Origin of the sequence: Streptomyces sp. MUM 2J (assembly GCF_022414535.1) — a bacterium.
Taxonomy (GTDB): Bacteria; Actinomycetota; Actinomycetes; order Streptomycetales; family Streptomycetaceae; genus Streptomyces.
In genome coordinates, this window is sequence record NZ_JADWYM010000006.1 from 115,344 (window position 1) to 171,497 (window position 56,154).

General features: G+C 71.8%; 53 protein-coding genes, 1 tRNA gene and 1 riboswitch (1 of these 55 cut by a window edge). Of the genes, 26 read left to right on the top strand and 28 right to left on the bottom strand.

The window, feature by feature from the left end; translation table 11 throughout:
* On the top strand, positions 1–647 hold the end of the coding sequence (nuoN, locus tag I3F54_RS08315; RefSeq protein WP_240117992.1) for an NADH-quinone oxidoreductase subunit NuoN. The gene continues 1,003 nt to the left of window position 1, outside the view; 647 of the gene's 1,650 nt are visible here — the last part of the coding sequence; its start codon lies beyond the left edge, outside the window; its stop codon occupies positions 645–647.
* Positions 648–721: 74 nt separating this feature from the next.
* On the opposite strand, the gene I3F54_RS08320 is transcribed toward nuoN, so the two are convergent.
* Positions 722–1,348: a hypothetical protein gene (locus I3F54_RS08320; protein WP_240117993.1), complete on the bottom strand. Its 627-nt coding sequence runs from the start codon at positions 1,346–1,348 to the stop codon at positions 722–724.
* Positions 1,349–1,603: 255 nt separating this feature from the next.
* Between I3F54_RS08320 and recQ the strand changes: the two genes are divergently transcribed.
* Entirely contained in the window at positions 1,604–3,634 is a 2,031-nt protein-coding gene (gene recQ / locus I3F54_RS08325; RefSeq protein ID WP_374205874.1) for a DNA helicase RecQ, read from the top strand.
* A 183-nt stretch (positions 3,635–3,817) separates the two neighbouring features.
* On the opposite strand, the gene I3F54_RS08330 is transcribed toward recQ, so the two are convergent.
* Positions 3,818–4,756 carry a M56 family metallopeptidase gene (locus I3F54_RS08330; RefSeq protein ID WP_240117994.1) on the bottom strand — a complete coding sequence of 313 codons (939 nt, stop codon included), beginning with the start codon at positions 4,754–4,756 and terminating at the stop codon, positions 3,818–3,820.
* A gap of 294 nt (positions 4,757–5,050) precedes the next feature.
* Positions 5,051–6,265: a fumarylacetoacetase gene (gene fahA / locus I3F54_RS08335; RefSeq protein WP_240117995.1), complete on the bottom strand. Its 1,215-nt coding sequence runs from the start codon at positions 6,263–6,265 to the stop codon at positions 5,051–5,053.
* Between the two features lie 222 nt (positions 6,266–6,487).
* Between fahA and I3F54_RS08340 the strand changes: the two genes are divergently transcribed.
* The 3 genes from I3F54_RS08340 to I3F54_RS08350 all read left to right on the top strand — a co-directional run bounded on the left by I3F54_RS08340 (position 6,488) and on the right by I3F54_RS08350 (position 9,948).
* The gene (locus I3F54_RS08340) at positions 6,488–7,756 is read left to right on the top strand and encodes an ATP-grasp domain-containing protein (protein ID WP_240117996.1); all 1,269 of its coding nucleotides are present in this window, start codon (positions 6,488–6,490) and stop codon (positions 7,754–7,756) included.
* 75 nt (positions 7,757–7,831) lie between these two features.
* Positions 7,832–9,037 carry an FAD-dependent oxidoreductase gene (locus I3F54_RS08345; protein WP_240117997.1) on the top strand — a complete coding sequence of 402 codons (1,206 nt, stop codon included), beginning with the start codon at positions 7,832–7,834 and terminating at the stop codon, positions 9,035–9,037.
* A 104-nt stretch (positions 9,038–9,141) separates the two neighbouring features.
* A complete protein-coding gene (locus I3F54_RS08350; protein WP_240117998.1) occupies positions 9,142–9,948 on the top strand; it encodes an HAD family hydrolase in 807 nt (268 codons plus the stop codon).
* An 84-nt stretch (positions 9,949–10,032) separates the two neighbouring features.
* Here I3F54_RS08350 and I3F54_RS08355 read toward each other — a convergent pair whose 3' ends face one another.
* The gene (locus tag I3F54_RS08355) at positions 10,033–10,539 is read right to left on the bottom strand and encodes a transglycosylase SLT domain-containing protein (RefSeq protein WP_240117999.1); all 507 of its coding nucleotides are present in this window, start codon (positions 10,537–10,539) and stop codon (positions 10,033–10,035) included.
* Positions 10,540–10,542: 3 nt separating this feature from the next.
* Positions 10,543–10,728, bottom strand: a riboswitch (cyclic di-AMP (ydaO/yuaA leader).
* A gap of 598 nt (positions 10,729–11,326) precedes the next feature.
* Here I3F54_RS08355 and I3F54_RS08360 point away from each other — a divergent pair.
* From I3F54_RS08360 to I3F54_RS08380, 5 genes are all read left to right on the top strand, one after another.
* Positions 11,327–12,337: a polyprenyl synthetase family protein gene (locus I3F54_RS08360; protein ID WP_240118000.1), complete on the top strand. Its 1,011-nt coding sequence runs from the start codon at positions 11,327–11,329 to the stop codon at positions 12,335–12,337.
* 504 nt (positions 12,338–12,841) lie between these two features.
* The gene (locus I3F54_RS08365) at positions 12,842–14,101 is read left to right on the top strand and encodes a DUF2092 domain-containing protein (protein ID WP_240118137.1); all 1,260 of its coding nucleotides are present in this window, start codon (positions 12,842–12,844) and stop codon (positions 14,099–14,101) included.
* A 59-nt stretch (positions 14,102–14,160) separates the two neighbouring features.
* Complete coding sequence (locus I3F54_RS08370; protein ID WP_240118001.1) at positions 14,161–15,135, top strand: ABC transporter ATP-binding protein; 975 nt, start codon at positions 14,161–14,163, stop codon at positions 15,133–15,135.
* Positions 15,122–16,015: an ABC transporter permease gene (locus tag I3F54_RS08375; RefSeq protein WP_240118002.1), complete on the top strand. Its 894-nt coding sequence runs from the start codon at positions 15,122–15,124 to the stop codon at positions 16,013–16,015. Before I3F54_RS08370 ends, I3F54_RS08375 begins: the two co-directional genes overlap by 14 nt.
* A 307-nt stretch (positions 16,016–16,322) precedes the next feature.
* Positions 16,323–17,486 carry a tetratricopeptide repeat protein gene (locus tag I3F54_RS08380; protein WP_240118003.1) on the top strand — a complete coding sequence of 388 codons (1,164 nt, stop codon included), beginning with the start codon at positions 16,323–16,325 and terminating at the stop codon, positions 17,484–17,486.
* Positions 17,487–17,551: 65 nt separating this feature from the next.
* Here I3F54_RS08380 and I3F54_RS08385 read toward each other — a convergent pair whose 3' ends face one another.
* The 3 genes from I3F54_RS08385 to I3F54_RS08395 all read right to left on the bottom strand — a co-directional run bounded on the left by I3F54_RS08385 (position 17,552) and on the right by I3F54_RS08395 (position 20,302).
* On the bottom strand, positions 17,552–18,028 hold the full coding sequence (locus I3F54_RS08385; RefSeq protein ID WP_240118004.1) for a VOC family protein: 477 nt from the start codon (positions 18,026–18,028) through the stop codon (positions 17,552–17,554).
* 220 nt (positions 18,029–18,248) lie between these two features.
* Positions 18,249–19,283, bottom strand: coding sequence for an EamA family transporter RarD (gene rarD, locus I3F54_RS08390; RefSeq protein WP_240118139.1), 1,035 nt, complete (start codon positions 19,281–19,283; stop codon positions 18,249–18,251).
* Between the two features lie 164 nt (positions 19,284–19,447).
* Entirely contained in the window at positions 19,448–20,302 is an 855-nt protein-coding gene (locus I3F54_RS08395) for an SDR family oxidoreductase (protein WP_240118005.1), read from the bottom strand.
* 99 nt (positions 20,303–20,401) lie between these two features.
* On the opposite strand from I3F54_RS08395, the gene I3F54_RS08400 reads away from it, so the two are divergent.
* Positions 20,402–20,806: a helix-turn-helix domain-containing protein gene (locus I3F54_RS08400; protein ID WP_240118006.1), complete on the top strand. Its 405-nt coding sequence runs from the start codon at positions 20,402–20,404 to the stop codon at positions 20,804–20,806.
* 108 nt (positions 20,807–20,914) lie between these two features.
* On the opposite strand, the gene I3F54_RS08405 is transcribed toward I3F54_RS08400, so the two are convergent.
* The 5 genes from I3F54_RS08405 to I3F54_RS08425 form a co-directional block, all read right to left on the bottom strand.
* Complete coding sequence (locus tag I3F54_RS08405) at positions 20,915–22,006, bottom strand: 2-oxoacid:ferredoxin oxidoreductase subunit beta (protein ID WP_240118007.1); 1,092 nt, start codon at positions 22,004–22,006, stop codon at positions 20,915–20,917.
* On the bottom strand, positions 21,999–23,930 hold the full coding sequence (locus I3F54_RS08410; RefSeq protein WP_240118008.1) for a 2-oxoacid:acceptor oxidoreductase subunit alpha: 1,932 nt from the start codon (positions 23,928–23,930) through the stop codon (positions 21,999–22,001). The genes I3F54_RS08405 and I3F54_RS08410 overlap by 8 nt, the downstream gene beginning before the upstream one ends.
* Positions 23,931–24,488: 558 nt before the next feature.
* A complete protein-coding gene (locus I3F54_RS08415) occupies positions 24,489–25,148 on the bottom strand; it encodes a response regulator transcription factor (RefSeq protein WP_308373269.1) in 660 nt (219 codons plus the stop codon).
* Between the two features lie 227 nt (positions 25,149–25,375).
* A complete protein-coding gene (locus tag I3F54_RS08420) occupies positions 25,376–26,722 on the bottom strand; it encodes a sensor histidine kinase (RefSeq protein WP_374205875.1) in 1,347 nt (448 codons plus the stop codon).
* Positions 26,723–26,962: 240 nt separating this feature from the next.
* Entirely contained in the window at positions 26,963–28,228 is a 1,266-nt protein-coding gene (locus tag I3F54_RS08425; protein ID WP_240118009.1) for a sensor domain-containing protein, read from the bottom strand.
* A 207-nt stretch (positions 28,229–28,435) separates the two neighbouring features.
* Here I3F54_RS08425 and I3F54_RS08430 point away from each other — a divergent pair, with 207 nt between their 5' ends.
* The 12 genes from I3F54_RS08430 (at position 28,436) to I3F54_RS08485 (ending at position 40,545) form a co-directional block, all read left to right on the top strand.
* Entirely contained in the window at positions 28,436–28,828 is a 393-nt protein-coding gene (locus tag I3F54_RS08430) for an NADH-quinone oxidoreductase subunit A (RefSeq protein ID WP_240118143.1), read from the top strand.
* On the top strand, positions 28,819–29,463 hold the full coding sequence (locus tag I3F54_RS08435) for an NADH-quinone oxidoreductase subunit B (protein ID WP_240118010.1): 645 nt from the start codon (positions 28,819–28,821) through the stop codon (positions 29,461–29,463). Before I3F54_RS08430 ends, I3F54_RS08435 begins: the two co-directional genes overlap by 10 nt.
* Positions 29,460–31,202 carry an NADH-quinone oxidoreductase subunit C gene (locus tag I3F54_RS08440; RefSeq protein WP_240118011.1) on the top strand — a complete coding sequence of 581 codons (1,743 nt, stop codon included), beginning with the start codon at positions 29,460–29,462 and terminating at the stop codon, positions 31,200–31,202. The genes I3F54_RS08435 and I3F54_RS08440 overlap by 4 nt, the downstream gene beginning before the upstream one ends.
* Entirely contained in the window at positions 31,199–32,167 is a 969-nt protein-coding gene (locus I3F54_RS08445) for a complex I subunit 1 family protein (protein WP_240118012.1), read from the top strand. The genes I3F54_RS08440 and I3F54_RS08445 overlap by 4 nt, the downstream gene beginning before the upstream one ends.
* Before the next feature lie 2 nt (positions 32,168–32,169).
* The gene (locus I3F54_RS08450; RefSeq protein WP_240118013.1) at positions 32,170–32,916 is read left to right on the top strand and encodes an NADH-quinone oxidoreductase subunit I; all 747 of its coding nucleotides are present in this window, start codon (positions 32,170–32,172) and stop codon (positions 32,914–32,916) included.
* Positions 32,913–33,587: an NADH-quinone oxidoreductase subunit J gene (locus I3F54_RS08455; protein ID WP_240118014.1), complete on the top strand. Its 675-nt coding sequence runs from the start codon at positions 32,913–32,915 to the stop codon at positions 33,585–33,587. The genes I3F54_RS08450 and I3F54_RS08455 overlap by 4 nt, the downstream gene beginning before the upstream one ends.
* On the top strand, positions 33,587–33,976 hold the full coding sequence (gene nuoK / locus I3F54_RS08460) for an NADH-quinone oxidoreductase subunit NuoK (RefSeq protein ID WP_240118015.1): 390 nt from the start codon (positions 33,587–33,589) through the stop codon (positions 33,974–33,976). Before I3F54_RS08455 ends, nuoK begins: the two co-directional genes overlap by 1 nt.
* A complete protein-coding gene (locus I3F54_RS08465; protein WP_240118016.1) occupies positions 33,973–35,967 on the top strand; it encodes an NADH-quinone oxidoreductase subunit L in 1,995 nt (664 codons plus the stop codon). The genes nuoK and I3F54_RS08465 overlap by 4 nt, the downstream gene beginning before the upstream one ends.
* 6 nt (positions 35,968–35,973) lie before the next feature.
* Positions 35,974–37,548, top strand: a complete 1,575-nt coding sequence (locus tag I3F54_RS08470) for a NuoM family protein (RefSeq protein WP_240118017.1) — start codon at positions 35,974–35,976, stop codon at positions 37,546–37,548.
* Positions 37,545–39,068, top strand: coding sequence for an NADH-quinone oxidoreductase subunit N (locus tag I3F54_RS08475; RefSeq protein WP_240118018.1), 1,524 nt, complete (start codon positions 37,545–37,547; stop codon positions 39,066–39,068). Before I3F54_RS08470 ends, I3F54_RS08475 begins: the two co-directional genes overlap by 4 nt.
* Positions 39,069–39,295: 227 nt before the next feature.
* Positions 39,296–40,156 (top strand): zinc metalloprotease HtpX, encoded by an 861-nt coding sequence (gene htpX, locus I3F54_RS08480; protein WP_240118019.1) that lies wholly within the window; start codon positions 39,296–39,298, stop codon positions 40,154–40,156.
* Positions 40,153–40,545, top strand: a complete 393-nt coding sequence (locus tag I3F54_RS08485) for a YccF domain-containing protein (RefSeq protein ID WP_240118020.1) — start codon at positions 40,153–40,155, stop codon at positions 40,543–40,545. The genes htpX and I3F54_RS08485 overlap by 4 nt, the downstream gene beginning before the upstream one ends.
* Before the next feature lie 423 nt (positions 40,546–40,968).
* On the opposite strand, the gene I3F54_RS08490 is transcribed toward I3F54_RS08485, so the two are convergent.
* On the bottom strand, positions 40,969–42,219 hold the full coding sequence (locus I3F54_RS08490; RefSeq protein WP_240118021.1) for an APC family permease: 1,251 nt from the start codon (positions 42,217–42,219) through the stop codon (positions 40,969–40,971).
* Positions 42,220–42,377: 158 nt separating this feature from the next.
* Between I3F54_RS08490 and I3F54_RS08495 the strand changes: the two genes are divergently transcribed.
* Entirely contained in the window at positions 42,378–42,644 is a 267-nt protein-coding gene (locus tag I3F54_RS08495) for a GlsB/YeaQ/YmgE family stress response membrane protein (protein WP_240118022.1), read from the top strand.
* 575 nt (positions 42,645–43,219) lie between these two features.
* Positions 43,220–43,756 (top strand): group II intron maturase-specific domain-containing protein, encoded by a 537-nt coding sequence (locus I3F54_RS08500; RefSeq protein ID WP_240118023.1) that lies wholly within the window; start codon positions 43,220–43,222, stop codon positions 43,754–43,756.
* Positions 43,757–43,877: 121 nt separating this feature from the next.
* On the opposite strand, the gene I3F54_RS08505 is transcribed toward I3F54_RS08500, so the two are convergent.
* Entirely contained in the window at positions 43,878–44,366 is a 489-nt protein-coding gene (locus tag I3F54_RS08505; RefSeq protein WP_240118024.1) for a YajQ family cyclic di-GMP-binding protein, read from the bottom strand.
* 221 nt (positions 44,367–44,587) lie between these two features.
* Between I3F54_RS08505 and I3F54_RS08510 the strand changes: the two genes are divergently transcribed.
* A tRNA-Tyr gene (locus I3F54_RS08510) sits at positions 44,588–44,669 on the top strand.
* Positions 44,670–44,833: 164 nt separating this feature from the next.
* Here I3F54_RS08510 and I3F54_RS08515 read toward each other — a convergent pair.
* The 14 genes from I3F54_RS08515 to I3F54_RS08580 all read right to left on the bottom strand — a co-directional run bounded on the left by I3F54_RS08515 (position 44,834) and on the right by I3F54_RS08580 (position 55,974).
* Positions 44,834–46,201 (bottom strand): tyrosine-type recombinase/integrase, encoded by a 1,368-nt coding sequence (locus I3F54_RS08515; RefSeq protein ID WP_240118025.1) that lies wholly within the window; start codon positions 46,199–46,201, stop codon positions 44,834–44,836.
* Between the two features lie 70 nt (positions 46,202–46,271).
* Positions 46,272–46,460, bottom strand: coding sequence for an AlpA family transcriptional regulator (locus tag I3F54_RS08520; RefSeq protein WP_205382390.1), 189 nt, complete (start codon positions 46,458–46,460; stop codon positions 46,272–46,274).
* Between the two features lie 113 nt (positions 46,461–46,573).
* Positions 46,574–47,992 (bottom strand): phage/plasmid primase, P4 family, encoded by a 1,419-nt coding sequence (locus tag I3F54_RS08525; RefSeq protein WP_240118026.1) that lies wholly within the window; start codon positions 47,990–47,992, stop codon positions 46,574–46,576.
* Between the two features lie 196 nt (positions 47,993–48,188).
* A complete protein-coding gene (locus tag I3F54_RS08530; protein ID WP_240118027.1) occupies positions 48,189–49,091 on the bottom strand; it encodes a bifunctional DNA primase/polymerase in 903 nt (300 codons plus the stop codon).
* A gap of 87 nt (positions 49,092–49,178) precedes the next feature.
* The gene (locus tag I3F54_RS08535; RefSeq protein WP_240118028.1) at positions 49,179–49,646 is read right to left on the bottom strand and encodes a hypothetical protein; all 468 of its coding nucleotides are present in this window, start codon (positions 49,644–49,646) and stop codon (positions 49,179–49,181) included.
* A 14-nt stretch (positions 49,647–49,660) separates the two neighbouring features.
* Positions 49,661–50,128 carry a hypothetical protein gene (locus tag I3F54_RS08540; protein ID WP_240118029.1) on the bottom strand — a complete coding sequence of 156 codons (468 nt, stop codon included), beginning with the start codon at positions 50,126–50,128 and terminating at the stop codon, positions 49,661–49,663.
* Between the two features lie 16 nt (positions 50,129–50,144).
* Entirely contained in the window at positions 50,145–50,339 is a 195-nt protein-coding gene (locus I3F54_RS08545) for a hypothetical protein (RefSeq protein WP_240118030.1), read from the bottom strand.
* Between the two features lie 18 nt (positions 50,340–50,357).
* Positions 50,358–50,609: a hypothetical protein gene (locus I3F54_RS08550; RefSeq protein WP_240118031.1), complete on the bottom strand. Its 252-nt coding sequence runs from the start codon at positions 50,607–50,609 to the stop codon at positions 50,358–50,360.
* A 142-nt stretch (positions 50,610–50,751) separates the two neighbouring features.
* Positions 50,752–52,989 carry a cell division protein FtsK gene (locus I3F54_RS08555; protein ID WP_240118032.1) on the bottom strand — a complete coding sequence of 746 codons (2,238 nt, stop codon included), beginning with the start codon at positions 52,987–52,989 and terminating at the stop codon, positions 50,752–50,754.
* Positions 52,990–53,066: 77 nt separating this feature from the next.
* Positions 53,067–53,891: a phosphoadenosine phosphosulfate reductase gene (locus I3F54_RS08560; protein ID WP_240118033.1), complete on the bottom strand. Its 825-nt coding sequence runs from the start codon at positions 53,889–53,891 to the stop codon at positions 53,067–53,069.
* The gene (locus I3F54_RS08565) at positions 53,888–54,517 is read right to left on the bottom strand and encodes a GGDEF domain-containing protein (protein WP_240118034.1); all 630 of its coding nucleotides are present in this window, start codon (positions 54,515–54,517) and stop codon (positions 53,888–53,890) included. Before I3F54_RS08565 ends, I3F54_RS08560 begins: the two co-directional genes overlap by 4 nt.
* A complete protein-coding gene (locus I3F54_RS08570; RefSeq protein WP_240118035.1) occupies positions 54,514–55,422 on the bottom strand; it encodes a DUF2637 domain-containing protein in 909 nt (302 codons plus the stop codon). Before I3F54_RS08570 ends, I3F54_RS08565 begins: the two co-directional genes overlap by 4 nt.
* Positions 55,419–55,688, bottom strand: coding sequence for a DUF6284 family protein (locus tag I3F54_RS08575; RefSeq protein WP_240118036.1), 270 nt, complete (start codon positions 55,686–55,688; stop codon positions 55,419–55,421). Before I3F54_RS08575 ends, I3F54_RS08570 begins: the two co-directional genes overlap by 4 nt.
* A 109-nt stretch (positions 55,689–55,797) precedes the next feature.
* Positions 55,798–55,974 carry a hypothetical protein gene (locus tag I3F54_RS08580; protein WP_240118037.1) on the bottom strand — a complete coding sequence of 59 codons (177 nt, stop codon included), beginning with the start codon at positions 55,972–55,974 and terminating at the stop codon, positions 55,798–55,800.
* Between the last annotated feature and the right edge of the window lie 180 nt (positions 55,975–56,154).

A 56,154-nucleotide genomic window follows, 5' to 3' on the forward strand; every position in this document is an offset into this window, starting at 1 on the left:
GCTGGGACTGGCGCCCGGTCATGTGGGGCGTCGCGATCATCACCATGCTGGGCGGCGCCATCGTCGCGATCACGCAGACCGACATCAAGCGGCTGCTGGCGTACTCGTCGATCGCGCACGCCGGGTTCATCCTCGCGGGTGTCATCGCGACCACGCCGGACGGGATCTCGGCGGTCCTCTTCTACCTGGCGGCGTACTCGTTCGTCACGATCGGCGCGTTCGCCGTGGTCACGCTGGTGCGGGACGCGGGCGGCGAGGCCACTCACCTGTCCAAGTGGGCCGGCCTTGGCCGCCGTTCGCCGCTGGTCGCGGCGGTGTTCGCGGTGTTCCTGCTGGCCTTCGCGGGCATTCCGCTGACCTCCGGCTTCGCCGGGAAGTTCGCCGTGTTCAAGGCGGCGGCGGAGGGCGGCGCGGCCCCGCTGGTCGTGATCGGTGTGATCTCGTCGGCGATCGCGGCGTTCTTCTACATCCGCGTGATCGTGCTGATGTTCTTCAGCGAGCCGCGGCCCGAGGGACCGACGGTCGCCGTTCCGTCGCCGCTGACGATGACGGCGATCGGCGTCGGCGTGGCCGTCACCCTTGTGCTCGGTGTGGCACCGCAGTACTTCCTGGACCTGGCGAGCCAGGCGGGAGTGTTCGTGCGCTGACCCGCACGGAACGCAGCGGACCCGGCCTCCCCGCACGGAGGCCGGGTCCGCTGCGTTCCGGGGCTGCGCCCGGGTCACAGCAGAGAGTCGAACAGCGTGTCCAGCTCCTGCTCCAGGCCGACCGTCCCGGTGAGGGAGTCCCCCGCGTCCGCACCCGCGGTGTCCGCGGCGGTCGTGCCACCGGCGCCGGCCGCGGACGGCTGAGCCACCGGGCACGACACGGCGGGGTTCCACGGGGCGAACAGCCCGTCGGCGTTGCTCCGGTAGATCCAGGCCGCCAGCGTGAAGTAGCCGGGCAGCACGTCCGAGGCGAAGGTCCTGCCGAACAGCTCCGGCGCCGCCTGACCGGTGTCCTCGACGACCCACTCCACCGCCGCGAGCTCCCGCGTGCCGACGCCGCCGGACGCGTAGACCAGGCCCGCGGGGGTGGCCGGGTCGAGCGAACCGATGTGCGCCTCGTTGAGGTACGCGTACCCCAGCGCGCCCTGCGTGCCGCCGGTGACGCACACGTCGGAGCGGACGTATCCGCCGAGGGCCGCGTAGGGCTCGTGGGCGTACGCGCCGGTGGCCGTGTAGGTGCGCGTCAGCTGCGTCCAGGCGAGGGGACCGGGGTCCGCCGCGGCGCGTGCCGGCGCGGCGGTCAGACAGAGGGCTGCGGCTGCCGCCACGGCGACGGCGGCCTTGCGTGGCCGAGGGGACATTCTGCGGCTCCTTGGGCGGGCGGGGGACCGGGGACGGGGACGAGGGGTGGGCTGCCCCGTCCCTCCCGAGCAGGATGTCCCGGTCCGCCGGGGACCCGCCATGTGACGCAGGCCATTCGAATGACCGCCGAACGTGACCTCCCGGTCCTGTGGACAACTCCGGCGCTGTCGGTCGCGGCCCCTATCGTGGAGGCAGTGGTCGAGGGACGACGTGCGGGGGACAGGACGATGGGCGGGACGGGCGGGATCGGCGTGATGTCAAGCACGAGCGCGACGCCAGACACCGAGGCGGCGGCAGACACCGAGGCGGCGGCAGACACCGAGGCGGCGGCAGGGACCGCGAGCCAGGCGTCGGCGACGCTGCACCGGGTCTTCGGGTACGAGGCCTTCAGGGGCGAGCAGGAAGCCGTCATCGAGCACGTGGTGGCCGGCGGCGACGCCGTGGTGCTCATGCCGACCGGTGGCGGCAAGTCGCTGTGCTATCAGATCCCCGCCCTGGTCAGACCCGGTACGGGCGTCGTGGTCTCACCACTCATCGCGCTCATGCAGGACCAGGTGGACGCGCTGCGCGCGCTCGGGGTGCGGGCCGGCTTCATCAACTCCACGCAGGACTTCGACGAGCGGCGGGTGGTCGAGGCCCAGTACCTGGCGGGCGAGCTGGACCTGCTGTACCTGGCGCCGGAGCGGCTGCGCCTCGACTCCACGCTGGACCTCCTCTCGCGCGGCAGGATCGCCGTCTTCGCGATCGACGAGGCGCACTGCGTCTCCCAGTGGGGGCACGACTTCCGGCCGGACTACCTCGCCCTGTCCCTGCTGGGCGAGCGCTGGCCGGACGTACCGCGGATCGCACTCACGGCGACTGCGACGCACGCCACGCACCAGGAGATCACCGAGCGGCTCGGCATGCCGTCGGCCCGCCACTTCGTGGCGAGCTTCGACCGGCCCAACATCCAGTACCGGATCGTTCCGAAGGCGGACCCGAAGAAGCAGCTGCTGGGGTTCCTGCGGGAGGAGCACGCCGGGGACGCGGGCATCGTGTACTGCCTCTCGCGCAACTCGGTGGAGAAGACGGCCGAGTTCCTCACCCGCAACGGCATCACGGCGGTGCCGTACCACGCCGGCCTGGACGGGGCCACGCGTGCTGAGCACCAGGCCCGGTTCCTGAGGGAGGACGGCCTGGTGGTGGTGGCGACCATCGCCTTCGGCATGGGCATCGACAAGCCGGACGTCCGTTTCGTCGCCCATCTCGACCTGCCCAAGTCCGTCGAGGGCTACTACCAGGAGACGGGCCGTGCCGGACGGGACGGGCTGCCGTCGACGGCCTGGATGGCCTACGGCCTGAACGACGTCATTCAGCAGCGCAAACTGATCCAGTCCGGGGAGGGCGACGAGGCCTTCCGGCGACGGGCCCAGGCCCACCTGGATGCGATGCTCGCGCTCTGCGAGACCGCGCAGTGCCGCCGCGGGCAGCTGCTCGCCTACTTCGGTCAGGATCCGGACCGGGCCGGCTGCGGCAACTGCGACACCTGCCTGACCCCGCCGGAGACCTGGGACGGCACGGTCGCGGCACAGAAGGTGCTGTCGACGGTGGTGCGGTTGCAGCGGGAGCGGGGCCAGAAGTTCGGCGCGGTGCAGATCGTGGACATCCTGCTGGGCAAGCGCACCGGCAAGGTCATCCAGTTCGACCACGACCAGCTGTCGGTGTTCGGCATCGGCGAGGAGCTGACCGAGGGAGAGTGGCGCGGTGTCGTCCGCCAGCTGCTGGCCCAGGGCCTGCTCGCGGTCGAGGGGGAGTACGGCACCCTGGTCCTGACCGACGCCAGCGCCTCGGTGCTGCGGCGGGAGCGGGAGGTGCCGCTGCGCAAGGAGCCGAAGAGGCCGGCCGCGTCCCGCTCGGGCTCCTCCGGTTCCGCGGGCGCCGGGCGCCGGGCCAAGTCGGTCACGGCCGAACTGGCCGGGGAGCTGCTGCCCGCGTTCGAGGCCCTGCGGGCCTGGCGGGCCGAGCGGGCCAAGGAACAGGGCGTCCCGGCCTACGTCATCTTCCACGACGCCACGCTGCGGGAGATCGCGACGGTGTGGCCGACGTCCGTGCAGGAGCTCGGCGGCGTCGGCGGTGTGGGTGAGAAGAAGCTGGCGACCTACGGGGAGGGTGTGCTCAAGGTACTGGCCGAGCTGGGCGGGCCGCCCGGGGCGGCGCACGGCGCGGAGCCGGCGGCCGACGCGGGGGCGGAGCCCGACCACGGCGACCGGCCCGAGGAGGAGCCGGAGCCCGACATGTGGGCCTAGGAGACTGCTGAAAATCTTGCTTGGGGCGCCCGAGTCGCCCCGGTTCGCCGATAAATTCGATCGGGGCAATCTGGTGCAGGGCGGGCGCGTTTTCAAGATCTTCAGGACGCTCCCAGCGGCCGCCTGAGCGTCCCCACCCGCCCGTCCGCACCTCCCGGCTCCGTGCGGCCCCACGGCGCGCCCTCACGCCAGGGCGGTCAGCCCGGGGGCGAAAGTGATCAGCAGGGGCAGCAGGGGGACCAGCGCCGCCACCGTCGTCGTCAGGGCACGGCGGCGGCGACCCAGCCGGGGCGGCGGCGCAAGGAGGCGGTCCACCCGTTCGCCCAGCAGACGGCGGCTGGAGTCGCAGGACAGGACACCGCGGTGCTGGTTCAGCTCGATCAGGGCCAGGGCCGTGGTGAGGTGGCCGCAGCGCCGGGACGCCGCGTCGTCGGCAGCCAGCTCCACCAGACGATGGGTCTGGTCGCAGAAGTGGGCGAACAGGGGGATGCGGGGGAAGCCGGTGGCCAGTGCGGTGGACAGGTGCAGCAGCCAGTCGTGGTGGGCGCGGGCGTGCCCTCGCTCGTGGGCGAGGACCGCGTCGAGCTGGAGGGCGGTGAGCCGGTGCAGCGCACCGGTGGTGACGACCAGCTGCGGCGGGTGGCCGGGCAGCCATCGGGCGTCGGGATACTCGTCCTCCAGCACCAGCAGCGGGCCACGTGCGGCGGGTAGCCCGGCGGGCAGATCGGGGGCGCGTTCGCGCAGGTGGGCGCGGGTCAGGCCGCGGCGGCGTCGGGCCTCGACGAGTTCCCGGGCGAGCATCGCACCGGTCCAGGCCGCACCGCAGGCCAGCAGCAGGGTGAGGACGGCCGCCCAGACGGGTGCGGCGGACAGGTCGTAGGCCTCCGTCACGGCCGGTGGAGCGGGCGCGAAGACCTGGGCGCGGACGGTGTGGAAGACGGCGGCGGCGCCCAGGACCAGGGCCGTCAGACAGCACAGCAGGACGGTCGCGACGAGGCACTGCCACACCCACAGGGCGACGACCGGTTCCCGCTCGGCCCACGCCGCCCGGGTCAGGGCACGCGGAACCGGTACGGCGGCCGTCAGCGCGACGGCGCTCAGCAGGAGCAGGCAGACGGTCATGCCGGCGGGCTCCGGATCCTGGTCGTGAGGCGGCGGGCAGGGCGGCGACGGGCAAGTGGTGCGGCGGGCGCGGGTGGTGTGCGGATGGTGCGGTCGTGCTGTGGGCGGGCGCGTGAGGAGGCGCCGGGAGGGATGGCGCCGGGGCGTGCGGGGAGAGGAGGCTCGGGTGCCGGTGCGGCGCGGTGGCCGTCGGCGGCGGGTGCGCGGTGTGAGCGCACCCGCCGCCAGTATGACGGGACGGCGGCGCTGAGTCAGCCCGCGGGAGAGCGGTCGTCCGGCCCGGCGGCGCGGTGGTCAGCCCGCCACGATCCGGCCCGTCACCTCGCCCAGGCCCACGCGGGCGCCGCCCGGTCCGGGAGCCCACGCCGACAGGGTCACCACGTCGCCGTCCTCCAGGAACGTGCGCTTGCCGTCGGGGAGTTCCAGCGCGTCGCGGCCGTTCCAGGTCAGCTCCAGCAGGGAACCGCGCTGCCGCTCCTCCGGCCCGCTCACCGTGCCCGACCCGTACAGGTCGCCGGTGCGCAGCGAGGCACCGTTCACCGTCATGTGGGCCAGCTGCTGGGCGGCCGTCCAGTACATGGAGGAGAAGGGGGGCTCGGAGACGGCGTGGCCGTTGACGGCGACGGAGATCCGCAGGTCGTAGCCGCCGGGCTCCTCCGCGGAGTCGTCCAGGTAGGGCAGCAGCGGATGCGTCCGCTCCGGCGGTGCGACGCGGGCGTCCTCCAGCGCCTCCAGGGGCGTGATCCACGCCGACACGGAGGTGGCGAAGGACTTGCCGAGGAAGGGGCCGAGGGGGACGTACTCCCAGGCCTGGATGTCCCGTGCCGACCAGTCGTTGAGGAGGCACAGCCCGAAGACGTGCTCGCGGTAGTCGCCCAGCGCGACCGGTTCGCCCATCCGGGAGGGTGTGCCGACGACGAACCCGACCTCCGCCTCGATGTCCAGCCGGACCGACGGGCCGAACACGGGCACCGGGTCGGCGGGCGCCTTGCGCTGACCCGAGGGGCGGATGACGTCCGTGCCCGAGACGACGACCGTGCCGGAGCGGCCGTGGTAGCCGATGGGAAGGTGCTTCCAGTTCGGGGTCAGCGAGTCCGCCGCGTCGGGGCGGAACATCCTGCCCACGTTCCGGGCGTGGTTCTCGGAGGCGTAGAAGTCGACGTAGTCCGCGACCTCGAAGGGCAGATGGAGCGTGACCGACGACAGGGGGTGGAAGAGCGGTTCGATGACGTCCCGGTGGGAGGGCACCGTCACCCATGCCGTCAGGGCGCGTCGCACGTCCGACCAGGTCGTGCTGCCCGCGCCCAGCAGCGCGTTCAGCGTCGGCCGGTTGAGGAGCCCGGCGTAGGGGGAGTTCAGTGCCAGGGCTGCTGCGCCCGCGTCGAGCACGTGGTCGCCGAGCCGGACGCCGACCCTCCGCTCGGAGGGGGCGTCCGCGGGGGAGAAGACGCCGTAGGGAAGGTTGTGCACACCGAAGGGGTCGCCCTCGGGGACGTCGAAGGGGGGCATGCGGTGCAGCCTCGCTTTCGTGCACGTCGGACACGGCAGAGGCGCCGTGTGGTCCATGTGGTTCCCGCACACGTTACGGCGGGGGCGGCCGTCTTGGGCAGTGCCTAAAGATATGGCAATGCCCGTTTTGGCCTTGTCGGAGGTGACAGTTCCGGCTTAGCGTCCTTTGTGGGGAACGTGGACCGGGGACATCCGTTCCGCTGGGGGACATTGGGGGGATCGATGGCCAAAAGCGCCGTGCGTGTGCCGTTCGAGGCCGACCCCGAGGTGCCGGGGCTGATCGTGAAGTTCGGCGACTATCCGCTGCATCACGGCGGGGTCGGCGCGATCCGCAGTCTGGGCCGGCTGGGTGTGCCCATGTACGCGATCACCGAGGACCGCTGCACACCGGCCGCCGCGTCCCGCTACCTCAGCCGGGCGTTCACCTGGCGGACCACGGGGGCCGAGGAACCGGAGCGCCTGGTGGAGGGGCTGCTGCGGGTCGGGCACCGGATCGGCCGGCCCACGGTGCTCGTCCCCACCGACGAGGAGGCCGCGGTCCTGATCGCCGAGAACCAGGAGGCGCTCGCGCACCGGTTCCTCTTCCCCCGGGTCGACCCCGGGCTCCCGCGCCGCCTGGCCAGCAAGCAGCAACTGCACGAACTGTGCGCCGAGCACGGCATCGCCAGCCCCGCGGCGGCCTTCCCGCAGTCCTACGGCGACATCGAGGCGTTCGCAGAGAGGGCCCGTTTCCCGGTGGTGGCCAAGAACCGGGAGGCGTTCCTGCGGCGCTCGCAGCCCGCGGTGAACGGCACCACCCGGATCTCCACCCCCGAGGGCCTGCTCGGTCTGGCCCGCGGGTGGGGTGAGCACCCCGGGGTGATCCTCCAGGAGTACCTGCCGCGGGAGGACGCCGAGGACTGGATCGTGCACGCCTACTTCGACCGGGACTCCACGCCGCTGGCGATGTTCACCGGGGTGAAGGTCCGCTCCTGGCCGCCGCACGCGGGCATGACGGCAAACGCCTGCGTCGTCGACAATCCGGAACTCGCCGACCTCGCCGCACGTTTCATCAAGCAGATCGGCTTCGCCGGGATCGTCGACCTCGACCTGCGCTTCGACCGGCGCGACGGACGGTACAAACTCCTCGACTTCAACCCACGCATGGGCGCACAGTTCCGGCTCTTCGAGAACGAGTCGGGCGTCGACGTCGTACGCGCCATGCACCTGGACCTGACCGGACGCACGGTTCCGGAAGGGGAACAGCGGGCCGGCCACCGCTACATCGTGGAGAACATCGATCTGCCGGCCCTGCTCGCCTACCGCCGCAGCGGCTACACGACGCCGCACGCGCCGGCACGGCCCAGCGGGACGGAGCTGGCCTGGCTCGCGGGTGACGACCCGCTGCCGTTCCTCACGATGCTCGCGCGCTTCGTGCGGCCGGGCGCGAAGCACCTGTATCAGCTGTGGCGCACCAACCGCCGCGGCAGCGGCACCGGTTCGGGCTCGTAGCGCCGTCCTCGGGCGGTTCGTCCGGGTCCGCGCCGGTCACGAGGTGACGAATGCGACGTCCTGGGGAGGGACTTGGTGATTCAACCGGTAGCAGTCATCGGTGCGGGGCCGTTCGGCCTGTCCACCGCTGCCCATCTGCACGCCCGCGGCGTCCCGGTGCGGGTCTTCGGCGAGCCCATGGTCAGCTGGCGCGACCACATGCCCGCCGGGATGCTCCTCAAGTCGACCCCCGCCGCCTCCACCATCGACGCCCCGCAGCCCGGGCACACCCTCGTCGACTACTGCGCCGCGGCGGGCATCCCGCGCCTGGTCACGGACGAGGACATCATCCCCGTGCGGACCTTCATCGACTACGGGCAGTGGTTCCAGCAGAGCCTGGTGCCCGGTCTGGAGCGGGTCGGGGTGGTCTCCGTCGACCGCGCTCCCGGGCGGCCGGGCTTCGCGCTGAAGCTGGACTCGGGCGAGTCGTTCACCGCCCGCGCGGTCGTGGTGGCGACCGGCCTGTCGGGGCTCGCCCACCTGCCCGGGGCACTGGCGGCCGCCGTCGCGGACGGCCCCAGTCCCACCGGCCCGCTGTCGCACAGCAGCCAGCACCACGACCTCGGCCGCTTCTCCGGCCGGGAGCTGATCGTCGTCGGCGCCGGCCAGTCCGCCCTGGAGACGGCCGTGCTGGCCGCCGAGGCCGGGGCCCGGGTGCGGGTCGTCGCCCGCGGCCATGGCAAGGTCGCCTTCGGAGCACCGCCCTGGGCGCAGCCGAGGCTGCGCCCCGAATCCCCCTTCGGCCGCGCCTGGTCGCTCTGGGCACTCAGTTACTACCCGCACCCCTACCGCTTCCTGCCGGCCGAGCTGCGCCACCTGCTCGTCCGCCGGGTCCTCGGCCCCCTCGGCGCCTGGTGGCTGCGCGCCCGCTTCGAGGGGGTGGTGCAGGTCAGCGAGGTGGAGCGGGTCGTGGGAGCGGAGGTGGCGGCCGATCGCACGGCGCTCACGGTGCGTACGCACGCGGGCGGTGTGCGGCGACTGTCCGCCGACCACGTCATCGCGGCCACGGGCTACCGGGTGGACATCGCGGCGATGGGCTTCCTCGGCCACGAGCTGCGCACCGAGCTCGCCGTCAGCCGTGGCGCGCCGGTACTCGGTGCGGGCTACGCGTCGTCGGTGCCGGGCCTGTACTTCACGGGTCTGCCCGCCGCGGCGTCCTACGGGCCGGTCATGCGCTTCGTGTGCGGTACCGAGTTCGCCTCGCCCCGCCTGGCCGGGCACCTGGCGGCGGCGTACGGGTAGCGCTCGGGGATTCCCGGGACCCGCGAGCGGGTGGGGCGGCGGGTGGCCGGACGGAGTTCCGGGCGCCGTGAACGGGCGGGGTGCGGTGTCCGTATTCTCGGATCATGGCCGCACCCACCGCGTATTCACTCGTCGCCACGGACCTGGACGGAACGCTGCTGCGTGGCGACGACACCCTCTCCGACCGGTCCCTCGCCGCACTTGCGCGGGTCACGGCGGCCGGGGCCGGGCATCTGGTGGTGACGGGCCGTCCGGCGCCCCGGGTACGGCCGCTGCTGGAGGACCTCGGTTGCACGGGGCTCGCGGTGTGCGGTCAGGGAGCGCAGGTGTACGACGCCGGGGCGGACCGGTTGCTCTGGTCGGTCACGCTGGACCGGGAGCTGGCCGAGACCGCGCTGGGCAAGATCGAGGCCGAGGTCGGGCAGGTGTACGCCGCGGTCGACCAGGACGGCGTCGACGGGCTCACGCTGATAGAACCCGGGTACCGGATGCCCCACCCGACCCTGCCCGCGGTGCGGGTCGGCCGGCGCGACGACCTGTGGGGGGAGCCCCTCAGCAAGGTGCTGCTGCGTCATCCCGAGCTGTCCGACGACGAGTTGGCCGCCACGGCCCGGGCGGTGGCGGGCTCCCTCGCCACGGTCACGATGTCCGGGCCGGGCACCGTGGAACTCCAGCCGTGCGGCATCACCAAGGCGACCGGGCTGGCGCTGGCCGCCGAGCACCTCGGGCTGCGTCCGGAGCGGGCGCTGGCCTTCGGTGACATGCCCAACGACATTCCGATGTTCGACTGGGCGGCCCGCGGCATCGCCATGGCCAACGCCCACCCCGAGCTGAAGGCGGTGGCGGACGAGGTCACCCTGTCGAACGAGGACGACGGCATCGCCGTCGTCCTCGAACGGCTCTTCCCGTAGGGGCGGCTGCTCCCGCGGGAACGGCTGCTCCCGCGGGAGAGGCCCTTGCCGTGGAAGCGGCGCGCCCCCGGGGGCGCGCCGGGATCAGTAGGCGCCGAACACGTTGTCGATGGAGCCGTAGCGCGCGGCGGCGTAGTTGCAGGCGGCGGTGATGTTGGCGACCGGGTCGTAGGGGTCGTACGCGGTGCCGGGCACGTGGTAGGCGGCGAAGGTGGGGTCGATGACCTGCAGCAGACCCTTCGAGGGGGTGCCGGCTGCGGCGTTGGAGTCCCAGAGGTTGATGGCGTTGGGGTTGCCCGACGACTCGCGGATGATGTTGCGGTAGATCCCGTTGTACGAGCCGGGGATGCCCTTCTCGGCCATGATCGCCAGTGACTCGCGGATCCAGCCGTCGAGGTTGTTGGGGTATCCCGCGAGGGTGGTCGAGGCGGTCGCGACGGACGACGACACCGCGGTCGCCGGGGTGGCCGCGGAGGCGCTCGTCGCACCGAGGAGCGGGAGGGCGAGGACGGCCGCGCCCGTTCCGGCCACGGCGAGGGCGCGGGTGAGACGGGACGTGCGGGACGGGCGGTGCTGACCGGCAGCAGGCATGGCGAATTTCCTCTCCGGCGCCTGCGAGGTGAGCTGTCGGGTTCGGGCTGGGAGGTGCCCGGCCGAACCGCCCTTGGGCGGTCGGCTTCACCCCGAGCCGGTCCGGCGCGTCCGAGGACGCGCGGCCCGGCGACTTACCTGGGTCCCCCGCTCCTGCCGCACGTGAAATGGGTACGTCGATGGTGTGGAACGGGCGGCGGCAGGATTCGGCGTCCGCCCGACAGGCCGGGAACGTATGCGAGAGCACATGTCGGGAACAAGTACCGGATTCACTCAACGCCCCGAGTAGTCATGATCGGGGCGATTTGAGGCGCTTGATCCTTTGTGGCCGCCAAGGCCCAACTCGCCGACGGGGTACGGCGAAAGAGGTGGGGGGTCCGGGGCGGGGTTCGGCCTTTCGAGTGAGCCAACTCACCTTGGTCGACAAGCGTGGTGAAACGGGCAAACGGCTCAACTTGCTTGTAAGGGGTGGGGTGTCGGGTCCGTCGTGGAACCCCATGGGGGGTGCGGGTCGTTCTTGTGACGGTTGTCCGCTAAGTGAAGGAGGTGTCGCCTCGGGTTCGAGAGTGTTGCGGACCTTCCGGGGAATTACTTCCTGGCAAGTCGATGAATGTCCGGCCTTATCAACCGATCAAGAACATAACGGGCGTGATCCGATACCGCCTGGCCTGTAACCGTGGGGCCTATCGGTGATCGAAACATGACCGGATACGCTGACGAGTGATGGCAGCGACCTATCGACAAACCGTGTAATCGCCAGCAGACACCAGCAGACAGGAGACCCCTCGTGACCGTCGTCGGGCCGTTCGGGCTGAGCGTGCGGGACCAGGCTCTGGAAGCCGATGTCCAGGCCGGATTGACGGCTGTCGAGGAAGGGTTGCTCGAGGCCACCAAGAGTGAGGTTCCCTTCATCACCGAGGCGGCGCAGCACCTGGTGCGCGCGGGCGGGAAGCGATTCCGGCCACTGCTCGTGATGCTCGCCGCGCAGTTCGGTGACCCCTATGCCCCGGGCGTCGTGCCGTCGGCCGTGGTCGTGGAGCTGACCCACCTGGCCACGCTGTACCACGACGACGTCATGGACGAGGCGTCCGTCCGGCGCGGAGTGCCCAGCGCCAACACACGGTGGGGGAACTCCGTGGCCGTCCTGACCGGCGACTTCCTCTTCGCCCGGGCCTCCCAGATCCTGGCCGACCTCGGCCCGGAGGCGGTACGGGTGCAGGCCGTGGCGTTCGAGCGGCTGGTGACCGGGCAGATCCTGGAGACGGCCGGCCCCCAGGACGGACGGGACCCCGTCGAGCACTACCTGGATGTGCTGGGGGGCAAGACCGGGTCGCTGGTGGCCGTGTCGTGCCGGTTCGGGGCCATGATGTCCGGAGCGGACGAGACCGTGGTGGACGTTCTGACGCAGTACGGGGAGCGGCTCGGCGTCGCCTTCCAGCTGGCCGACGACGTGCTCGACATCGCCAGCGACTCCCACGAGTCCGGGAAGACCCCCGGGACCGATCTCCGGGAGGGGATCCCGACCCTGCCCGTGCTGCGGCTGCGTGAGCGGGCGGCGCGCCTCGGGCTCGCCGAGGACATCGCGCTGTGCGAGCTGCTGGACTCCGACCTGAGCGACGACGCGCGGCACGCCGAGGCGCTGGCGGCGCTGCGGGCGCACCCGGCGCTGGAGCAGGCGCGGAAGGACACCGTGCGGTACGCCGAGGAGGCCCGCGCCGCACTGGGTCCGCTTCCCGAGTGCGTTGCCAAGCTCGCGCTGATGGAGCTGTGCGACGCGGTCGTCCACCGGGCGGGCTGAGCCGAGAGGCACCCTGCCCCGCGGTTGCCCCGGGCGCCTGCCCGCCCCGGCACCTGCTCGCGCGGGCACTGCCCGCCGCGGCGCCCGACCGGGCGGCACCGACCGCCCCGGCGTCCGTGCCCCGGCGGCCCTCGCCCGACCCCCGGCCCTCCCGGCCCCGCAGCCCGGCCCGGAGGTGCGGCCTCGACGCCCGTATCGCCGGACCGGGTTCCGCGCCCCCGCCTCGGCTCGCGGAAGCCGCCGTCGATGCCCTCCTCGCCGCCCCGTCTCCACACCGCGCATCCCCTACGGGTCGGCGGACTCCAGGCCCTCCACGTCATACCGGAGAACTACGCGGAGTTGAGCCCCGGGGCTGACGCATCCTCATGGCGGATTTGGTCAGATGGAGAGCACGGAAGACACCGAACTTCACCGATTCGGGTGAGAATGGCGGCTTGGTGGGATCCGTGCGCTGCGGCGCGAGACGGACGGACAGTCGCCGCCGACTACGGAGGTATGGCACACATGACACCGTACGAGTCCGACGACGGCAGGGACGCGGGCGAGACCGAGGATCTGCGGGCGGGGCGGCGCAAGGCCTCGCGGTACGTCGTCCCGGTCGCGGTGGTGGGGGTGGCGGCGGCGACGATCGGGATCGTGCCCGCGCTCGCCGACTCCGGTGACCCCGACCTGCCGAAGATCAGCGCACAGCAGCTCATCGAGAAGATCGCCGCGTCCGACGTACAGCAGCTGTCCGGCACGGTGAAGATCGACACGGACCTCGGGCTCCCCGACCTCGGGGGGCTGGGCAACGGCCTCGGCTCCGGGTTCGGCGGAGCCGGCAGGGGACCGGGGGCCGGAGGCGACGGCTCCGCGGCCGACCCGTCGGCCAGGCTGACGGAGCTCGCGTCCGGATCGCACACCCTGCGGGTCGCGGCCGACGGGCCGGACCGGCAGAAGGTGTCACTGCTGGAGGACACCGCCGAGTACAGCCTCATCCACAACGGCAAGGACGTGTGGGGCTACGACAGCGAGTCCAACGAGGTCTACCACTCCACCGTCGACGACACCCCCCGCGGCAAGGGCGCCGACGAGGACGGGAGCCGGGGCACCGGCCGTCAGGAGGGACTGCCCGCCACACCGAGCGACTTCGCGGCGGAGGCCCTCGAGTCCGTCGACGACACGACCTCCGTCACGGTCGACGGCACGGTCCACGTGGCCGGCCGCGACGCCTACAAACTGCTGATCAAGCCCAGGCAGTCCGGCACCACGGTCGGCGCGATCAGCATCGCCGTGGACGCGAGGACCGGGACGCCGCTGAAGTTCACCCTCACGCCGGCCACGGGAGGTGCGGCCGTGGTCGACGTCGGCTTCACGAAGGTCGGCTTCACCGCACCGGCCGCCTCCACCTTCGACTTCACCCCGCCCCGGGACGCACAGGTGACCGAGGACGAAGGCCACGGGAGGGCCGGAACGGGGGCCGCCGTCCCCGGGTCCGGCAAGGGTCTCGCCAAGGGACTGGACGGGATGAAGGTCCTCGGCAAGGGCTGGAACACCGTCGCCACCTTCGACACCGGCGGTTCCGGCGCCCCCTCGGGCTCCGAGGTCGGCGGTGACCTCGGCGGCTTCCTCGACTCGCTCGGCGACCACGTCAACGGCACGTTCGGCTCCGGCACCGTCTTCTCCACCCGCCTGGTCAATGCCCTCATCACCGACGACGGCAAGGTCTACATCGGTACGGTGGACAAGGACACGCTGGTTCGCGCCGCCAACGCCGGTCGGTGACGGGGCCGTTGCGCGTCGAGTGACCGTCACGGCCGTCGACCCGTCGAGGAGTGCAGCCCATGGGCCCTGTGTCCGCCGCGGAGACCGAGGTGAGCGACGTGGACGATCCGGTCATCCACACCCGCGCACTCACCAAGCGCTACCGCGGCGGACAGCTCGCCGTGGACGGTCTCGACCTGAGCGTCCCGGCGGGCAGCGTCTTCGGTTTCCTCGGCCCGAACGGCTCAGGAAAGACCACCACCATCCGCATGCTGATGGGCCTCATCGAACCGACCTCCGGCGCGGCGCGGCTGCTCGGGCGCCCCATGCCGCGGGCCGCCCGCACCGTACTGCCGCAGGTCGGCGCTCTCATCGAGGGACCGGCCCTGTACGGCTTCCTCTCCGGCCGGGACAACCTGCTGCGCTACGACGCCGCCGACCCGACGGCCGACCCCCGCACCCGCCGCGCACGGGTCACGGCGGCGCTGGAGCGGGTCGGACTGACAGCCGCCGCGGGCAAGAAGGCCAAGGCGTACTCCCTGGGCATGAAGCAGCGGCTCGGGCTCGCCTCGGCACTGCTCCAGCCGCGCCGGCTGCTCGTGCTCGACGAGCCGACCAACGGGCTCGACCCGCAGGGGATGCGGGAGATCCGCGCCCTGATCCGGGAACTGGCCGCCGACGGCACCACCGTCTTCCTCTCCTCCCATCTCCTCGACGAGATCGAGCAGGTGTGCAGCCATGCCGCCGTCATGGCCCAGGGGCGGCTCGTCGTCCAGGGCCCGGTCGCCGAGCTGGTGGCACGGGCCCGCGGGCGGCTGGCGGTGACCACGCCGGACACCTCCGACGCGGCCCGGGTGCTGAAGGAGCAGGGCGTGACGGACGTCGTGGTGACCGAGGAGCGGGTGTCGGGGGAGCCACCCGAAGGCGAACTGGCCGACCTGAACGCCGCGCTGGTGGCGTCCGGCGTCCGGGTGCGCGGGTTCGGGGTGGAGCGGGCCTCGCTGGAGGACGCGTTCGTGGCCCTCACCGGGGAGGGTTTCGATGTCGCAGGCTGATGCCCTTCCGGGCGAGGGTCCACGCGCCTGCCGCACGCCCGGGCCGCTGTGGAGCCTCGGCCTCTTCCGCAGCGAGCTGGTCACCACGCTGCGGCGCTGGCGCACCCTGGCACTGCTGGGGGTGCTCGCCGCCGTGCCGGTGCTGGTCGGGATCGCCGTGAAGATCGAGACCCGGGGCGGCTCTCCGGCCGGCGGCCGGGGCGGCGGTGGGCCGGCGTTCATCTCGCAGGTCACCAACAACGGCCTGTTCCTGGTGTTCACGGCCCTGGCGGCGACCCTGCCGTTCTTCCTCCCGATGGCGGTCGGCGTGATCGCAGGGGACGCGATCGCCGGTGAGGCGAACGCGGGTACCCTGCGCTATCTGCTGGTCGCCCCGGCCGGGCGCACCCGGCTCCTGCTCGCCAAGTACACGACCACGGTGGTGTTCTGCCTGCTGGCCACACTGGTCGTCGCCGTCTCGGCGCTCGCCGTGGGGGCCCTGCTGTTCCCACTGGGCGATCTCACCACCATCTCCGGCACCCGGATCAGCCTCGCCGACGGGCTGGGCCGCGCCCTGCTGATCGCGCTGGTCGTCGCCGCCTCGCTGGTCGGTGTGGCCGCCCTCGGCCTGTTCGTCTCCACGCTCACCGGCAGCGGCATCGCGGCGATGGCGACGACCGTGGGCCTGCTGATCACCGTGCAGATCCTGGACCAGATCCCGCAGCTGGACGCTCTCCAGCCGTACTTCTTCTCCCACTACTGGCTGTCCTTCGCCGACCTGATGCGCGATCCCGTCCAGTGGGACGACCTGCAGCGCAACCTGGGGTTGCAGACCCTGTACGCGGTCGTGTTCGGCTCGGCGGCCTGGGCCCGATTCTCCGGGAAGGACATCACGGCCTGACGGCCGGGTGGCGGGACGGCCCGCCGGCCGGATCCGCGTGCGGCCCGTGTCGGCCGGCGGGGTGACCGCCGGGAGGGCGTCACCGCCCGGAACGGACCGCCCCGCGCCCACGGGAGCCGAGGCCGTGAGAGGCTCCGGACCTCGGGGGAGCTCTCGGGACGAGTCTGTGACGCTGTGGTGACGCCGTCGCCGGGAGTGACCGGCGAGACTTGGAGGCACGTGCAGGAACGGAGTGTGGCGCCGGAGGCACGGAGGGCCGCCACGGCTCCGGCGGCGGAGAGAGGCGCGGGGAACGGTGAAGGGCACGATGGAAGCGAAGTCTCGATTCGGCCGCAGCGAGCGGGAAGCGAAGCCGGACGCGGCAACGGCAGCCCCCGGAGGGTCCGCCGCGGTCCCGCTGGACGTCCATGTCCCGGCCGCCGGGCCCGGGGCCGGGCGCGCGTGGATCGGCGGCGTGCCGGTCGTCGCGGGCGAGGGTGAGGAGATCCAGCGCGCCGTTCTCGCGCGGTTGCACCGCATCGCCCTCGCCGCCGGCCGCTCCGTGTACGTCACGATCCACGACGAGCGGGTCGACTGCGTCGTCCCGCTCCGGGTCGACCTCGACGGGTCGAGCCACCTCACGGCGGAGCCGGTCGCGGCGCCCCCGGGGGCGGGCGCCGAGGGGGTGCGGGCCGCGAACGGTGCGGAGAGTGTGCGGGCCGCCGACGTCCCCCCTGCTCAGCCTCCTGCTCCCGCCCCTGCTTCCGTCCCTGACCCGGCCCCTGCTCCCACCCCCGGTCCCGCCTCCCTCCCCGCTGCCGTGCCCGCCCTCGGCGGCGAGCCCGAAGCCGACGCCCGCTTCCCCTCCGCTCCCGGCGTCGGTGCCGGTGCGGGCGCTGCTTCCGGCCTCGCTTCCGTCGTCGGGACCATGGGGACTGACGTCGAACCCGCCGCCGGAGCCGCTCCGCCCCGTGGCTTCGACGCCGTCGCCGAGGCCGTGCTCGCGGAGGAACCGGCCGTCGGCGCCGGGGCCCCGCCCGGGCTCGCGGCGGCGGTCGCGCAGATCAACGAGGCCGTGCGGTCCGGATGGATACCGGAAGCGGCCCGACTCGCCGAGCACACCGTGGCCGGGACCACCGGGATCCTGGGCCCGGAGCACGCCGAGGTGCTCCGGCTGCGCGCCCTCACCGCCTACATCGCCTACCTGGCAGGCGACCCGGTCCGGGCGTTCCACCTCTGCCTGGACCTGGCCCGCGTCCACCAACGTACGCGCGACGCGGAGGCCGCCTACGGGAACGTGCAGAGCGCGGCCACCGCGTGGCGCGCGGTGCGCGACCCGTCGCAGGGTCTGGACCTCGGGCGTGACCTGATCGGCCTGTGGGAGGAGCTCAGTGCCGTGGCGGGTCCCGCCGCGGACGACGTCGAGCAACTGGGCTTCGCACGGGCCCGTATGACCCGGCTCGCCGCACGTGCCGCCGCCGGGCGGCAGTGAGGGCTCTGGCCGCTCCCGCACGAGTCCTCCCCTGCGGGCGGTGGTGCTCCGATGCCTGCCGCGGCTCACTGCACGCAGAACTCGTTGCCCTCCGGATCGGACATCACCACCCACTGGCCCGACGGTTCCTGCACCCGCCGCAGCACCTTCGCGCCCAGCGCCTCCAGCCGCTCCACCTCGGCGTCGCGCCGGTCCCGGCCGGCGTGCAGGTCGAGGTGGAGCCGGTTCTTGACGGTCTTCGGCTCCGGTACGCGCTGGAACAGCAGCCGTCGGCCCAGCCCGGTGCCGCTGGCCTCGTCGTAGGGGTCGTCGGGGTGGCGTACGGCGATCAGGTCCCGGAAGGCGGGGCGGCCGTGGAACTCGACGGTGGCCGCGCCGGGCAGTGCGCCGAGTTGCAGCAGCCGTTCGACGAGTGCGCTGTTGTCCTCGATCTCGTAGTGCAGGGCGGCGGCCCAGAAGTCGGCCTGGGCGTGGGGGTCGGCGGCGTCGACGACGAGCTTCCAGTGCAGGGGTGCGGGTGTCGGAGTCATGTAGTCACCCATAGGGGTTCCACGCGTGGGTGGGCAACGGAAACGCCGGAGGAGCCGCGAACGGCCGGGGGATCGGTGCGGGTGACCCCTGGGAAGGGCCGTGACACCGGACCGATGCTGGTCCCGCACGGCGTCGGGGCCCACGGCGTCGGCCCCGGAGGTCCTGCCCGAGTCGCCGCCCACGGGTGGTCCGGGCGCCTTCACCCCTGCGGGCCAGGCCGCTGCGCCGGTTCTACGGGCCGGTGCCCGCGTCCAGCAGGTCCGCGCCGGACGCGGAAGGCAGGCCCTCCGCGCTGCGTGCCGCGCCGGGGGAACCGGCCGTCGCGGTCGTGTCCGTCCTCGCGCCGCCACCGGCCGTCACGGCGGTGCCGAGGGCGCCGTTGCGGCTTCCGGCCGGGCCCCGGGCCCCGATCCCGCTGTCGGCCCTGATGGCGATCCGGGACCTGCGCGAGGCACGCCAGGCGTCGGCCGTGAGCAGCACCAGTGCCAGCCACACCAGGGCGAAACCGGCCCAGCGTTCGGGCGGCATCTCCTCGCCGAAGTAGAGGACACCCAGCAGGAACTGGAAGACGGGCGCCAGGTACTGCAGCAGACCCAGTGTCGACAGCGGAACCCGGATCGCCGCCGCGCCGAAGCAGACCAGGGGCAGCGCCGTGACGACGCCGGTCGACGCGAGCAGGGCGGCGTGGCCGGCGCCCCCGGTCGTGAACGTCGAGCGGCCGTGGGTGGTCAGCCACAGCAGATAGGCGAGTGCGGGCAGGAACTGGATCGCGGTCTCGGCGGCGAGCGACTCCACGCCGCCGAGGTTGACCTTCTTCTTCACGAGGCCGTAGGTGGCGAAGGAGAAGGCGAGGCAGAGTGAGATCCACGGCGGGCGGCCGTAGGCGACGGTCAGGACCGCGACGGCTCCGGCGGCCACGCCGACCGCGACCCACTGCACCGGTCGCAGCCGCTCCTTGAGGATCAGCACGCCCATGGCGATGGTGACCAGCGGGTTGATGAAGTAGCCGAGGGAGGCCTCGACGACGTGCCCGGCGTTCACCGCCCAGATGTACACGCCCCAGTTGACGGTGATGACGGTCGCGGCGATCGCGACGAGCCCCAGCCGCCGCGGCTGCCGCAGCAGCTCACCGGCCCAGGCCCATCGCCGTACGAAGGCCAGCGCCACCGCGACGGCGACCAGCGACCACACCATCCGGTGGGCGAGGATCTCCACCGCGCCGGCGGGCTTCAGCAGGGGCCAGAACAGGGGGACGAGCCCCCACATCCCGTAGGCCGCGAAGCCGTTCAGCAGTCCTATGTGCCGCTCGCCCTTGGATGTGCCCACCGGCCCCTCCCTCTCCCGTTCGCCGGAACGACGGTAACGCCGATCACCACCACCTGTCATGCCCGTATCGCCATACGGTCATGACAGGTGGGGAAGGGTGCGGGTCAGCCCTTGAGTGCGGCGGCGACGGCCTCGCCGAGCGGCGTGGTGGGGCGGCCGTTCAGGCGGGACAGGTCCCCGGTGGAGACGACCAGTTCACCCTTCTCGATGGAGGCGTCCGCGCCCGCCAGCATCGCCGCGAAGGGTGCGGGCAGCCCGGCGTCGGTGAGGATGCCGGTGAGGGCGTCGACGGACACCGGGGTGTAGGTGATCTCCTCGCCCGTCTGCCGGCTCAGCTCCGCCGCGAACTCGGCCAAGCCCCAGGCGGTGTCGCCGCCCAGTTCGTACGTCCGGTTCTCGTGTCCCTCACCGGTCAGGACGGCGACGGCGGCACCTGCGTAGTCGGCCCGCGAGGCGGAGGAGACGCGGCCCTCGCCGGCCGCGGCGACGACGGCGTGGTGCTCCAGGACGGGGGCGAGGTTCTCGGTGTAGTTCTCGTGGTACCAGCCGTTGCGGAGCAACGTGTACGGCACACCGGAGCCGACCAGGATCTCCTCGGTGGCGCGGTGGTCGTCGGCGAGCGCGGCGGTCAGCGTCACCGGCGCGCTCGTGTACGCGAGCAGCGCCACGCCGGCCGCCCGGGCGGCGTCGATGACGACCTTGTGCTGCTGCGGGCGGCCCTTGTCGAACTCGTTGCCCGAGATCAGCAGCACCTTGTCACCGGCGGCGAAGAGGCCGTCGAAGGTCTCGGGCGCGTTGTAGTCGGCGACGGCGAGCCGGACGCCGCGTTCGGCGAGGTCGGCGGCCTTCGCCCGGTCGCGTACGACGGCGGTGATCTGGTCCGCGGGGACCTTCTCCAGCAACTGCTCCACGACGTGGCGGCCGAGCTTTCCGGTGGCTCCGGTGATGACGATGCTCATGGTGCGGGATCTCCTCGTGGTCTCTCGATGACGTCCGGAACTAACCATAAGGAAGGCGCTAACTGTTCGAAAGTACCCACTCTGAAGTAAGGTACTGGCATGGAGGTAAGTGACGCAGGGGTCGACTGGAAGGCCGAGGGCGACGGGATGTGTCCCTCGCGCCAGGTGCTGGAGCACGTCACCAGCCGCTGGGGGGTCCTCGTACTGATGCGCCTGCTGGAGCGCTCCTACCGGTTCGGCGAGCTGCGCCGGGCCATCGGCAGGGTCAGCGAGAAGATGCTCACCCAGACCCTGCAGACCCTGGAGCGCGACGGCCTGGTCCACCGCGACGCCAAGCCCGTGATCCCGCCGCGGGTCGACTACTCGCTCACCGGCCTGGGGCGTGAGGCGGCCGACCAGGTGCGGGCGCTGGCCCTGTGGACGGACCGGCGCACGGCCGAGGTCGAGAAGGCCCGCCGGGCATACGACGAGGCCCGGGCACAGCGGCCCGGGCCTCGCGTGTGAGGGGTGGGACGGCCTCGCTGACGTGGTGCGCACGGCGCGGCGGTCGCTCACGGCTGCGGCCCGGGCGAGGTGGCCCGGGCCGCAGCCGTGCGGTGCGTGGACACCGGCTCAGCCGACGACCGTCCAGGTGTCGCCGCCGGCGAGCAGGGCGGCCAGGTCGCCCTTGCCCTTCTGCTCGACCGCGGTGTCGAGTTGCTCCGCCATCCGGGTGCCGTAGACCGGGCGGTCCACGGAGCGGAAGACCCCGATCGGAGTGTGGTGCAGGGTGTCGGGGTCGGCGAGCCGGGACAGCGCGAAGGCGGTGGTCGGGGACGCGGCGTGCGCGTCGTGGACCAGGATCTCCGCCTCGTTCTGCGCGGTGACGTCGACCACCTCCAGCTCGCCCGTCGTCCGGTCGCGGACGACACCGCGGGAGCCGCCCTCACCGCCGAAACGGATCGGCCGGCCGTGCTCCAGCCGGATCACGGCCTCATCGGCCCGCTGCTTGTCCTTCAGGGCGTCGAAGGCACCGTCGTTGAAGATGTTGCAGTTCTGGTAGATCTCGATCAGCGCCGTGCCCGGGTGCGCGGCGGCCTGCCGCAGCACCTCGGTCAGGTGCTTGCGGTCGGAGTCGATCGTGCGGGCCACGAAGGAGGCCTCAGCGCCGAGGGCCAGCGACACCGGGTTGAAGGGCGCGTCCAGCGACCCCATCGGCGTCGACTTGGTGATCTTGCCGATCTCGGAGGTGGGGGAGTACTGCCCCTTGGTCAGGCCGTAGATCCGGTTGTTGAACAGCAGGATCTTGAGGTTGACATTGCGGCGCAGGGCGTGGATGAGGTGGTTGCCGCCGATCGACAGCGCGTCGCCGTCGCCGGTGACGACCCAGACCGACAGGTCGCGCCGGCTGGCCGCCAGTCCGGTGGCGATGGCCGGGGCCCGGCCGTGGATCGAGTGCATCCCGTAGGTGTTCATGTAGTACGGGAAACGGGAGGAGCAGCCGATGCCGGAGACGAAGACGATGTTCTCCCGGGCCACCCCGAGTTCCGGCATGAAGCCCTGCACGGCCGCGAGGATCGCGTAGTCACCGCAGCCCGGGCACCAGCGCACCTCCTGATCGGACTTGAAGTCCTTCATGGTCTGCCGGGCCTCGGCCCTGGGGACGAGCGAGAGCGCCTCGACCACGCCCGTGCCCTGCCTGGACGAACCGTTCGTCTCAGCCATCGATGGCCTCCTTCAGCGCCGTGGCGAGCTGTTCCGCCTTGAACGGCATTCCGTTGACCTGGTTGTACGAGCGGGCGTCGACCAGGTATCTGGCCCGGATCAGCATGGCGAGCTGGCCGAGGTTCATCTCGGGGACCACGACCTTGTCGTAGCGCTTCAGCACGTCGCCGAGGTTGCGCGGGAAGGGGTTGAGGTGACGCAGATGGGCCTGCGCGATCGACTCGCCGGCCGTGCGCAGCCGCCGGACGGCCGCGGTGATCGGCCCGTAGGTCGAGCCCCAGCCGAGCACCAGGGTCCCGGCGGCGCCCTGAGGGTCGTCGACCTCCAGGTCCGGGACGTCGATGCCGTCGATCTTCGCCTGGCGGGTGCGGACCATGAAGTCGTGGTTGGCGGGGGCGTAGGAGATGTTGCCCGTGCCGTCCTCCTTCTCGATGCCGCCGATGCGGTGCTCCAGGCCCGGCGTGCCCGGGACCGCCCAGGGCCGGGCGAGGGTCTGCGGGTCGCGCTTGTACGGCCAGAACACCTCGGTGCCGTCGTCCAGGGTGTGGTTCGGTCCCTGCGCGAACTGCACCCGCAGGTCGGGCAGCTCGTCCAGGTCGGGGATCCGCCACGGTTCGCTGCCGTTCGCCAGGTATCCGTCCGAGAGCAGCATCACCGGGGTGCGGTAGGCCAGGGCGATACGGGCGGCCTCCAGCGCGGCGCCGAAGCAGTCCGCGGGCGTCTTCGGCGCGATCACCGGGACCGGCGCCTCACCGTTGCGGCCGAACATCGCCTGGAGCAGGTCGGCCTGCTCGGTCTTGGTCGGCAGTCCGGTGGACGGCCCGCCGCGCTGGATGTCGACCACCAGCAGCGGCAGCTCCAGGGACACGGCCAGACCGATGGTCTCGGCCTTCAGCGCCACACCCGGGCCGGAGGTGGTGGTCACCGCCAGCGATCCTCCGAAGGCCGCGCCCAGCGCGGCACCGATACCGGCGATCTCGTCCTCGGCCTGGAAGGAGCGCACGCCGAAGTTCTTGTGCCGGCTCAGCTCGTGCAGGATGTCGGAGGCCGGGGTGATCGGATAGGAGCCCAGGAACAGCGGCAGATCGGCCTGGCGGGAGGCCGCGACCAGGCCGTAGGCCAGGGCCAGGTTGCCGGAGATGTTGCGGTACGTGCCCGGCGGGAACGCGGTCGCGGCCGGGGCGACCTCGTAGGAGACGGCGAAGTCCTCCGTCGTCTCCCCGAAGTTCCAGCCCGCCCGGAACGCGGTGATGTTCGCCGCGGCGATGTCCGGCTTCTTGCCGAACTTCGACTTCAGGAACGCCTCGGTGCCCTCCGTCGGCCGGTTGTACATCCACGACAGCAGACCGAGCGCGAACATGTTCTTGCTGCGCTCCGCCTCCTTGCGGCTGAGGTCGAACTCCTTCAGCGCCTCGACCGTCAGCGCGGTCAGCGGCACCGGGTGCAGGCTGTAGCCGTCGAGGGAGCCGTCCTCCAGGGGCGAGGTCTCGTACCCGACCTTCTGCATCGCCCGCTTGGTGAACTCGTCCGTGTTGACGATGATCTCCGCGCCGCGCGGTAGATCGCCCACGTTCGCCTTGAGGGCGGCCGGGTTCATCGCGACCAGCACGTTCGGAGCGTCGCCCGGGGTGAGGATGTCGTGGTCGGCGAAATGCAGCTGGAAGGAGGAGACGCCGGGCAGGGTTCCGGCGGGCGCACGGATCTCGGCGGGGAAGTTCGGCAGGGTCGACAGGTCGTTGCCGAAGGACGCCGTCTCCGAGGTGAACCGGTCGCCGGTGAGCTGCATCCCGTCGCCCGAGTCCCCTGCGAACCTGATGATCACCCGGTCCAGCCGGCGGACGTCCTTCGTCCCGGCCGGTTTCCGCTGCTCTCCTACGACGGTGGTGTCGGTCTGCTCCGCTGGACTGCTGACCTGGCTGGTCACTGAACTGGACCTCCCTCGAGGCGGCTGTCGGGGAGGGACCTTCCCAAGGTCCTCCCAATATCAACCCTACGTCTCTAAGGGCTGCCTTCCCTGGGTCTTTCGCATCACGGACACGACGCGGCAGGGCACCATGGCTCCGCTTGGCGGCACGCCCGGCACGCCGGCCGGGCATGATCGCGGCGTCGGCGGGGCGGGCCCCCTGGCACGGCCGACCGTGGTCCGGATTCCGGTTCGATTCCGGTCCGGGCGTGGCCGAGTGGTCTGACCTGTACACGGCCCCGTGGACCGGTCCGGGCGCGGTGTGCCGCCCCCGACCTGCCGGGGCCCTGAGCGGCGCCGTGTGCGCCCCCTGTGCCCGCGTGCACACGGTTGTGCACGGTTGTGCTCTCTTCTGTGCGGAAGAGCCCGCGATGTGCCTCTTCCCGGAGGACGTGCACCGTACGTGCCGCGGTTTCCGGCGGGGCCCCGGGAGCGGACGACCGGCCCCGGTCGGGACGGACCGGGGCGTGTCGGGGCGGACCGGGGCGTGTCGGGGCGGGTGGGGCCGGACGGGGTCCGTCAGGAGTTGAGGTAGGTCAGTACGGCCAGGACCCTGCGGTGGTCGCCCTGGCTCGGGGACAGGCCGAGTTTGAGGAAGATGTTGCTGACGTGCTTCTCGACCGCCCCGTCGCTCACCACCAGCTGCCGGGCGATCGCCGAGTTCGTCCGCCCCTCCGCCATCAGGCCCAGCACCTCCCGCTCCCGCGGGGTCAGCCCGGCCAGCACGTCCTGCTTCCGGCTGCGCCCGAGCAACTGTGCGACCACCTCGGGGTCGAGCGCCGTACCGCCCCCGGCCACCCGCACCACCGCGTCCACGAACTCCCGCACCTCGGCCACCCGGTCCTTGAGCAGGTAGCCCACGCCGCGGCTGGAACCGGCCAGGAGTTCGGTGGCGTACCGCTCCTCCACGTACTGCGACAGCACCAGCACCCCGAGCCCCGGGTGCGCCCGGCGCAGCTGCACGGCGGCCCGGACTCCCTCGTCCGTGTGCGTGGGCGGCATCCGCACGTCGGCGACGACCACGTCGGGCAGCGCGTTCTCCGCGTCCAGCTCGGTGATCGTCTTCACCAGCGCCTCGCCGTCCCCGACACCGGCCACGACGTCGTGCCCGAGGTCGGTCAGCAACCTGGTCAGGCCCTCCCGCAGCAGCACCGAGTCCTCGGCGATGACCACCCGCACCCTGTTCTCCACGTTCTCCACGATCTTCTGCTCCCCCACACGCACGCGGTCCGGCAACACGTCCAGCATTCCAGCATCGGGAACGGACTGCCGTCGTGCGGTGCGATCCGGAGGCGCCGGGGCGGGCGTCCGGCTGTCCGGCGGGGGCGAGCGGGAGAGGCCGGCTACCGGGCACGAGCGCCGGCGGGGCACCGGGGGCGCGGCGCCCGGCCGGGGTGGCGGCACCGTCAGCCCCGCCACGGCAGCTCCGCCGTCACCCGGGTCGGCCCGCCCGCCGGCGAGTCCACCAGCAGGATCCCGTCCACCGCGTCCAGGCGCTCCGCCAGCCCCGCCAGCCCGGACCCGCCGGCCGGAGCGGCGTCCGCGCCGCCCACCCCGTCGTCCGCCACCTGGATCATCAGCCGGTCCGTCGACCGCCACACGTCCACCGAGGCCGACCGGGCCCCGCTGTGCTTGCTGATGTTCTGCAGCAGCTCGGACACCGTGAAGTACGCGATCCCCTCGATCGCCGGCGCCGGCCGCGACGGCAGGTCCACCTCCACCGTCACCGGTACGGTGCAGCGGGAGGCGACCGAGGACAGCGCCGCGTCCAGGCCGCGGTCGGTGAGCACCGCCGGATGGATGCCCCGGGCCAGGTCCCGCAGCTCCTGCAGCGCCGTCTTCACCTCGCCGTGCGCCTCGTCCACCATCCGCGCCGCCGCCTGCGGGTCCTCCCGCAGTTTCTCCCGGGCGAGCCCCAGATCCATGGCCAGGTTGACCAGCCGGGCCTGCGCCCCGTCGTGCAGATCCCGCTCGATGCGCCGCAGGTCGGCGGCGGCGGTGTCCACCACGACCCCCCGGTCCGACTCCAGCTCCACCACCCGCGACGCCAGCCGCGACGGCCCGAGCAGCCCGTGCACGAGCAGCCGGTCCACCGTGGTCAGCGCCCGCACGATCCACGGCGCCGCCAGAGTGAAGAGCAACCCCACCGACGCCGTCACCGTGATCTCGAACGGGTTGTCCAGATAGACGCGGTGCTGCTCGTCGCCGTACAGCTGCAAGCCGCCCTGACCGCCGTAGACCGGGAAGAGCCAGAACCACAGCGGGTACGTCAGCAGCGCCCAGCCGTACGCCCACACGGTCACCGCGACGGAGAAGGAGAGCACCGCCCACGGGAAGTGCAGCACCGCGTACAGCAGGTGCCGCCACGACGCGCCGCTCTTCAGGACGGCGACCGTCCAGCCCATCGGGCCCGTGCCGCGCACCCGCAGCGGCTCCGGCTCGTCCACCTCCAGCCCCAGCAGCCCGCGTGCCCGGGCCCGCTCCAGCATCCCGAGAGCGCGGCAGCCGGCCAGCGCCGCCGCCAGCACCGGAATGCCGAGGAAGGTCACGAGCAGGCCCGTGCCGAGCGCGACCATCGTCACCGCGTACGTGAACATCAGGATGCCCATCGGCAGGTTCAGCAGCACGTACGCGAACTCGCGCCAGCTGCGAGCCTCGAACGGTGCCCGCAGCGCGGCCGGCAGCCGGGGCCGCCGGGCGCTGCCGTCCTCGAACCCCTGCCGGTGGTGCCGTTCCCCGTACCTCATGGCCATGGCCGTCGTCCGTTCCGCTCGTCGTCGTGCGCCCGTTGCCCGGTCCGCCCGCCACCCGGCCGGTCCGTCGTCCCCGCCGGGTGTCCGGCCGCCCTGCGCGCGGCGCGGCCGGCATGCCGGTGGGGACGTCGTGAGGTCCGGCCGAGGGGCGGTCGGCTGTCGTACCTCCACCCTGCTGCGCCCCGGGCCGCCGGACCATGGAGTGCGTCGGCGTCCCGGACGGGGGGTTTCCCCCACCCCCTAGGTGGGCGAGCCCCCGCCGGGGGACCGGTCCCGCCAGGGCAGCTCCGCCGTGACGGTCGTCGGACCGCCCGGGGGAGAGTCGACGACGAACAGGCCGTCCACGGCGTCCAGCCGCTCCGCCAGGCCCCGCATCCCCGTTCCGCCGTCCAGCGCCGCGCCGCCGCGGCCGTCGTCCCACACCTGGATCAGCAACCGGTTCTCCGACCGCCACACCTCCACCGACGCCGAGCGCGCACCGCTGTGCTTGCTGACGTTCTGGAGCAGTTCGGAGACGGTGAAGTACGCGATTCCCTCGATGGCCGCGGCGGGCCGCACCACCAGGTCCGCGGTCACCGTCACCGGCACGGTGCAGCGGGAGGCGACCGAGGACAGCGCCGCGTCCAGGCCGCGGTCGGTGAGCACCGCCGGATGGATGCCCCGGGCCAGGTCCCGCAACTCCTGCAGCGCCAGCTTCACCTCACCGTGCGCCTCGTCGACCATCGCCGCCGCCGCGTCGGGGTCCTCCAGCAGCTTCTCCTTCGCCAGACCCAGCCCCATGGCCAGGTTGACCAGCCGGGCCTGCGCCCCGTCGTGCAGATCCCGCTCGATGCGCCGCAGGTCGGCGGCGGCGGTGTCCACCACGACACCCCGGTCGGACTCCAGTTCGGCGATGCGGCGCTCCAACTCGTCCGACGGCGACAGCAGCCCCCGCACCATCGCCCGATCCACGTCACCGAGCACGCGCGCCAGGAACGGCAGCACCGGCCACAGCACGAACAGCGAGACCAGGACGGTGACGAAGGTCAGAACCCCCCACGGCAGCCGGATGACGTCGTACAGCGCCGCGCGCCAGGCCACCGGGTCCTTCAGCGCCATCCACAGGCGGCCGAGGACACCGTCCGCCCGGCGCAGCGGCAGGCGGCTCGGCTCGTCGATCCGCAGCCCGAGCAGGACCCGCGCCCTGCCCCGCTCGAATCGCCCCAGCAGCCGTGTGCCCGTCAGCGCGAGGGCCAGCAGCGGCAGGCCGACCACCGTGAACGTCAGCGCACCGCCGACCAGCAGCACCGTCGTCACGTAGACGAAGCCGACCAGCGCCATCGGCAGGTTCGCCAGGAGATGCGCGATCTCCTTCCACGTCCGCACGTCGAAGGCGAGGCGCGCGGGCGGCAGGCGCTTCTCGCCGTCGTCCGCCGAGAGCGGCGGGGGCGACGGGCGCGGCGACCGTCGCGGCGGCTGCGACGGGTGACGCCGGGGGTGCTGGGGGCGCGGCGGTGTTGCGGTCATAGGGGCCAGCGTGCCGTGCGCCCCGGCGCCACGCCATGAGGTCGACCGCCCTCCGCCGACGGGGGAAAACCCCACCCTTGCCGCGAACCGGCATCTCAAGGCGTGACGGGCTGCTTACCGGCTCTTTATCAGGGCCTAGACTCCCGTGCGTACAGATCCTCGAACGTGTCGAGGTCAGAGAGCGAGGGGCGGACGTTGCGGGAGACGCTGCGGGAGCCGACCGTCGTCGCGGCGGACTACTACCAGTCGTACGCGGTGGTCGGCCTGCTGGCCGTCGTCGGCGTGCTGTTCGTGGCCGTCGCCTTCGGCGCGAGCCGCCTGCTGCGCCCCGTCGTACCCACCCCCGAGAAGCTCCTCACGTACGAGTGCGGCGTCGACCCCGTCGGCGAGGGCTGGGCCCACACCCAGGTGCGCTACTACGTCTACGCGTTCCTGTACGTCATCTTCGCCGTCGACTCGATCTTCCTGTTCCCCTGGGCGACGGTCTTCGCCGACCGCGGCTACGGGGCGACGACGCTGGTGGAGATGTTCATCTTCCTCGGCTTCCTGGCCGTGGGCCTGCTGTACGCATACAAGAAGGGCGTCCTGGCATGGACGTGAACCCCCCGGTGCCCGAGCCCGTCCTGCTTCCGGATCCCGTCGGTCCCCCCGCCGAAGGCAGGGGGAGACTGGGCCCCTTGGCCCGGCTGGCCCCGGAACCGATGAAGGTCGTCCTGAACTGGGGCCGCCGCTACTCGCTGTGGGTCTTCAACTTCGGCCTCGCCTGCTGCGCGATCGAGTTCATCGCCGCGTCGATGGCGCGCCACGACTTCATCCGCCTCGGTGTGATCCCGTTCGCGCCGGGCCCGCGCCAGGCCGACCTCATGATCGTCTCCGGCACCGTGACGGACAAGATGGCCCCGGCCGTCAAGCGGCTGTACGAGCAGATGCCCGAGCCGAAGTACGTCATCTCCTTCGGTGCCTGCTCCAACTGCGGCGGCCCCTACTGGGACTCCTACTCCGTGACCAAGGGCGTCGACCAGATCATCCCCGTCGACGTCTACGTCCCCGGCTGCCCGCCCCGGCCCGAGGCGCTGCTCCAGGGCATCCTCAAGCTCCAGGAGAAGATCGCCCGCGAGTCGCTCGGCGAGCGGTACGGCGACGGCGCCGGCACCTCCGGCACGCGACGCCCGTCCACCGCGGCGCTGCAGAGCGGCCTGGTGCGGCCGCCGGCACCCGAGGGGGAGACACGATGACCGCAGTCGGCTGGCTGCCTGCCGCGACCGAGGAACTGTTCGGCCCGGACGCCACGGCGGAGGAGTCCTACGACCTCCTCACCGTCGACGTCCCGCCTGCGTCCTGGCTCACGGCGCTGGAGACGGCTCGCGACCGGCTCGGCTGCACCTACTTCGACTGGCTGAGCGCTGTCGACGAGCCCGGTACGGGCTTCCGCGTCGCCGCCCACGTCGCCGCCCTGCCCCCCTCCCCGGTACACCGGCTCCTGCTGCGCACCACCGTTCCGCACGAGTCGCCGGCCCTGCCGTCGGCCGTCGCCGTCTACGCCGGTGCCGCATGGCACGAGCGGGAGACCCACGAGATGTTCGGCGTCGACTTCGACGGGCATCCCGCACTTGACCACCTCCTGCTGCCCGAGACGTTCGAGGGACACCCGCTGCGCAAGGACTTCGTCCTCGCCGCCCGCGTGGCCAAGGCCTGGCCCGGCGCCAAGGAGCCGGGGGAGTCCGAACACGGCGGTCCCAAGCGCCGCCAGATGCTTCCCCCGGGCGTCCCCGACCCCAACGAGTGGGGCCCCCTGAAAGGGCAGCTCCCCGAGGCCCCCGCCCGTCCCGCGCGGGGCGCGGGCCGTGCCGGTCGTGCGGCGGGCGCCGCGGGCGAGCGTCCGGCCCGCCGCACGCGCTCTGCCGCTCAGGGATCGGCGAGCCAGGCCGCGGGCCGGGACACCGACGGCGCCGCCGGGACACCGGGCACCGCGGACGACACCGCGTCCACCGATGCCGCCCCGCCCTCGGCATCGGCAGCCGCCGCCCGTCCACGCCGGGCACGCAGCGCCTCCGAAGGCTCGGCGAGCCAGCGCACCTCCGGCCCCCGGCGCGCCCGGAGCGCAGGCGAGGGCTCGGCCTCCCAGCGTGCCGAGGCGGCCGAGGCCGCCGGTACGGCAGCCGGCTCGGACGCGTCCGCCCGGCCCACGGAAACCGGAGCACCCTCGGCAGCGGCGGAGCCCGGAACACCGTCGGCGCCGGCTTCGGCGGAGTCGGGTGCACCGACAGGTCCGGAGCGGTCCGGTACGACGTCCCCGAGGTCTGGCTCGAAGCGGCCCGGTGCCCCTGCGCCCGCGCCCGGCCGCCGCCCCGCGGTCCCCGGCGGCTCCGACGCCCCCTGGCACCACGCCCGTCCGGCCTTCGACCAACCGGAACAGGCGGAACCGAAAACTCCGGAGCCCGGGGCGGACGACACGAAGCCGGAGGCGGAGCCGCGCCGGACGCAGCCCGGGGCTGACCGGGCGGCGCCGGGGACGGAAGGGCCGGAGCCCGGGGCGGACCGGGCGAAGCCGGAAGCGGGGCGGCAGGATCCCGGGGCGGGACCGTCGAAGCCCGAGGCCGGGGGGACGGGGCCGGACGCGGAGCAGCCCGCCCAGGACGCAGCTCGGCCGGAGGACGCGGCACCGGGGACTCCCGTCTCCCAGGAGGCGGAGTCCACCGCTTCCGCGGAAGGCCGTAGTCCGAGGAGCCCCGCGTCGGGGACCTCCGGGCGGGAGGCGCCTGCTGCGGACGGCCCGGTCCCGGACAGCACCGGTTCGGACAACTCCGGGCCGGGGGCACCGGCTTCGGACGGCCCCGCGCCGGACAGCGCCGGCTCGGACACCCCGACGCCGGAGAACCCCGCGCCGGAGAACCCCGCGCCGGACCGTCCGGCCGGGTCGACCCCGCCCCGGAACCATCGCGACACCGACCACCCCGCAGGAGGCACGCAGTGAATGACGCGCTCGACGTCGCCCTGCGACTCCTCGCCGTCTTCGTCGTCTTCCTCACCTTCCCCCTGATCGTCGGTCAGACCGAGCACAAGGTGATGGCCCACATGCAGGGCCGCCTCGGCCCGATGTACGCCGGTGGCTTCCACGGCTGGGCCCAGCTGGTGGCGGACGGCGTGAAGTTCGCGCAGAAGGAGGACGTCGTCCCCGCGGGCGCGGACCGCCGCATCTTCCAGCTGGCTCCCGCCGTGGCGCTCCTGCCCTACCTGCTGGTCCTCCTCGCCATCCCCATCGGCCCCGGCGAGGGCGCGGTCGGCGAGGTGATCGACGCGGGTCTCTTCTTCGTCCTCGCCGTGATGGGCGTCGGTGTCCTCGGTTCCCTCATGGCCGGATGGGCCAGCGCCAACAAGTTCTCCCTTCTCGGCGGCCTGCGCACCGCCGCCCAGCTGCTCGCCTACGAACTCCCGATGCTGCTCGCCGCCGCCTCCGTGGCGATGGCGGCCGGCACGGTCTCCCTTCCCGGCATCCTCGACGCGTTCGAGTGGTGGTGGCTGCCCTGGCAGATCGTCGGCGCGTTGGTCTTCTTCGTCGCCGGCCTCGCCGAGTTGCAGCGCCCCCCGTTCGACATGCCCGTCGCCGACTCGGAGATCATCTTCGGGGCGTACACCGAGTACACCGGTCTGCGCTTCGCCCTGTTCCTCCTCGCCGAGTACGCCGGGATCATCGTCCTGTGCGGCCTGACGACCGTCCTCTTCCTGGGCGGCTGGCACGGGCCGTGGGGCGCCGACGGCCTCGGCTGGGTGTGGACCCTGCTGAAGACGGCCGTCCTCGCGTTCGTCGTCATCTGGCTGCGTGTGACCTATCCCCGTCTGCGCGAGGACCAGCTCCAGAAACTGTCGTGGACGCTCCTCGTCCCCCTCTCCCTCGTTCAGATCGCCCTCACCGGCATCGTCAAGGTGGTGATCCGGTAGCCATGGCTCCCTTCCCCGGCTCCGGCCTGGCCAAGGGCCTCGCCGTCACCCTCCGCACGATGACGAGGAAGTCCGTCACCGAGCAGTACCCGGACACCCAGCCCGACCTCCCGCCCCGCACCCGCGGCGTGATCGGCCTGTTCGAGGAGAACTGCACGGTCTGCATGCTGTGCGCCCGCGAGTGCCCGGACTGGTGCATCTACATCGACTCCCACAAGGAGACGGTCCCGGCGGCGGCCCCGGGAGGCCGGGAACGCAGCCGCAACGTCCTCGACCGGTTCGCCATCGACTTCTCCCTGTGCATGTACTGCGGTATCTGCATCGAGGTCTGTCCTTTCGACGCGCTGTTCTGGTCCCCCGAGTTCGAGTACGCGGAGACCGACATCCGTGACCTCACCCACGAGCGGGACAAGCTCCGCGAGTGGATGTGGACCGTCCCGGCCCCGCCCGCCCTGGACGCCGCCGCGGAGGAACCGAAGGAGGTGGTGGCGGCCCGGAAGACCGCCGAGAAGCTGGCGGCCCAGCAGGAGACCACCCCGCCCTCCGAGTCCGCCCCGGCCCGCCCCGAGGCTCCGGCGCGCCCCGAGCGACCCGCCGGCGGCGGGACGCGCGCAGCCGAGCGGCCGGCCGATGTGCAGGGCGACTCGGAGAAGACGGGCGATTCCGGGCCGCAGTCCGACCGGTCCCGGCCAGACCGGGCGCCGGGCGACTCTGAAACCCCTGAGCCGGGACAGGAGGGCCAGGCATGACGTTCACCGCGGCCGTCGCCGCCGCTTCCACCACCGCCCCGTCCGCCGAGACGCACGGCTTCCTCTCCCCGACGGGCGTCGAGGTCGCCTTCCTGCTCGTCGGTCTGCTCACCTTCGGCGCCGCCCTGGTCACGGTCACCACCAGGCAACTGGTGCACGCCGCCCTGTGGCTCGTGGTGGCCCTCGGGGGTCTCGCCGTCGAATACCTCCTGCTCAGTGCCGAGTTCATCGCCTGGGTGCAGGTCCTCATCTACGTCGGCTCCGTCGTCGTTCTCCTCCTGTTCGGTCTGATGCTCACCAAGGCGCCCATCGGCCGCTCGCCGGACGCGGACTCGGGCAACCGCTGGATCGCCCTGATCGTGGCGGTCGCCGCGGCGGCCACCCTGATCTGGGTCGTCGTCGACGCCTTCCGGGCCACCTGGATCGATCTGGACGGCGCCCCGGCCGGCTCCACCGAGGTCACCGGCGAGAGCCTGTTCCAGAACTGGGTCCTCCCCTTCGAAGCCCTCTCCGCCCTCCTCCTCGCGGCCCTGGTCGGCGCCATCGTGCTGTCCCGCAAGGCCGAGGAGGAGCCGAGCTCTCCCCCTGTGAACTCCCGCGCCGGCGCCGGAAGTTCCCCGTCCGTCCCGGATTCCCGGAATCACCCGGTCGAGCAGGAAGGCGCCCGCTGATGCACCTCGCGTTCCCCGCCGTCCTGTCCGCCCTGCTGTTCTGCACCGGCCTCTACGGTGTGCTGGCCCGGCGCAACGCGATCCTCGTGCTGATGTCGGTCGAGCTGATGCTCAACGCGGTCAACCTCAACCTGGTCGCCTTCGACGTGTGGCTCAGCAGGACCGCCGAGGAGACCCTGCACTCCGGCCAGGCCCTCACCCTGTTCACCATCGCCGTCGCCGCCGCCGAGATCGGCATCGGGCTGGCCATCGTCCTCGCCGTGTACCGCAACCGCGGCACCTCCGACATCGACAAGCTCCGCGACACCGCCGAGGGCCCCGGCCCCGACGACTCCGACAGCGACGCCCTCGCGGCCGAGCGGGCCGGGAAGGCAGAGGCCTCCGCGTGACCACGACCACCCTCGCCGTCCTCGTCCCCGTCCTGCCGTTCCTCGGCGCGACCGCGGGACTGCTCCTGGGCCGCACGGCTCCCGGGCTCGTGCGTCCGCTCGCCGTCCTGCCGACCCTCACCTCCCTCGTGCTCGCCGTCCTGGTCGCCGTGCGCCAGGGCGGGGACACGGCCCTGAACTCCGCCACCGAACTCACCCCGACCGGCTCGGTGCCCATCGACCTCGCCCTGTACATCGACGGCTTCGCCGCACTGGTCGCCGTGCTCGTCGGCGTCGTCGCCTCCTGCGTGCAGATCTACTCGACGGGCTACCTTCGCGACGACCCGCGCTACGCGTCCTACGCCGCCCTCGTCTCCCTGTTCACCTCCGCGATGTTCCTCGTCGTCTACTCCGGCGACCTGATCGTCCTGCTGGTCGGCTGGGAGGTCATGGGCATCTGCTCCTACTTCCTGGTCGGCCACTACTGGGAGACCCCCGAGGCCCGCGCCGCCTCCATCAAGGCGTTCCTGGTCACCAAGCTCGGCGACGTGCCCTTCCTCATCGGCCTGTTCGCCCTCGCCGGGGACACCGGCTCCTTCCGCATCACCGAGATCCTCGGCACCGTCGCGAGCGGCGGCCTCGACCATCCGACGCTGATCGCGCTGCTGCTGCTCGCGGGCGTGGCCGGCAAGTCGGCGCAGTTCCCGCTGCACACCTGGCTTCCCGACGCGATGGCGGGCCCCACCCCCGTCTCCGCGCTGATCCACGCCGCGACGATGGTCGCAGCCGGCGTCTACTTCGTCGCCCGTCTCCTCCCCGTGTTCCAGGCCTCCTCGGCCGCCTTGGTGGTCCTCGCGACCATGGCCGCGGTGACGATGGCCGGCTCCGGGCTCGCCGCGCTCGCCCAGGACGACATCAAGCGGGTCCTCGCCTACTCCACGATCGGCCAGCTCGGCTACATGACCGGCGCTCTCGCCGTCGGCGATCGGGGTGCCGCCGTCTTCCACCTCCTGTCCCACGGCGCTTTCAAGGCGCTGCTGTTCCTCGCCGCCGGCGTGATCATCCACGCCGCCGGCACCAACTCGCTGGCCGCCATGTCCCGTATGGGCCACCTGCGCGACCGGGTCCCCGACGCGTACTGGACGATGACGGTGGCGCTGCTCGCGCTCGCCGCCGTCCCGCCGTTCAGCGGCTTCTTCTCCAAGGAGTCCGTCCTCGGGGCCGCCGAACAGGCCTCCGCCGGGCACACCGCGTCCGTGCCCTCGGCCGCGGGCTGGCTCGTCCTCGTCTCCGGACTGCTCACCGCCCTCCTCACCGCCGCCTACGCGACGCGCCTGTGGCTGCTGGCCTTCCGCGGCCGGGGTGCCGAGGCCCCCGACCACGGCCGGCAGCCCCTGACGATGACCGTGGTGCTGTGGGTCCTCGCCGTGCCGTCCCTGGCCTTCGGCGGGCTCGCCTACCGCCTGCTGCCGGACTGGTTCGACGGCCGGGACCTGGCTCCGACGCTGACCACCTCCGTCGTCGGTACCGGCGTGGCGCTGGCCGGCGGCATCGTGACCTACGCCGCCTGGCGGCACACCACCGCGCTCGCCGCCCGCGTGCCCCTGGGGGCCGTCGCGGCCCACCCCGAGGGCGACGCGGGCCTGGTCGAGGCCGAGGCCATCGCCAGCCACGCGGCCGCCTACGGAGACGTCGCCGACGCCCCCGACCCGGCCGACCCCGGGCGGCTGCTCCTCGGTCCGCTGCACCGGCCCGCCGCCGTCGGGTTCCACCTCGACGCCGTCTACCGGGTGCTGTTCGTCCGCCCGGTCGAGGCGGGGGCGCGCCTCGTGCGATTCCTGGACCACGAGGTCGTCGACACCTATGTACGCGGTGCCGGCGCCCTGGCGCGCCGGCTCGGGGACGCCGTACGGCGCGCCCAGACCGGCAATCTGCAGACCTATGTGAGCGCGCTGCTCGCCGGCACCGTCGTCCTCGCGGTCGCCGTCGTCCTCGTCGCCACGGGAGCGTGAGCAGGCGTGATCGATATCAGCGAGTCCGTGATGCAGTTTCTTCTGGCGTTCGTCGTCGCCGGCCCGCTCCTCGGCGCTGCCGCAGCCCTCCTGCCGGCCCCGCCCGGGCTGAAGGGGAAGTCGCCCGAGCAGGCCGTCCTCCGGCACGGCGTGACCGTGACCGGCGCGGTGCTGGTCGCCGCGATCGTCCTGGTGCTCGGCTTCGACCACGACCATCCGTCGAGGATGCAGGCCACGACCGACATCAGCTGGATCCCCGCACTCGACGTGCGGATCCACCTCGGCATCGACGGCATCTCCCTCCCCCTTCTGGTCCTGACCGCGCTGCTGACCTTCCTGAGCGCCCTGTACTCCTACTTCAACATGCCGGCGGGCCCCAGCCCCAAGGCCTTCGTCCCGCTGCTGCTCGTCCTGGAGTCCGGCACCCTCGCCACCTTCGCCGTCCTCGACCTGCTGTTGTTCTTCCTCGCCTTCGAGACCGTCCTGATCCCGATGTACTTCCTCATCGCCCGCTGGGGCGGCAGGGGCCGGGCCCAGGCCGCCTGGAAGTTCATCCTCTACACACTGCTCGGCTCGGTCGTCATGCTGCTCGGCCTGCTCCTGATCGGAATCAATGCGGGCACGTTCGACATGGTGGCACTCGCCACTGACAACGGTGGGACGCTGACCACATCCGTGCAGGTCACCGCCGTTCTGGCGATCGGGATCGGGCTCGCGGTCAAGACCCCGATGTGGCCCTTGCACACCTGGCTGCCGGACGCGCACACCGCCGCGCCGACCGTCGGCTCGGTGCTGCTGGCGGGCGTCCTGCTGAAGATGGGGACGTATGGATTCGTCCGGATCGTTCTCCCCGTGGCCCCCGACGGATTCCACACCTTCGCGCCCTACCTCGCCGCGTTCGGCGTCGTCGGGATCATCTACGGATCCCTGGCCTGCCTCGCCCTGGCGAAGCAGGGAGCGCAGGGCGACCTCAAGCGGCTCATCGCCTACTCCTCCGTCGGCCACATGGGCTTCGTCCTGCTCGGTATCGCCAGCACCACGCCCACCGGCGTGAACGGCGCGCTGTTCGCCAACATCGCCCACGGCCTCATCACCGGCCTGCTCTTCTTCCTCGTGGGCGCGCTGAAGGACCGCACCGGCACCACCGACCTCGACACCCTGGCCGAGGAGACCGGAGCCGCGCTCTACGGCAGGGCGCCCCGCCTCGGCGGCCTCCTCGCCTTCGGCGCCGTCGCCTCGCTCGGCCTGCCCGGCCTCGCCGGGTTCTGGGGCGAGATGCTCGCGCTGTTCGGCGCGTTCCGGCCGGCAGCCGGCCTCGACCGCGGCGCGTTCCTCACCTTCATGGCGATCGCCGCGCTCGGCACCCTGCTCACCGCCGCGTACATGCTCGTCGTGGTCCGCCGGGTCTGCATGGGTGCCCTCCCCCAGGACGTCCCGACGCTCGCCGACGTCCGCGGCTACGAGTTCGCGGCCTGGACCCCGCTCGTCGCCCTCACCGTCGTCGCAGGCCTGTGGCCCAGGTCCCTCCTCGGCCTGACCGACCCGGCCGTGCAGCAGCTCCTCGCAGGAGGCACCCGATGAGCTCCCCGGCCCAGTCCCTGGCCGCGTCCCTGGTCCAGTCCGTCGACTGGCTCGCCATCGCGCCGCCCACCGTCACCGCGGTCGTCGCGCTCGCCGTCCTGGTCGCCGACCTGTTCCTGCCCGAGGAGAAGAAGGCGCTGCTCGGCCGGCTGTCGGTCGCCGGCCTGGCTGCCGCCGCGCTCCTGCTGCTGCCCCTGCTCGACGGCGACCGCTCCACCTTCTGCCTGACCGGCGACCCGCAGGCGTGCAGCTACACCGCGGACCGCTTCACCCTCGTCATCCAGCTCCTGGTCCTCGGCGGCGCCCTCCTCACCGCACTGCTGTCGATCACCACACTGAAGGACGCGCGAGGGCGACTTCCCGAAGGCGAGTTCTGGTTCCTGCTGCTGTCCTCCGCCGCAGGCGCCGCCCTCCTGCCCGCCTCCCGGGACCTCGCCACCCTGATCGTCGCCCTGGAGGTCGCCTCCCTGCCCGCCTTCGCCCTGGTCGGCCTCCGGCACGGCGACAGGCGGTCCTCCGAGGCGGCCCTGAAGTTCTTCCTGTCCTCGGTCACCGCGACCGCGGTCAGCCTGATGGGCGTCAGCTTCGTCTACGCCTCCACCGGAACCCTCTACCTCACCCAGGTCGCCGAACGGATCCAGCAGGCCGACGGGCAACTGCACACCCTCGCCCAGACCGGTGTGGTCCTCACCCTCGTCGGCTTCGCCTTCAAGACGGCCGCGGTGCCCTTCCACTTCTGGGTGCCCGAGACGTACGTGGGTGCGCCGCTGCCGATCGCCGCCTACCTGTCCGTCGTCGGCAAGGCGGTCGGTTTCTCCGGCCTCATCCTCGTCACCGTGGTCGGCCTGCCGTCGTACGCCGACGTGTGGGGCCCGGCGCTGGCGGCGCTGGCGGTGCTCACCATGACCGTCGGCAACGTCGGGGCCCTGCGCCAGCAGTCCACGCGCGCGTACAGCGCGGTACGGCTGCTGGCCTGGTCGTCGGTCGGTCAGGCCGGCTACCTCCTCGTCCCGATCGCCGCCGCCGCGTACACCGATGACGCCGAGCGCGCCGTCGGATCCACCGTCGCCTACGCCCTCATGTACGGCGTCGTGAACCTCGGCGCCTTCGCGGTGGCGGCTCTGGTGGGCCGTACGCGGGAGGCGAACCGCCTCACCGACTACCGCGGCCTGTACGCGAAGAACCCGCTCGCGGCCCTGCTCCTGGCCTTCTTCCTGCTCTGCCTCGCAGGGCTGCCGCCCGGCATCATCGGTCTCTTCGCGAAGGTCGCCGTCTTCTCCGCGGCGGTCGACGCGGGCCTGGGCTGGCTCGCCGTGGCCATGGCGGTCAACGTCGTGATCGCGCTGTTCTACTACCTGCAGTGGACGGCACTGCTCTTCCGTGCACCGGAGGGCGAACCGGTCGGGCACCGGGTTCCCGCGCCCCTGACGGCTGCCATCACCCTGACGGCCGTCCTCGCCGTCGCTCTCTCCGGTGCGCCCGAGACGGTGCTGCGTTTCGCCGGCACCGGCCTGTTCTGATCCCGCGTCGATTCCCCGGCCGGTACGCGCGCGGGCCAGCCGCCCGCCACGGGCCGTCCTTCACCCGGACGGCCCACGCCCGCCCCTCGTCCGCACAAGGGAACTAGTGCTCCTCGCCTGGCGTTGACCAGTACGGGAGGGTCCACTGGACGTGACACCACGAGGCCAGTGACATCGCAGATCGACCAGCAAAGGGTTCCCCTGCGGCACGACTTGGAGGGCGTACCGTGCACCGCCGGCACAACGGGCTCAGGACCGCAGTACTCCTCGGGGGACTGTCCGCACTCATCATCGTCATCGGCAGCTTCTTCGGCCGTACGGGCCTGATCATCGCGGTTCTGGTGGCACTCGGCACCAACGCCTACGCGTACTGGAACAGCGACAGGCTGGCCCTGCGCGCGATGCGTGCCCGACCGGTGAGCGAGTTCGAGGCGCCCGCGCTGTACCGCATGGTCCGCGACCTCTCCACGCAGGCGCGCCAGCCCATGCCCCGGCTGTACATCTCCCCGACGGAGGCGCCCAACGCCTTCGCCACCGGCCGCAATCCGCGCAACGCCGCCGTGTGCTGCACCGAGGGCATCCTGCGCATCCTCGACGAGCGCGAGCTGCGCGGAGTCATCGGCCACGAACTCAGCCACGTCTACAACCGCGACATCCTGATCTCCTCGGTCGCCGGGGCGCTCGCCTCGGTGATCATGTTCCTGGTCAATTTCGCCTGGCTGATCCCCATCGGCCGCGACGACGACGACGGTCCGGGCCTGCTCGGCCTTCTGCTGATCATGATCCTGGGCCCGATCGCCGCTTCCCTGATCCAACTGGCCATCAGCCGCTCGCGCGAGTACGAGGCGGACGCCTCCGGTGCCCAGCTCGCCGGTGACCCGCTCGCCCTCGCCAGCGCGCTGCGTAAGCTGGAGGCCGGCACCAAGCAGCTCCCGCTGCCCCCGGAGCCCCGCATCGAGACCGCGAGTCACATGATGATCGCGAACCCGTTCCGGCCGGGTCAGGGAATGTCCAGGATGTTCTCCACCCACCCGCCGATGGCGGACCGTATCGCCCGGCTCGAGAAGATGGCAGGCCGACCGCTGTGAAGACCATCCTGAACGTTATCTGGCTCGTCCTGAGCGGGTTCTGGCTGTTCCTCGGCTACCTGGCCGCGGGCATCCTGCTCTGCATCACGATCATCGGCATCCCCTTCGGCATCGCCGCGTTCCGCATCGGCGTCTACGCCCTCTGGCCCTTCGGCTACACCACGGTCGAGCGCCGCGACGCCGGTGCCCCCTCCTGCCTGGGCAACGCGCTGTGGCTCATCCTCGCCGGCTGGTGGCTGGCGCTGGGTCACATCGTCACCGGGCTCATGCTCTGCATCACGATCATCGGCATTCCGTTCGGCATCGCCAACTTCAAGCTGATCCCGGTCTCGCTGTTCCCGCTGGGCCGCGAGATCGTCCGCACGGACCAGCCGTTCGCGGGCCGCTGAGCGACCCCACCCCCTCGATCCGTCCGACGGGACCGACGGTACCGGCGGGGCCCGTCGGCACCGTCGGTACCGCGCCCGCACCGCCCGCGGGCCGGTCTCGCCCGGCTGGTTCTGCACAAGCGGCCGGTTGTCCACAGGCCGCCCCGGTTGCCGGTGGAGGCGCTCATCATGAATACATGACCGAGAGCCACCGCAGTACAGCACAGTGCAACCGGCCGGAGCGCGCCGGCCCTCCGATCATCCCGTGCCGGGCCCCTAAATAGGGGGTGTTGCGAAAGTCCCGCACAGCACCCACGGCGCCCGGCACGCACTGTCGCCGCACCGGCCGTAAGCCCGAGTACATCCGGTACGAGGTCTTTCGTCCGGCACGCCGAGAGCACGCACCGGACGCCGCGGGCACCGCACCGGACTCTCGAAACACCCCTAGAGCCGCCCGAGCCAGCCCCGCACCCCGTACGCGGTCGCGCCGACCGCCAGCACCCCCGCACCCACGGCCACGGAGCCCCCCGGCAGCGAGAGCGCCAGCACCGCACAGCCGGCGAACCCCACCACCGGGGCCACACGGGCCGCCGGCAACGGATCCAGCGACCACGCCGAGGCGTTGGCGATCGCGTAGTACACCAGCACGCCGAAGGAGGAGAAGCCGATGGCGCCCCGCACGTCCACCGTGGCCGCCAGCACGGCGACCACTGCACCCACTGCCAGCTCCGCCCGATGCGGTACCCGGAAACGCGGATGCACCGCGGCCAGCGGAACCGGCAGATGCCGGTCCCGTGCCATGGCCAGCGTTGTACGGGAGACACCCAGAATCAGCGCGAGAAGCGAACCCAGTGCGGCCACCGCGGCTCCCGCCCGCACCACGGGCACCCACCCGGACCCTCCGGCCGCCCGCACCGCGTCGGCGAGCGGCGCGCCCGCCTCCCCGAGCGCCTCGGGCCCCAGCACGGAAAGGACGGCCACTGCCACACCCACGTAGACCGCCAGTGCGATACCCAGCGCCAGCGGGATCGCCCGCGGGATGGTGTGTGCCGGATCGCGCACCTCCTCACCGAGGGTCGCGATGCGCGCGTACCCGGCGAACGCGAAGAACAACAGGCCGGCAGCCTGCAGCACACCGCCCGCACCCTCCGAGGCGCCGAAGGCCAGCCGCCCGGCGTCCGCCCGGTCCGACCCCAGGCACACGACCACCACGCAGGCGAGGACGGCCAGCACCACAGCCACGATCGCCCGCGTCAGCCAGGCGGATTTGTGGATACCGCCGTAGTTCACCGCGGTCAGCACCACCACGGCCGCAACCGCCACCGCGTGCGCCTGCGCCGGCCAGACGTACGCGCCCACCGTCAGCGCCATAGCCGCACAGGAGGCTGTCTTGCCGACCACGAACGCCCAGCCCGCCAAGTACCCCCAGAACGCCCCGAGCCGCTCACGCCCGTACACATAGGTGCCGCCCGAGGCCGGGTAGCGGGCCGCCAGCCGAGCCGAGGACACCGCGTTGCAGTAGGCCACCACGGCCGCGACGGCGAGCCCGGGCAGCAGCCCGGACCCCGCGGCACGCGCCGCAGGGCCGAGAGCGGCGAAGATCCCGGCACCGACCATGGAGCCCAGGCCGATGACGACCGCATCGCCGACGCCGAGCGTGCGCCGCAGTTCGGCGGCCGATCCGGACGGTGTCATGGCAGGCACCCTACTGATCACCGGAACCACCGGGCGCCGCCATGACGTCCTCTTCGTCAACAGAGCACGAACACAGGCACGAAGGGCACGGTCCCCCCGAGGGCTGAATCACGGCGCGGGAACGGTGTCTGCACACTGCGGAGGGGCAGGTTCACGGCATGGGCATCATCAGCTGGATCATCCTCGGCCTCCTGGCCGGAGCCATCGCCAAGTTCCTGCTGCCGGGACGCGACCCGGGTGGGTTCATCGGCACGACCATCATCGGGGTGGCGGGAGCGTTCATCGGCGGCTGGATCTCGGCCCGCTGGCTGGACCACCCGATCAACAAGGACTTCTACGACGGCGCCACCTGGGCCGCGGCGATCGGCGGCTCACTCGTCCTGCTGATCGCCTACCGCATCCTGTTCGGCAACTCCCGCGAGTGACCGGCCTGCCGACGGCCGCAGGCGCCGGACGGGAGGGGGCGGACACCGTGAGGTGCCCGCCCCCTCCCGTGGTGCGCCCAGCATGGGCGATCGATTGGGGGTGGAAGTCCCCTGGGGGAAGAGGTGGTGCTAACCCCGAGCCGGAGGCAAGGGCGTCATCGTGAGGTGGGGTCTGGAGGAAGCCCGAGGCGAGACCTGGGTACCGAGGAACACGAACCGCGTATGAGGCGTGCTGGTCTGGGTGAGTCGGCTACGGACGGCGATGCCCGTCACTGCCAAGAGGGCCAGTGCGTAAACGCGGCGGGGATCCGGGGACATTGATCGTTCTTACCTGGGGAGATCTGTCCGGGTGTCGGTTGTGCTGAGGATGTCGCCGCGCCGACGGGCTGTGCCGGGAGGTGCTGCTTGACCGGGCAGAAGTCAGCAGAGGTCGTAGTACCGGCCGGGATGAGCCGCGTGGACGGCGGGCTGGGAAGGGCCGAACATCGAGTGGAACGGGTGATGTGGTGGTTGCTCGTGCCGGTCACGTGGACCGCGGCAATACCGCTTCGGCGGTGCCGACCGGGGAGGGACCGGTGCATTCCGGAAGTGCCCCGGCGGAGCGCAGTGGCCGGTCGGCGCACTCCGCGGAGGACGTTCACTGCGATCAGGAGTCCTCGCTGTGGGAGCGGATGCTCTCGAAGGAGAACCTGCTCGCGGCGCTTGGACGTGTCGAGGTGGACCGGGGTGCTCCCGGGGTGGACGGTGTGACCACGGCGGAGCTCCGCCCGTGGCTGCTGGTCCACTGGCCCGTTGTGCGGGCCGAACTCGACGCGGGCACCTTCCAGCTCGCGGACGGGTCCCACCTGTTCCGGGAACTGGACAAGTGGCTGCACCGCAGGATGCGGCAGATCCGCTGGAAGGAATGGAAGCTGCCCAGGACCCGCCGGGCCATGCTGCGCAAGCTCGGGATCAACGAGCAGTCCTCCCGTGAGTGGGGGAACAGCAGCAAAGGCTACTGGCGGATCGCGGGCTCTCCCGTCCTCCAGCGGGCACTGCCCCACTCCTACTGGGAGGGCCTTGGTCTGCGCATGCTCAAGCCGGCCTGGCAACGGCTGAGATCAGCTCGGTGAACCGCCGGATGCGGGCCCGCATGTCCGGTGGTGTGAGAGGAGGGCCGGGCGACCCGGCCCTCCTACTCGATTGGGGAGAACCCGCCGCAGGGCGGCGTCCGTCTCGCCGCGCGGGCAGAGGTCAGCGGTAGTTCACGAACTGCAGCGCGAAGTCGAAGTCCCTGCCCTTCAGCAGGGCGATGACGGCCTGCAGGTCGTCGCGGCTCTTGGAGCTGACCCGCAGTTCGTCACCCTGCACCTGCGCCTTCACGCCCTTCGGGCCCTCGTCGCGAATGATCTTCGCCACCTTCTTGGCGTTCTCCTGGGAGATGCCCTCCTCGATGGAGGCGAAGAGCTTGTACTCCTTGCCCGAGAGCTGGGGCTCACCCGCGTCCAGCGCCTTCAGCGAGATCCCGCGCTTGATCAGCTTGGACTGGAAGACGTCGAGAACGGCCTTCACCCGGTCCTCGGAGTTCGCCTCCATCAGGATCTTCTCCCCGGACCAGGAGATCGAGGCACCGACGCCCTTGAAGTCGTAGCGCTGCGAGATCTCCTTGGCGGCCTGGTTGAGGGCGTTGTCGACCTCCTGCCGCTCGACCTTCGAGACGATGTCGAAACTGGAGTCGGCCATGTCCTGTGGCTCCTTGTATCAGGGTGCGGATGGGGTGGGTGTCGGCGTCCGTGGGGGTGCCGCCGAGCCCGGTGTAGGTCCGGGCCCCATCCGGACAAGCCTAGCCACCCGCCCGTCACCGGGTGGAGATCAATCGGGTGGCGAAGCACCCCTGTGCATCGGGTATTGTTTACGTCGTTGCCACGGGGCGCCGCCGAAAAGCGGTTCCGGGCAGCGACCCCGGCGGTGTGCCCGAGCGGCCAAAGGGAGCAGACTGTAAATCTGCCGGCTCAGCCTTCCCAGGTTCGAATCCTGGCGCCGCCACACGACCGAAAGGGTCCGTGACCAGCGATAACGCTGGACGCGGGCCCTTTCGTCGTTCCCGGGCGCGGCCTGGTCACTATGGGTACTTTTTCCCAGTGTGTCTCACCCTGATTCGGGTGCTGACCAGTCCGTGTGGGGCAGGCGTGGGGCAGCTTTCGGCCCGCCTAGCTGCCGTTCTTCAGCGCCCGCTCGATTCGGGCGTTCGCAGTGGCGGCGCCACCGTCCAGGCACTTCGCGTACACCCGGAACAGCACGGCCACGCTGTGGCCGGCGCGCGCAGCCACCTCCTGCGGTTCCACACCGGAGCTGAGCCACGTGGACACGGCAGCATGACGAAGATCATATGGACGCTTCGCGAGCAGCGACGTGCACTGAGCGGGTGTGAGAGCGCGAGTGCGGGCTTCCGCCCACACCTCTCCGTATCCGGTGTCCTGGATGAGCCCGCCGCGCTGCGTCCGGAACAGCCGTCCGTCGGGGGCGACGCCGTAAGCCGTGACGTGCCACCGCAGCAGGTTCACGAGATCGGGCGGGATCGGCACGGTGCGGACGGCTTTCCGGGGCCGGTGCTTGAGCCCTCTCCGGTCGTGTGCCTCCCCGCTGTCCGTCCAGGCCGAACCCGAGCGCGGACGGGTCTCTCGGAGCCGCAGAGTGCCCCATCCTCGACGGGGCAGGGCGCAGTCTTGGAGGCGGAGACCGATGACTTCCGCCGGCCGCGCCGCCGCGTAGTACATGCAGCCGAAGAACGCGACCAGGCGCCGCCCGCGGGCGCTCTGCCTGCGCACGGCATCGAGCAGCGCGAGAGCCTGCCGGGGGTCTGGCACCGAGGCGGGGTCCAGTTCCTCCGCTACCTGCTCAGGGGCTTTCCACTGCACCTGCGGCAGAGGGTTGTCCGTCAGACGGCCGGCGTCGACGGCGTAGCCGAGTGCGTTGTGGAAGATGGCCCGCTTCCGGCGGATGGTCGACGCGGACGCTGTGGTGCCGTCCAGCTTCTTGGTCAGCGCGTCCAGGGCGGCGCGTACCTGCATGCGGTCGGCCAGCGCGGACGTGGGCAGGGACTTCCGTTCGAACCAATCCAGCACGGCGGCCACGTCGTCCGGCGGCTCCTGGTCACGGCGGCTCACGTTGAATGCCCAGCTATAGAGTGCCGTCCGTACCGTCTGGGCGTCGGCCATGCCCTTGGTGTCCCTGATGAGAGCGGGCGTGACCGTGGCCATGGCTTCAGCGAGCGTCCGGCGAGTGGAGCCGGGGGAGTGCTGCCACTTCATCTCGATGTACTCGCGGGCGTGCCGGTACCAACTCACGTCGTTGCGCTGCCGCAGCTCAGAGAGTGGTACCCCGGTCGACTCGTCGAACGGCTCGCCGGCGTGTGCGGCTCGCAGTAGCTCAGCGCGTCGGCCCTCCGCCAGCGTCTTGGTGCCGAACGTCTGGGAGTGCGGAGTCTCGCCCGTCTTCCAGCGCAATTCTGCGGAGGACTGGCCACGGTCCTTGCGCTGTCGGACAGACCAGATCCGAACGTCGTACGTCTTCCCCATCGGGGGCCTTCCTGCGAAAGGGGCCCGGCGTGAGCCGGGCCCCTGGGGCTGTATCGGTGAGACGGTGTGATCAGTAGGTGGGCGTGTCCAGGCTGCTGAGCCAGTCGTCCAGGTCGTCGCGGCGCACCCGCAGGTGACCGTTGGGCAGCTTCACCAGCCGCGGCGCCTGCCCGCGTGCGCGCATGCGGTAGAAGGCAGCGCGGCTCATGCCGATCTCGGTGAGGACTTCGGGGAGCTTGAGCATCCGGGGGCGGGCCATTTCACTCCTTGGGGAAGGCGTGGTCCGGTGCTGAGTGAGTTGGAGCGACATTGCTCTGAGTCGCGACTCACCGCGACTCAGAGGCGGGTACGCGGCGTTTGAGTCGCGGTGAGTCACGACTCAGGCAGATGTGGTTCGGACGCGGTGAGCGTGATCCCGCTGTACGTGGCGACCTGCCGGCCGTAGGCGTCGCGGGGGCGCGTGCGGTTGAGCTGGGGGACGACGGAGAGCAGGTTGCGGCCGAAGACCTGTTTGGTCCCGGGGCGGACGCCGTTGTCCTCGGCCCACTCCCGCCAGACCATCCACAGCGCATCTACGGGGATGGTGCACGTGGGCCCGGTGGTGCAGCGCTCACGGACGAACGCGCTGGTGGGTGAGGCGGTGTCCTGCATGGTGGTGATGGCTTCGCGGCTGGACGTCGGTTCGGTGATCCGTCCGCTGTGCTGGAGACGGGCGAGCCCTTCCAGCGACCAGTTCAGGATGCCGGGCATCTCGGCGGTGAGCCGGTCGGTCAGGGTGGTGTCTTCCTTTCCCAGCCACGACGTGCGCATGCTGAGCAGGATGAACCGCTTGGCGATGACGCCTGAGGAGTCGCCGAAGTGCGGCAGCTCGTTGGACAGGATCACCAGCCGGGTGGGGAGCTTGCCGGTCCAGGGCTCGCGGTACTTGCGGTCGATGTCGATGGTGTCCTCGCCGGAAATGGTCAGCAGCCGTTCTACGACCTGCGTGTTGTCGTTGCCGGAGAGGCGGGCGTCGGAGATGACTCCGAGGGGCTTGCCGACCAGGGTGGACAGCCCGAAGTTGGTGCCGAGTCCGGCGAGGGTCGGGCCGGCGAGGTTCTCCTTGCCGACCAGCGCTTTCAGTACGCGCGCGATGGTGCCCTTACCGGACCGGGTGGGGCCGACCATGAGCAGGATCTTCTGCTGGTCTGTACGGCCGGACAGGACGTATCCGAACCATTCCTGTACTGCGCGGATGGAGTCGGGGTCATCGGGCCAGAGCTGGGACAGGAACCCTTCCCAGGTCGGCGCGGTGGCGTTGGGGTCGTAGGCGAAGGGGACGGACACGAGGTTGAAGAAGTCGGGGGTGTGCGGCAGCAGCGCGCGGTCACGGATGCGGAGCAGGCCGTTGGTGCACGCCACGATCGGGCCGCCGTCCGGCTCGCACGCGTCGGCGTCGTGGAGCCACGCGGGCGCGTCGGTGTCGGTCGGCAGGAGGGTGATGGCTCCGAGGGCGTCCAGCAGGTTGCTGATTTTCGGTTTGGTGGGGGCCCAGTGGCGTTCCTCGGTCACTCCGTCCTTGACGGCTACCTGGTAGACGGCGTGCTCAAGGCGCTCGTACATGGCCTTGCGGACCTGGGCTTCGTCGATCTCCCGCCAGCAGGTTCCGTTCCAGCGCATCCAGGACGCACGCCAGCGCCGGTAGATGAGCTGTCCGTCCTCGGTCTGCCAGTCGGGCAGCAGGCGGCGAGCGACGGCCATTGGATGGGACGGCGCGGGGAGTTCCTCGGTCTCGGGGGCGGGGCGGTCCATCACGCGGCATCCCTCCGTTCCTGGGGGCTGATGGTCAGCCACGCGACGGGGTACCGGCCGTCGGCACGGCGCGGGTCAGGGCGAAGGGCAGAAAGGACGCCCTTGCGGGCGGCGACCTTCGGTTCGCCCACGGGTGGCTGTGGCGGGCCATGTACGGCGCCCTGAGGGCCGTTTGCGGGATTCCGTGTTGGTTTGTTCATGCCACCCGCCCAGAGGGCGTCTGGAGGCCGTTGGTGACCGCGCGGCGGGCGTAGGTCTCCGGGACGCCCACGGAGACGGCGGCGGCCACGATCTCTTCCCCGAGTGACTCCAGGGCACAGGGGCCGGGGCATGCGGTGTGCTGGACGGCGAGGAAGCGTGCCGCGCCGAACGCCTGTGATCCGGCGCCGGATTCGGTCCGGGACCGTACGAGGGTGAGCCCACGTTCCAGACCGGTACGCACGAAGCGCTCGGTGTGTCGGCACCCGGTGGCGGTATGCCGGTCCCATGGGGTGCTGGGAGAAGACACCACCCCTGCGCGGGCGGGCGTGGTGTCTTCCCTCTCGACCAGCGCGCGCACGGCCGACGGCAGCGCGGTCATCGGGCCGGTGCCGTGGCCCAGCCAGCGGGCATACTGCATGCGCGACTTGACGTCGACTCCGGGGCGTGCGGCGTTCGCTGACCGCATGGTGCCCCGGTAGATCCAGTGCTCCCCGCGCGTCGTCTCGACAACCCGGGTGGCGGGCAGGGTCTCGCGGGCCCAGGCGACGGCCGCCGTGTCGTCGAGGTCGACCACGGTCAGTCCGGCGGCGCCGGGGTGGTAGGCGATGGCGGCGGCCCGGTGCCACGCGGACGCCCACGGCGGGGAGGTGATGACGGCCGGGTTGGTGGTGGCGGCGGCCCACCCATGGCACGGCGCCGGGCACTGGCACGGGCCGGGGTTCTTCATGTGGGGGCGGTCGCCGCACGCGCTGTGCTTGCAGGCGGGACAGTTGCCGAACGGCACCTTCCCCGCGCGCAGCGGCAGCACGGGCACACCGATGGCGGCCAGCGAGAGTGCGGTGTCCAGCAGGCGCGGATGCTGGCCGGGCGCTCGCCGAATGTGGGTGGGTTGGGTCATGCTGGAAGACCTCCGCAGGTCAGTCAGTGGCAGGTGGACAAGGGCGGCCCCGGTTCTTTGGCGAGAGGGGGGCCGCCCTTGGCGTAGCTACTGGTGGTCGGTGAGCGTGTGGGCGTACTGCTGGCGGACGTAGGCGCGCGGGTCGCAGATCGCGCCCGGTTGGTCCATGTCCAGCAGGAACACGGCCGCCGCTTCGGCGGCCGCGGTGGCGTCGCCGTGCACGGTGCCCGGCTCGTCGAGGAGGGCGATGCGGTCGAGGAGGGCGGCCTTGCGCAGGTAGAACTCCCGGTCGAGTTGGGTGTAGCACTCGGCGTCGGCGAGGGTGCGGGCGGTCCATCCGATCTCGCTGTTGATGCTGGGGGCGCCCGCGTATGCCTGTTCGGGGGTGGGCCAGTCCTCGGGGGTGGGGCGGTGGTCGGCGGTGAGGTAGAGGCGGGTGCGTTTGCCGTCGCGGGTCGGGTACCGGCGCACGTCGCCGGTCGTGAACGCGGCCGTCAGCGTGGTGGTGACGCGGTCGGTGTCGGCGGGGTCGCAGATGACGCGGATCTCGAACACTGGGGGGCTCCCTGTCAGCCGTGGAAGTGGTTGCGCTTGATGACGGCCTTGCGGATGTTGACCGTGGTCCCGCCGCTGTGGCCGCTCGCGCTGAACACCTGCACGGCGATCCAGCCGCCGAAGATGACGGCGGCGAGGATGACGAGCTGGGTCACCAGGGCGGTCAGGGCGGTGATGAACGTGGTGAGCATGAGCAGCCCGCCGCACACGGCGAGGAAGCCGACGCCCCCGAGCGCGATGTTCACCGCCGTTCGGGAGACGGCCGGCTTGTGCGCGACCGGTTCGGCCTTGGCCGGTTCGATGGCGTAGCCGGTGACGACGCGGCCGTTGGGGAGGACGACGCTCGCCATGGCGGGGATGGTGCCCGGCTGCACGGGCACGATCGGCGCGGTGTGGGCCGGTGTGAGCGGGGTGGGCGTGTGGACTTCCACACCGGCCGTCTCGTGCCCGGCGGGACGGCTGTACGCGGTGGGTTCGTTCACGGTGCTGGTCTCCCTTCTATCGGCCGGCGTCGGCGAGGGCGCTGGTGACGGCGGTGACGAGCTGGTTGACGGTGTCGCTCGCGTCGGTGCCGGCGAGGTAGAAGCCGAAGAGCGCGACGACGACCGCCGCACCGCCGCCGACGGCCTTGAAGCGCAGCAGCAGCGCGACGCCGACGGCGAGCAGCAGCACGAGCGAGATGGTGATGTCCACGAAGCCTCCGGTCGGGTCTCAGCGGGTGCCGGCGCGGTAGGTGCGCGCGGCGCGGTTGTAGATCCAGCGGCCGACGCGTATGCGCTTGCCGGTGGCGTGGCAGCGGCGGCAGTCACGGCCGCGCTTGGTGTTGCCTTTGCGGTCGGTCTTGAAGGCGTGGCCCATGCCGTCGCACTTGCGGCAGTCCCCGAACGGGCTCAGCCAGCACTTGACGACGTAACCGAGGGTGACGAGCAGTAGGCAGGCGGAAGCGAGCAGAGCAAGGCTCATCAGGGGCCTCTCTGAGGGGGTTGGAGGGGTTTCCGCAGGTCGGCCGCTAGTTGCTAGCAGCCTGATCAGGGGCGGTTTGGGTCGCTAGCGGGGTCGCTTGCGCAAGCGACGCTCCGTGCTTACGCAAGCGACCCCGGGGGGCCTATCCGGCGTCCCGCTTGTTGTTGCGCTCCGTAATCGCGGTGGCGATGTCCTCGCGCTTGATGCCGCGCTTGTTGACCACCTTGCCGTCGATGCGGCGGCTGATCTGCTCGGTGGCCACCCCGTACGGCTTGAGCGCGGCGGTGAGCGCTTCGGCCTTGGGCTTGGCCTCCAGCTCTGCCCACGGGCCGTAGACGTCCGGCCGCAGGTCGGCAAGCCGGTCCACGATGGTCTCGGACCACACCTTGGCCTCGCCCTTGCCGAGCACGGCCGCGACGTCGTCCAGGATCGTCGCGGACGTCTCCGGGGCGGGGGCCTCGCCGGCCGCGTCGCCGGACAGGGTCCCTTCGGCCTCGCGCAGGGCGGCGGCGCGGGTCAGGATGCGGTCGGCGTCGCGGCCGTCGGCGAGGTACGTGCGTACGATCCCGGAGTCGTCGGACATGCCCTTGAGCAGACCCACGCCCTTGTGGGACTTCAGCAGCTTCGACGCGTCCAGCCCCTCCGAGTACGAGCCCGCACCGAGGATGGTGTCCGACACCTGGTAGGCACCGACCCGCAGCGCGAACCGGGCCTGATGCTGGTCACGCAGCTCCGAGGGGCAAGCCTTGTCGTCCGGCTTCTGCGTCGCGGTCATCACCGAGACACCGACGGCCGGGGCGACCCGGGCGAGGTAGACCATCAGGGACAGGATCTCCTTGCCGTGCTCGGGGTGGGTCAGGTACTCCTGCACCTCGTCCACCACGAACAGCGTCAGGGGCATGTTCAGCTTCTTGTCCCGGCTGATCTCCGGGGTGAGCTTGCCCTCCGGGCAGACGTGCAGCGGCAGTTCGGAGAGCCGGTGGTAGCGGTCTTCGACGTCCGCCTTGAGTTCCCGCAGCGAGGTCAGCAGGTGCTGAACCGGGTCGAACCCGTTCTTGGGCACGATGCCGAATCCGATGCGGTGGGCGACTTTGGCGAACGTGCGCCAGTCCGGCGACGCCTTGCCGTCGAACACGTACAGCCTGACGTACGGGTCCAGCGCGGCGGCGAGGGCGATCGTGCGGGCAGAGAACGTCTTGCCCTGCCGCGGCACGGCGCCGACCAGCAGCGACAGCCACAGCATCGTTGCCATGACCGGGTTGCCGCGCTCGTCGACACCCCACGGGAACGGCTTCCAGAAGTCCACCCGCGTTGCCCCCAGCAGCGGGGACTTGCCCGATGGCACGGCGAGCGGGTCACGGTCGGCGATCCAGTACGACACCCTGCGCTCGCTCGTCTCGTCCTTGTCGAGGAAGAGCTGAGTTGCGGCGATGTCCATGCCCGACGCCACCTTGGTGTGAGCACTGAGCGCGTCCTTGAAGGACTTGCCGTATGGCAGATCCACGACCACGCGCCAGCCGTCGCCGTCCCGGCCGATCGGGCGCGGGAACGCGATCGTCTGATCCTTCGTGGTCAGCCCGGCCACCTCGTGCGCGCGGATGACGATGTCGGAAGACAGCTTGCGCTTGCGGAACGTCACCTTGGCCAGGTCGATCAGCGGCCGGTCGGCCGGCGCGCCCACCGCACCGAGGGTGGTGGTCAGCGCGGCCACCGTCAGCATGAGCAGCCACGACGGCGCCATGACGTAGAGGGTGAGCGCGGCGGCGAGGCCGATGGACCCTCCGATCGTGGCCACGATCCCGCGCAGCCTGACGCGGTCGTTGCGTTGCCGGGACAGCTTCAGGTACTCCGCCGCGTCCTCGTTCGCCACGGAGGCGAGCCTCAGCGTCTTGCCCTCCGCATCGAAGACCCACCGACCGATTGCGGTCGACCACCGCCACGCGCCGCGCGGCGAGTACATGCAGATCTTCGGCGTGTAGACCAGCGGCAACCGGATCGCGTGATAGCCGACCACGGCGGAGTAGTGCCGGATCGCCCACTTGCGGACGGCCGTGCGCTGGTCAGGAAGCTTCACCCAGTCCGGCAGCACCGGCATACGGGCCTTGTCCTTGGCCTCCATCCACTCCGCGGCCGAGGGCGGGTAGACCTCGCGCGGCGGGTCGACCGGCGCCCCGTCGGTCAGGCCGTCGGCCTCCGGGTCGTCGGTGTCGGGGAGTTCGGCCTCCCACTCCCCCGGCTTCACCACACCCTCGCTCGGGGCGGCCGGGCCGGTGGGGTCGGGGTCGGTCTTCTTCTTCAGCGGGAACGGCACGATGGCGGCCGTCGGCTGTTCGGTGCCCTCCGGGTCCCCGGCGGGCGTGAAGGTGGTGGTCTCGGTCACGATGTACCTACTCCTTTGGGAGTTGGGGGCCCGGCCGGTTGCTGTGGAAGGTGGGCGGCCGGGCCCGGCAGGGGAGGTCAGGTCATGCACCATCCGGAGTCACATCCGGAGTCCCACTCGTCGAACGGCAGCGTGTCCACGCCGTCCGGGATCGCCTTGCGCAAGGGCCGGTTGAACCGGGTCAGCCACACGTGGTTTTTGCCGAGTTCGTCACGGCGGCGGTTGAGGAGTTCTTCGAGCTGGCACGCGCGCTCGAACAGCTCGGGTTCGTCGCGGCGCATGTCGTGCCAGGTCTCGGGGCGGTGGAACGGGCAGAACCAGCACGACGACTTCGGCGGCACCGGCAAACCGGCCTCGCGGATGATCCGGGCACAGTCGATACGCCGGATACCGCGTTCCAACAGCGGATACTCGATCCGCTCATGCGGCTCACAGCGCCGGTTGTTGGCCCGGGAGATCTCATCGAGGCTGATCCCGATCCCGACCGTGGCCGGCGCTTCCTTCGTGGCGCCCCGGCGTTTGAGTTCGTCGCCGATGACCTTGATTTTGAACTGAGCCGTGCACGAACGGGTGCCGGGGGCCCCGTTCGACATGCGCACCGGGATCTTCAGCGACCGCGAACCCTCCCGGGTCAGGTCCTGATACAGCGTGCGGACCTCACCCGAGCGCTTCATCACCCGGTCCAGGACGACCAGCTCAAGGCCGTTGGCTTCGGCGTAGGGGATGGCGTACTTGCGCAGGTAGGCGAGGGTGCCGGGGTGCTCGGAGTCGTCGCCCACGTTCGCCATGAGGAACGTGCGGAAGTCCAGCTCACCCGTGGCCGCGAGAACCAGGGCGGCCGTCGACTGCACCCCGCCGCCGAAACTGAATGCCTTGACCGGCGAGACGACAGGGATGGTCATGACGCCACCTCCGCCGCGCCGCGCCGTCCGGGACGGCGACCGGCCACCGACCCCAGCAGACGCCCGAGACGGGCCCGGCGAGGACCGGACCGGCCGGACCGCTTGGCCGCGTACATGGCCTCATCGGCGCGGCGCAGCAGCGCGGACAGGTCCTCGCCCGGGTGGTCGGCGGCCCGTACCCACCCCAGCGACACCGTGGTGTGCACGTCGGGGGCGGTGTCGACCGGCCGGGCGAGGACGCGGGCGAGGGTGTGCAACCGGTCGGGCATCGTGCCGTCGCGGTCGACGACGACGGCGGCGAATTCATCCCCTCCGAGTCGCCCCGCCACCCCGCCGGGGGTGGTGCCGTGGGCGAGGCGGGCGGCGACCGTGGCGAGCAGCACGTCACCGGCAGCATGGCCGAAGCGGTCGTTGATCTGCTTGAAGTGGTCGACGTCCGCCAGCACGACCACGGCGTGCGGGTCGCGTAGCAGGCGGCGGGCCCGCCGGGTGAACGCATCCCGCGTCCACAACCCGGTGAGCGGGTCACGGCGAGCGGTGGTCAGCCGGGAGTGCAGCCACCGGGCGTGTACCGCCCACCCGATGACGGGCGGCACGGCCGGTAAGAGCGCGGCGAGGGTGCTCACGGCGTCACCGCCCCGGTGGCGCGTTCGGCGAGCAGGGCGTCACGCAGCATGCGGGCCTTGGCGGGCGAGGTGCGCAGGGCCCGGCGGATGCCCTCCCCGGTCACCTCAGCGTCCGTCAGGCCAGTCGTCGCCTTCCGCGCTTCCGCCATGAGCTGTTCGGGAGTGCGGCGGGTGCGGGTCGACTTCGCGGCGACCGGGACACGACCCGTCGCCCGACGCGGCACGGCCGACGAGGCCGGGACCGAACGGGCGGACGCCGGGGCAATCGGGACCGGCTTCACCATCGGGACGACGACGGGCATCGACTTCACACCGACACCTGACTTGCCGAGATCGACCGGCGCCGGGTCGGGCACCGAGAGCCGCGTCAGCACGACCGTGGCCGGGGTCGATACGGGCAGGTCAGAGGTAGACCGTTCTCGACTACTTCCAGATGATTCCTCCGCATTCGTAGTTGCGGTGGGGATCGGGCTGGGGCGGTGGTGCAGGACCTTGGCGACCAGGTCGGAACCGAAGTAGATCGAGCCGACCGGGAGTGAGGTGGCGAGCAGGACCAGGGCCCAGTTCGCCGGGTCCCAGTCGGCCAGCCGACCCCAGTCGACGATACGGCCGTGCAGCTCCGGGACCAGGCCGTGCACGTAGTTGAGGACGAGGGAGGCGAGCGTGTAGGCGCCCAGGACCCGCAGCGCGAACGTGCGGGCGTGGCCGGTGAGGACGAGGGTGGCGATCAGGGCGAGTGCCATCAGGCCGTCGACCACGAACGGGTACAGCATCGCGGCCGTGCCGTCCGCGCCGACAGCGCCGGCGATGTCCCGCAGCGCGTTCCACGACACCCGGAACGCCATACCGACCACCGCGACCAGCGCGAGCACCAGGGCGGCGCGGCCCTTGCGGTGCAGGTTCATGCCGCACCCCCGGGCACGCTCGCGCCGGCCGCGCGGTTGACCAGCGCGACCCGGGCGGCGAGCGCCCGGCGCCGGGCCCGGCGGATACGCCGGGCGTCCACCTCGGACGGGACGCGGTCGAGGGCGGTGATGTGCGCGTCCAGCAGCTCGACGTCCGCGAGGATCACCGGCATCTCCCGCTCGATCGCCTCCAACTCCGCATCCGTCGGCTCCATGAAGTCCGCGAACGCGGTAACAGCGTCCTGAACAGTCACGATGTGATTCATTGGGTCGCGATTCCTTCCAGAGGGGAACGGCCCGAACAGCGCCCCCGGAGTGCCAGCTCCGGGGGCGCGCGCCGTTGTGATGGCACCCCGCGCGGCGCACGGGGTGGTGCTACTGGCTGCGGTTGATGTCGTCGATCAGGACGTTCTGCCCGTAGCCGTCCCGCAGACGGACGATCTGGAAGAAGCTCCCGCCCACGTCCGTGATCCGGTGCGTCTCGCCCTCGTACTGCACGTCGGTACCGACCTGGTCGACGTTCGGGTGCTTGGGGTTGGTCAGCCTGCGCATACCTGTGTCTCCTCGTGTCGATGGAGAGGACAAGAGCCGGTCCCGCGACCAGAGCGGTCAACGGGGCCACCGACTCCCCACGCTCCCGCCCGTACGCCCGCACGCAGAGCGCGGGACGGACGGGCGAGAGAGGCAGTCGGCCGCAGCAGCGGTGCTGCGAACGAGAACGGACCGGGCTAC

Bases quoted from the DNA above. Each gene is read 5' to 3' on its own strand.
- I3F54_RS08320 (WP_240117993.1), bottom strand. From the start codon at position 1,348: ATGTCCCCTCGGCCACGCAAGGCCGCCGTCGCCGTGGCGGCAGCCGCA.
- recQ (WP_374205874.1), top strand. From the start codon at position 1,604: ATGTCAAGCACGAGCGCGACGCCAGACACCGAGGCGGCGGCAGACACC.
- I3F54_RS08330 (WP_240117994.1), bottom strand. From the start codon at position 4,756: ATGACCGTCTGCCTGCTCCTGCTGAGCGCCGTCGCGCTGACGGCCGCC.
- fahA (WP_240117995.1), bottom strand. From the start codon at position 6,265: ATGCCCCCCTTCGACGTCCCCGAGGGCGACCCCTTCGGTGTGCACAAC.
- I3F54_RS08340 (WP_240117996.1), top strand. From the start codon at position 6,488: ATGGCCAAAAGCGCCGTGCGTGTGCCGTTCGAGGCCGACCCCGAGGTG.
- I3F54_RS08350 (WP_240117998.1), top strand. From the start codon at position 9,142: ATGGCCGCACCCACCGCGTATTCACTCGTCGCCACGGACCTGGACGGA.
- I3F54_RS08355 (WP_240117999.1), bottom strand. From the start codon at position 10,539: ATGCCTGCTGCCGGTCAGCACCGCCCGTCCCGCACGTCCCGTCTCACC.
- I3F54_RS08365 (WP_240118137.1), top strand. From the start codon at position 12,842: ATGACACCGTACGAGTCCGACGACGGCAGGGACGCGGGCGAGACCGAG.
- I3F54_RS08370 (WP_240118001.1), top strand. From the start codon at position 14,161: ATGGGCCCTGTGTCCGCCGCGGAGACCGAGGTGAGCGACGTGGACGAT.
- I3F54_RS08375 (WP_240118002.1), top strand. From the start codon at position 15,122: ATGTCGCAGGCTGATGCCCTTCCGGGCGAGGGTCCACGCGCCTGCCGC.
- I3F54_RS08380 (WP_240118003.1), top strand. From the start codon at position 16,323: ATGGAAGCGAAGTCTCGATTCGGCCGCAGCGAGCGGGAAGCGAAGCCG.
- I3F54_RS08385 (WP_240118004.1), bottom strand. From the start codon at position 18,028: ATGGGTGACTACATGACTCCGACACCCGCACCCCTGCACTGGAAGCTC.
- rarD (WP_240118139.1), bottom strand. From the start codon at position 19,283: ATGTGGGGGCTCGTCCCCCTGTTCTGGCCCCTGCTGAAGCCCGCCGGC.
- I3F54_RS08395 (WP_240118005.1), bottom strand. From the start codon at position 20,302: ATGAGCATCGTCATCACCGGAGCCACCGGAAAGCTCGGCCGCCACGTC.
- I3F54_RS08400 (WP_240118006.1), top strand. From the start codon at position 20,402: ATGGAGGTAAGTGACGCAGGGGTCGACTGGAAGGCCGAGGGCGACGGG.
- I3F54_RS08405 (WP_240118007.1), bottom strand. From the start codon at position 22,006: ATGGCTGAGACGAACGGTTCGTCCAGGCAGGGCACGGGCGTGGTCGAG.
- I3F54_RS08420 (WP_374205875.1), bottom strand. From the start codon at position 26,722: ATGGCCATGAGGTACGGGGAACGGCACCACCGGCAGGGGTTCGAGGAC.
- I3F54_RS08425 (WP_240118009.1), bottom strand. From the start codon at position 28,228: ATGACCGCAACACCGCCGCGCCCCCAGCACCCCCGGCGTCACCCGTCG.
- I3F54_RS08435 (WP_240118010.1), top strand. From the start codon at position 28,819: ATGGACGTGAACCCCCCGGTGCCCGAGCCCGTCCTGCTTCCGGATCCC.
- I3F54_RS08440 (WP_240118011.1), top strand. From the start codon at position 29,460: ATGACCGCAGTCGGCTGGCTGCCTGCCGCGACCGAGGAACTGTTCGGC.
- I3F54_RS08450 (WP_240118013.1), top strand. From the start codon at position 32,170: ATGGCTCCCTTCCCCGGCTCCGGCCTGGCCAAGGGCCTCGCCGTCACC.
- I3F54_RS08455 (WP_240118014.1), top strand. From the start codon at position 32,913: ATGACGTTCACCGCGGCCGTCGCCGCCGCTTCCACCACCGCCCCGTCC.
- nuoK (WP_240118015.1), top strand. From the start codon at position 33,587: ATGCACCTCGCGTTCCCCGCCGTCCTGTCCGCCCTGCTGTTCTGCACC.
- I3F54_RS08475 (WP_240118018.1), top strand. From the start codon at position 37,545: ATGAGCTCCCCGGCCCAGTCCCTGGCCGCGTCCCTGGTCCAGTCCGTC.
- I3F54_RS08490 (WP_240118021.1), bottom strand. From the start codon at position 42,219: ATGACACCGTCCGGATCGGCCGCCGAACTGCGGCGCACGCTCGGCGTC.
- I3F54_RS08495 (WP_240118022.1), top strand. From the start codon at position 42,378: ATGGGCATCATCAGCTGGATCATCCTCGGCCTCCTGGCCGGAGCCATC.
- I3F54_RS08505 (WP_240118024.1), bottom strand. From the start codon at position 44,366: ATGGCCGACTCCAGTTTCGACATCGTCTCGAAGGTCGAGCGGCAGGAG.
- I3F54_RS08515 (WP_240118025.1), bottom strand. From the start codon at position 46,201: ATGGGGAAGACGTACGACGTTCGGATCTGGTCTGTCCGACAGCGCAAG.
- I3F54_RS08520 (WP_205382390.1), bottom strand. From the start codon at position 46,460: ATGGCCCGCCCCCGGATGCTCAAGCTCCCCGAAGTCCTCACCGAGATC.
- I3F54_RS08525 (WP_240118026.1), bottom strand. From the start codon at position 47,992: ATGGACCGCCCCGCCCCCGAGACCGAGGAACTCCCCGCGCCGTCCCAT.
- I3F54_RS08530 (WP_240118027.1), bottom strand. From the start codon at position 49,091: ATGACCCAACCCACCCACATTCGGCGAGCGCCCGGCCAGCATCCGCGC.
- I3F54_RS08550 (WP_240118031.1), bottom strand. From the start codon at position 50,609: ATGAGCCTTGCTCTGCTCGCTTCCGCCTGCCTACTGCTCGTCACCCTC.
- I3F54_RS08560 (WP_240118033.1), bottom strand. From the start codon at position 53,891: ATGACCATCCCTGTCGTCTCGCCGGTCAAGGCATTCAGTTTCGGCGGC.
- I3F54_RS08570 (WP_240118035.1), bottom strand. From the start codon at position 55,422: ATGAACCTGCACCGCAAGGGCCGCGCCGCCCTGGTGCTCGCGCTGGTC.
- I3F54_RS08575 (WP_240118036.1), bottom strand. From the start codon at position 55,688: ATGAATCACATCGTGACTGTTCAGGACGCTGTTACCGCGTTCGCGGAC.
- I3F54_RS08580 (WP_240118037.1), bottom strand. From the start codon at position 55,974: ATGCGCAGGCTGACCAACCCCAAGCACCCGAACGTCGACCAGGTCGGT.